The 55,482-nt window shown below is 71.2% G+C and carries 54 protein-coding genes and 1 pseudogene (1 of these 55 running past the window's edge); 32 read left to right on the top strand and 23 right to left on the bottom strand.

Annotated elements, in window-relative coordinates; translation table 11 throughout:
- The 5 genes from NJE57_RS05705 to NJE57_RS05685 form a co-directional block, all read right to left on the bottom strand.
- A protein-coding gene (locus NJE57_RS05705) for an alpha/beta hydrolase (protein WP_319027433.1) crosses the window boundary here: on the bottom strand, window positions 1-88 show its 5' portion. The gene continues 785 nt to the left of window position 1, outside the view; 88 of the gene's 873 nt are visible here — the first part of the coding sequence; it begins with the start codon at window positions 86-88; its stop codon lies off the left edge, out of view.
- Between the two features lie 59 nt (window positions 89-147).
- Window positions 148-1,125, bottom strand: coding sequence for a glycine betaine ABC transporter substrate-binding protein (locus NJE57_RS05700; RefSeq protein WP_319027432.1), 978 nt, complete (start codon window positions 1,123-1,125; stop codon window positions 148-150).
- Complete coding sequence (locus NJE57_RS05695) at window positions 1,122-1,874, bottom strand: ABC transporter permease (protein WP_319027431.1); 753 nt, start codon at window positions 1,872-1,874, stop codon at window positions 1,122-1,124. The genes NJE57_RS05700 and NJE57_RS05695 overlap by 4 nt, the downstream gene beginning before the upstream one ends.
- On the bottom strand, window positions 1,871-3,046 hold the full coding sequence (locus NJE57_RS05690; protein WP_319027430.1) for an ABC transporter ATP-binding protein: 1,176 nt from the start codon (window positions 3,044-3,046) through the stop codon (window positions 1,871-1,873). Before NJE57_RS05690 ends, NJE57_RS05695 begins: the two co-directional genes overlap by 4 nt.
- A 101-nt stretch (window positions 3,047-3,147) precedes the next feature.
- On the bottom strand, window positions 3,148-3,792 hold the full coding sequence (locus NJE57_RS05685; RefSeq protein ID WP_319027429.1) for an ABC transporter permease: 645 nt from the start codon (window positions 3,790-3,792) through the stop codon (window positions 3,148-3,150).
- 135 nt (window positions 3,793-3,927) lie between these two features.
- On the opposite strand from NJE57_RS05685, the gene NJE57_RS05680 reads away from it, so the two are divergent.
- Genes NJE57_RS05680 through NJE57_RS05670 form a run of 3 tightly spaced genes read left to right on the top strand, consistent with a single transcriptional unit; the run spans window position 3,928 to window position 6,199 of the window.
- Complete coding sequence (locus NJE57_RS05680; protein WP_319027428.1) at window positions 3,928-4,767, top strand: inositol monophosphatase family protein; 840 nt, start codon at window positions 3,928-3,930, stop codon at window positions 4,765-4,767.
- Window positions 4,764-5,462 (top strand): alpha-ketoglutarate-dependent dioxygenase AlkB, encoded by a 699-nt coding sequence (locus NJE57_RS05675; RefSeq protein ID WP_319027427.1) that lies wholly within the window; start codon window positions 4,764-4,766, stop codon window positions 5,460-5,462. Before NJE57_RS05680 ends, NJE57_RS05675 begins: the two co-directional genes overlap by 4 nt.
- On the top strand, window positions 5,459-6,199 hold the full coding sequence (locus NJE57_RS05670; protein ID WP_319027426.1) for an APA family fibronectin-binding glycoprotein: 741 nt from the start codon (window positions 5,459-5,461) through the stop codon (window positions 6,197-6,199). Before NJE57_RS05675 ends, NJE57_RS05670 begins: the two co-directional genes overlap by 4 nt.
- Before the next feature lie 73 nt (window positions 6,200-6,272).
- Here NJE57_RS05670 and NJE57_RS05665 read toward each other — a convergent pair whose 3' ends face one another.
- Entirely contained in the window at window positions 6,273-6,980 is a 708-nt protein-coding gene (locus NJE57_RS05665; RefSeq protein ID WP_319027425.1) for a PIG-L family deacetylase, read from the bottom strand.
- A gap of 49 nt (window positions 6,981-7,029) precedes the next feature.
- Here NJE57_RS05665 and NJE57_RS05660 point away from each other — a divergent pair, with 49 nt between their 5' ends.
- The 3 genes from NJE57_RS05660 to NJE57_RS05650 all read left to right on the top strand — a co-directional run bounded on the left by NJE57_RS05660 (window position 7,030) and on the right by NJE57_RS05650 (window position 10,455).
- Entirely contained in the window at window positions 7,030-8,685 is a 1,656-nt protein-coding gene (locus NJE57_RS05660) for a phospholipase D family protein (RefSeq protein ID WP_319027424.1), read from the top strand.
- A gap of 134 nt (window positions 8,686-8,819) precedes the next feature.
- Window positions 8,820-9,977 carry an acyl-CoA dehydrogenase family protein gene (locus tag NJE57_RS05655; RefSeq protein ID WP_319027423.1) on the top strand — a complete coding sequence of 386 codons (1,158 nt, stop codon included), beginning with the start codon at window positions 8,820-8,822 and terminating at the stop codon, window positions 9,975-9,977.
- Between the two features lie 67 nt (window positions 9,978-10,044).
- Window positions 10,045-10,455 carry an arsenate reductase ArsC gene (locus tag NJE57_RS05650; RefSeq protein ID WP_107746824.1) on the top strand — a complete coding sequence of 137 codons (411 nt, stop codon included), beginning with the start codon at window positions 10,045-10,047 and terminating at the stop codon, window positions 10,453-10,455.
- On the opposite strand, the gene NJE57_RS05645 is transcribed toward NJE57_RS05650, so the two are convergent.
- Complete coding sequence (locus NJE57_RS05645; protein ID WP_319027422.1) at window positions 10,452-10,688, bottom strand: thioredoxin family protein; 237 nt, start codon at window positions 10,686-10,688, stop codon at window positions 10,452-10,454. The genes NJE57_RS05650 and NJE57_RS05645 overlap by 4 nt on opposite strands.
- A 21-nt stretch (window positions 10,689-10,709) precedes the next feature.
- On the bottom strand, window positions 10,710-11,795 hold the full coding sequence (locus NJE57_RS05640) for a permease (protein ID WP_319027421.1): 1,086 nt from the start codon (window positions 11,793-11,795) through the stop codon (window positions 10,710-10,712).
- A 73-nt stretch (window positions 11,796-11,868) separates the two neighbouring features.
- Between NJE57_RS05640 and NJE57_RS05635 the strand changes: the two genes are divergently transcribed.
- The gene (locus tag NJE57_RS05635; RefSeq protein ID WP_319027420.1) at window positions 11,869-12,945 is read left to right on the top strand and encodes an ArsO family NAD(P)H-dependent flavin-containing monooxygenase; all 1,077 of its coding nucleotides are present in this window, start codon (window positions 11,869-11,871) and stop codon (window positions 12,943-12,945) included.
- A gap of 33 nt (window positions 12,946-12,978) precedes the next feature.
- Here NJE57_RS05635 and NJE57_RS05630 read toward each other — a convergent pair whose 3' ends face one another.
- A complete protein-coding gene (locus tag NJE57_RS05630; protein ID WP_319027531.1) occupies window positions 12,979-13,332 on the bottom strand; it encodes a MerR family transcriptional regulator in 354 nt (117 codons plus the stop codon).
- 100 nt (window positions 13,333-13,432) lie between these two features.
- On the opposite strand from NJE57_RS05630, the gene NJE57_RS05625 reads away from it, so the two are divergent.
- Window positions 13,433-14,947 carry a SulP family inorganic anion transporter gene (locus tag NJE57_RS05625; RefSeq protein WP_319027419.1) on the top strand — a complete coding sequence of 505 codons (1,515 nt, stop codon included), beginning with the start codon at window positions 13,433-13,435 and terminating at the stop codon, window positions 14,945-14,947.
- Between the two features lie 45 nt (window positions 14,948-14,992).
- Here the strand turns inward: NJE57_RS05625 and NJE57_RS05620 are convergent, their stop codons facing one another.
- Window positions 14,993-15,277 (bottom strand): amphi-Trp domain-containing protein, encoded by a 285-nt coding sequence (locus NJE57_RS05620; protein WP_319027418.1) that lies wholly within the window; start codon window positions 15,275-15,277, stop codon window positions 14,993-14,995.
- A 72-nt stretch (window positions 15,278-15,349) separates the two neighbouring features.
- On the opposite strand from NJE57_RS05620, the gene NJE57_RS05615 reads away from it, so the two are divergent.
- The 3 genes from NJE57_RS05615 to arsA are packed head-to-tail and all read left to right on the top strand — an operon-like array spanning window position 15,350 to window position 18,331.
- A complete protein-coding gene (locus NJE57_RS05615; RefSeq protein ID WP_413464360.1) occupies window positions 15,350-16,081 on the top strand; it encodes a low molecular weight phosphatase family protein in 732 nt (243 codons plus the stop codon).
- Window positions 16,078-16,482: an arsenite efflux transporter metallochaperone ArsD gene (gene arsD / locus NJE57_RS05610; RefSeq protein WP_319027416.1), complete on the top strand. Its 405-nt coding sequence runs from the start codon at window positions 16,078-16,080 to the stop codon at window positions 16,480-16,482. Before NJE57_RS05615 ends, arsD begins: the two co-directional genes overlap by 4 nt.
- Window positions 16,483-16,498: 16 nt before the next feature.
- Entirely contained in the window at window positions 16,499-18,331 is a 1,833-nt protein-coding gene (gene arsA, locus NJE57_RS05605) for an arsenical pump-driving ATPase (RefSeq protein WP_319027415.1), read from the top strand.
- An 8-nt stretch (window positions 18,332-18,339) separates the two neighbouring features.
- Here arsA and NJE57_RS05600 read toward each other — a convergent pair whose 3' ends face one another.
- Window positions 18,340-18,690: a metalloregulator ArsR/SmtB family transcription factor gene (locus NJE57_RS05600; RefSeq protein ID WP_319027414.1), complete on the bottom strand. Its 351-nt coding sequence runs from the start codon at window positions 18,688-18,690 to the stop codon at window positions 18,340-18,342.
- A gap of 78 nt (window positions 18,691-18,768) precedes the next feature.
- On the opposite strand from NJE57_RS05600, the gene arsB reads away from it, so the two are divergent.
- The gene (arsB, locus tag NJE57_RS05595) at window positions 18,769-19,935 is read left to right on the top strand and encodes an ACR3 family arsenite efflux transporter (RefSeq protein WP_319027413.1); all 1,167 of its coding nucleotides are present in this window, start codon (window positions 18,769-18,771) and stop codon (window positions 19,933-19,935) included.
- 8 nt (window positions 19,936-19,943) lie between these two features.
- Window positions 19,944-20,381: a low molecular weight phosphatase family protein gene (locus NJE57_RS05590; protein WP_319027412.1), complete on the top strand. Its 438-nt coding sequence runs from the start codon at window positions 19,944-19,946 to the stop codon at window positions 20,379-20,381.
- On the opposite strand, the gene NJE57_RS05585 is transcribed toward NJE57_RS05590, so the two are convergent.
- The gene (locus NJE57_RS05585; protein WP_319027411.1) at window positions 20,375-20,812 is read right to left on the bottom strand and encodes a pyridoxamine 5'-phosphate oxidase family protein; all 438 of its coding nucleotides are present in this window, start codon (window positions 20,810-20,812) and stop codon (window positions 20,375-20,377) included. The genes NJE57_RS05590 and NJE57_RS05585 overlap by 7 nt on opposite strands.
- A 179-nt stretch (window positions 20,813-20,991) precedes the next feature.
- Here NJE57_RS05585 and ectA point away from each other — a divergent pair, with 179 nt between their 5' ends.
- The 4 genes from ectA (at window position 20,992) to NJE57_RS05565 (ending at window position 24,419) form a co-directional block, all read left to right on the top strand.
- A complete protein-coding gene (gene ectA / locus NJE57_RS05580) occupies window positions 20,992-21,504 on the top strand; it encodes a diaminobutyrate acetyltransferase (protein ID WP_319027410.1) in 513 nt (170 codons plus the stop codon).
- 70 nt (window positions 21,505-21,574) lie between these two features.
- A complete protein-coding gene (gene ectB, locus NJE57_RS05575) occupies window positions 21,575-22,870 on the top strand; it encodes a diaminobutyrate--2-oxoglutarate transaminase (RefSeq protein WP_319027409.1) in 1,296 nt (431 codons plus the stop codon).
- Between the two features lie 48 nt (window positions 22,871-22,918).
- On the top strand, window positions 22,919-23,341 hold the full coding sequence (locus NJE57_RS05570) for an ectoine synthase (protein ID WP_319027408.1): 423 nt from the start codon (window positions 22,919-22,921) through the stop codon (window positions 23,339-23,341).
- Between the two features lie 244 nt (window positions 23,342-23,585).
- Complete coding sequence (locus NJE57_RS05565; RefSeq protein WP_319027407.1) at window positions 23,586-24,419, top strand: PIG-L family deacetylase; 834 nt, start codon at window positions 23,586-23,588, stop codon at window positions 24,417-24,419.
- Window positions 24,420-24,458: 39 nt separating this feature from the next.
- Here NJE57_RS05565 and NJE57_RS05560 read toward each other — a convergent pair whose 3' ends face one another.
- Window positions 24,459-25,466: a DUF2332 domain-containing protein gene (locus NJE57_RS05560; protein WP_319027406.1), complete on the bottom strand. Its 1,008-nt coding sequence runs from the start codon at window positions 25,464-25,466 to the stop codon at window positions 24,459-24,461.
- A gap of 181 nt (window positions 25,467-25,647) precedes the next feature.
- On the opposite strand from NJE57_RS05560, the gene NJE57_RS05555 reads away from it, so the two are divergent.
- The 5 genes from NJE57_RS05555 to NJE57_RS05535 all read left to right on the top strand — a co-directional run bounded on the left by NJE57_RS05555 (window position 25,648) and on the right by NJE57_RS05535 (window position 29,575).
- Entirely contained in the window at window positions 25,648-26,718 is a 1,071-nt protein-coding gene (locus NJE57_RS05555) for a glutathione S-transferase family protein (RefSeq protein WP_319027405.1), read from the top strand.
- An 87-nt stretch (window positions 26,719-26,805) separates the two neighbouring features.
- Window positions 26,806-27,315 (top strand): GtrA family protein, encoded by a 510-nt coding sequence (locus tag NJE57_RS05550; RefSeq protein ID WP_413464367.1) that lies wholly within the window; start codon window positions 26,806-26,808, stop codon window positions 27,313-27,315.
- Between the two features lie 10 nt (window positions 27,316-27,325).
- Complete coding sequence (locus NJE57_RS05545; RefSeq protein ID WP_319027403.1) at window positions 27,326-28,087, top strand: trimeric intracellular cation channel family protein; 762 nt, start codon at window positions 27,326-27,328, stop codon at window positions 28,085-28,087.
- Window positions 28,088-28,098: 11 nt separating this feature from the next.
- Window positions 28,099-28,794, top strand: a complete 696-nt coding sequence (locus NJE57_RS05540; RefSeq protein ID WP_319027402.1) for a hypothetical protein — start codon at window positions 28,099-28,101, stop codon at window positions 28,792-28,794.
- A gap of 208 nt (window positions 28,795-29,002) precedes the next feature.
- Entirely contained in the window at window positions 29,003-29,575 is a 573-nt protein-coding gene (locus NJE57_RS05535) for a DNA-3-methyladenine glycosylase I (protein WP_319027530.1), read from the top strand.
- A 16-nt stretch (window positions 29,576-29,591) separates the two neighbouring features.
- Here the strand turns inward: NJE57_RS05535 and NJE57_RS05530 are convergent, their stop codons facing one another.
- On the bottom strand, window positions 29,592-30,968 hold the full coding sequence (locus NJE57_RS05530; protein ID WP_319027401.1) for a glycoside hydrolase family 3 N-terminal domain-containing protein: 1,377 nt from the start codon (window positions 30,966-30,968) through the stop codon (window positions 29,592-29,594).
- Between the two features lie 88 nt (window positions 30,969-31,056).
- On the opposite strand from NJE57_RS05530, the gene NJE57_RS05525 reads away from it, so the two are divergent.
- A complete protein-coding gene (locus tag NJE57_RS05525) occupies window positions 31,057-32,340 on the top strand; it encodes an APC family permease (RefSeq protein ID WP_319027400.1) in 1,284 nt (427 codons plus the stop codon).
- Entirely contained in the window at window positions 32,337-33,452 is a 1,116-nt protein-coding gene (locus NJE57_RS05520) for an NAD(P)H-dependent flavin oxidoreductase (protein ID WP_319027399.1), read from the top strand. The genes NJE57_RS05525 and NJE57_RS05520 overlap by 4 nt, the downstream gene beginning before the upstream one ends.
- A 66-nt stretch (window positions 33,453-33,518) precedes the next feature.
- Here the strand turns inward: NJE57_RS05520 and NJE57_RS05515 are convergent, their stop codons facing one another.
- The gene (locus NJE57_RS05515; RefSeq protein ID WP_319027398.1) at window positions 33,519-33,983 is read right to left on the bottom strand and encodes an SRPBCC family protein; all 465 of its coding nucleotides are present in this window, start codon (window positions 33,981-33,983) and stop codon (window positions 33,519-33,521) included.
- A 139-nt stretch (window positions 33,984-34,122) separates the two neighbouring features.
- The gene (locus NJE57_RS05510) at window positions 34,123-34,263 is read right to left on the bottom strand and encodes a hypothetical protein (RefSeq protein ID WP_319027397.1); all 141 of its coding nucleotides are present in this window, start codon (window positions 34,261-34,263) and stop codon (window positions 34,123-34,125) included.
- Window positions 34,264-34,560: 297 nt separating this feature from the next.
- Here NJE57_RS05510 and argJ point away from each other — a divergent pair, with 297 nt between their 5' ends.
- Both argJ and NJE57_RS05500 read left to right on the top strand, forming a co-directional pair.
- A complete protein-coding gene (argJ, locus tag NJE57_RS05505) occupies window positions 34,561-35,766 on the top strand; it encodes a bifunctional glutamate N-acetyltransferase/amino-acid acetyltransferase ArgJ (RefSeq protein WP_319027396.1) in 1,206 nt (401 codons plus the stop codon).
- Window positions 35,763-36,227 carry a nuclear transport factor 2 family protein gene (locus NJE57_RS05500; RefSeq protein ID WP_319027395.1) on the top strand — a complete coding sequence of 155 codons (465 nt, stop codon included), beginning with the start codon at window positions 35,763-35,765 and terminating at the stop codon, window positions 36,225-36,227. Before argJ ends, NJE57_RS05500 begins: the two co-directional genes overlap by 4 nt.
- 45 nt (window positions 36,228-36,272) lie before the next feature.
- On the opposite strand, the gene NJE57_RS05495 is transcribed toward NJE57_RS05500, so the two are convergent.
- The 3 genes from NJE57_RS05495 to NJE57_RS05485 are packed head-to-tail and all read right to left on the bottom strand — an operon-like array spanning window position 36,273 to window position 39,825.
- Entirely contained in the window at window positions 36,273-37,280 is a 1,008-nt protein-coding gene (locus NJE57_RS05495; RefSeq protein WP_319027394.1) for an alpha/beta hydrolase, read from the bottom strand.
- Window positions 37,281-37,318: 38 nt separating this feature from the next.
- A complete protein-coding gene (locus tag NJE57_RS05490; protein ID WP_319027393.1) occupies window positions 37,319-39,199 on the bottom strand; it encodes a long-chain-acyl-CoA synthetase in 1,881 nt (626 codons plus the stop codon).
- Window positions 39,196-39,825: a TetR/AcrR family transcriptional regulator gene (locus tag NJE57_RS05485; RefSeq protein ID WP_319027392.1), complete on the bottom strand. Its 630-nt coding sequence runs from the start codon at window positions 39,823-39,825 to the stop codon at window positions 39,196-39,198. The genes NJE57_RS05490 and NJE57_RS05485 overlap by 4 nt, the downstream gene beginning before the upstream one ends.
- A 184-nt stretch (window positions 39,826-40,009) precedes the next feature.
- On the opposite strand from NJE57_RS05485, the gene NJE57_RS05480 reads away from it, so the two are divergent.
- Both NJE57_RS05480 and NJE57_RS05475 read left to right on the top strand, forming a co-directional pair.
- A complete protein-coding gene (locus NJE57_RS05480) occupies window positions 40,010-40,177 on the top strand; it encodes a DUF2613 domain-containing protein (protein WP_319027391.1) in 168 nt (55 codons plus the stop codon).
- A 22-nt stretch (window positions 40,178-40,199) separates the two neighbouring features.
- Window positions 40,200-42,488, top strand: a pseudogene (locus NJE57_RS05475) (DUF3367 domain-containing protein); the annotation flags it as partial.
- 2,270 nt (window positions 42,489-44,758) lie between these two features.
- Here NJE57_RS05475 and NJE57_RS05470 read toward each other — a convergent pair.
- Entirely contained in the window at window positions 44,759-46,036 is a 1,278-nt protein-coding gene (locus NJE57_RS05470; RefSeq protein WP_319027390.1) for an acyltransferase, read from the bottom strand.
- A gap of 103 nt (window positions 46,037-46,139) precedes the next feature.
- On the opposite strand from NJE57_RS05470, the gene NJE57_RS05465 reads away from it, so the two are divergent.
- The gene (locus tag NJE57_RS05465) at window positions 46,140-47,474 is read left to right on the top strand and encodes a DUF3068 domain-containing protein (RefSeq protein ID WP_319027389.1); all 1,335 of its coding nucleotides are present in this window, start codon (window positions 46,140-46,142) and stop codon (window positions 47,472-47,474) included.
- A gap of 343 nt (window positions 47,475-47,817) precedes the next feature.
- On the opposite strand, the gene NJE57_RS05460 is transcribed toward NJE57_RS05465, so the two are convergent.
- Complete coding sequence (locus NJE57_RS05460) at window positions 47,818-49,074, bottom strand: polysaccharide biosynthesis protein (RefSeq protein ID WP_319027388.1); 1,257 nt, start codon at window positions 49,072-49,074, stop codon at window positions 47,818-47,820.
- Window positions 49,075-49,137: 63 nt separating this feature from the next.
- On the opposite strand from NJE57_RS05460, the gene NJE57_RS05455 reads away from it, so the two are divergent.
- The gene (locus NJE57_RS05455; protein WP_319027387.1) at window positions 49,138-51,093 is read left to right on the top strand and encodes a hypothetical protein; all 1,956 of its coding nucleotides are present in this window, start codon (window positions 49,138-49,140) and stop codon (window positions 51,091-51,093) included.
- Here the strand turns inward: NJE57_RS05455 and NJE57_RS05450 are convergent.
- Window positions 51,005-52,261, bottom strand: a complete 1,257-nt coding sequence (locus NJE57_RS05450) for a glycosyltransferase family 4 protein (protein ID WP_319027386.1) — start codon at window positions 52,259-52,261, stop codon at window positions 51,005-51,007. The genes NJE57_RS05455 and NJE57_RS05450 overlap by 89 nt on opposite strands.
- A 56-nt stretch (window positions 52,262-52,317) precedes the next feature.
- Between NJE57_RS05450 and NJE57_RS05445 the strand changes: the two genes are divergently transcribed.
- Window positions 52,318-53,121, top strand: coding sequence for a class I SAM-dependent methyltransferase (locus tag NJE57_RS05445; RefSeq protein WP_319027385.1), 804 nt, complete (start codon window positions 52,318-52,320; stop codon window positions 53,119-53,121).
- Between the two features lie 105 nt (window positions 53,122-53,226).
- Entirely contained in the window at window positions 53,227-54,699 is a 1,473-nt protein-coding gene (locus tag NJE57_RS05440) for an aldehyde dehydrogenase (protein ID WP_319027384.1), read from the top strand.
- A gap of 62 nt (window positions 54,700-54,761) precedes the next feature.
- Here NJE57_RS05440 and NJE57_RS05435 read toward each other — a convergent pair whose 3' ends face one another.
- A complete protein-coding gene (locus tag NJE57_RS05435) occupies window positions 54,762-55,424 on the bottom strand; it encodes a response regulator transcription factor (RefSeq protein WP_319027383.1) in 663 nt (220 codons plus the stop codon).
- Window positions 55,425-55,482 lie beyond the last annotated feature (58 nt).

The raw sequence follows: 55,482 nt of genomic DNA, 5'->3' as shown, positions 1-55,482 counted from the left end.
TCCCGGCCGGCAGTCGTGACATGTCCGGTGCCATCCGGGGTAGCCGCGACGCAGCCCGCGGCAGTGAACCGAGCGAATGCCTGGCCATACGTGTCCTCCTCGGGTACTCGACCCCGATTGTTCGCCACTTCGAAGGCGGGTGCACGGTCAGCCCGCGGAGACGAGTCCCCGATCGACCAGGAAATCCCGTGCGACCAGCGCCGGATCCTCGCCGTCGACGTCCACACGCATGTTCATCTCCACCATCACCTCGTTGTCCAGGATGTCGACGAGTGGTGCCAGGACCTCCGCGATCTCCGGGTGGGCGTCCAGGAACTCCCCCCGCACGACCGTGGCCAGGTTGTAGACGGGGAAGAAGTTCCGGTCGTCCTCCAGGACCACCAGGTCGAGGCCCTTGACCCTTCCGTCGGTGGTGTAGACCTCCCCGAACCGGCACTCCCGGCCGGTGGCGGTGGCCTGGTAGATGATGCCGGGCTGCATGATCGGCACCGGGACGGTGTCCGGGTCGAAACCGTAGGCGTCGGCCAGGCCGGGCCAGCCGTCGCGGCGCACCGAGAACTCGGTCTCCATGCAGGACACGGCGGACCCCGGATCGGTCTGCACGAGCCGGGCGTAGTCGGAGAACGTGCGCACGCCGGTCTCCCGCGCGGTCTCCTGACTCATGGCGAACGAATAGGTGTTGTCGACGGTCGTCGGGGGCAACCACCGGATGTCGTGGGCCTCGAGGTCGGCGTCGCGCACCGCCTCCCACTGCCCCTCGGGGTCGCGGATGGGCTCGGAGTTGCCCAGGTAGCTCATCCACGCGGTGCCCGTGTACTCCATCCCGATGTCGACCTGGCCGGTCACCAGGGCCTGCCGGAAACTGTTGGACCCCGCCAGGGAGGACATGTCGGAGACCTCCATCCCGGCTGCGGCCAGGAGGAACTCGACCAGGTAGCTGCTGATCACGCCCTCGGTGAAGTCCTTGCCGCCGACCGTCACGCGGACACCCTCCAGAGCCGGGACGGTGCCGTCCGGGCCGGGCCCCACGGGCAGCGGCACGGATCCGCCGTCGCTGAGCCCGCAGCCGCCGGCCAGGAGCACGGTGGCCAGGCACGAGGCCAGGAGTCGCTTCATCGCCGTCATCGCAGCCCCCTCGGGTTGAACAGGACCTCGCCCACCCCGCCCAGCCAGTCCACCAGCAGCGCCAGGCACACGGCCAGCACGGAGCCCACCACGAGGGTGGTGGTGTCCTGGAGTCGGTACCCGGTGTCGATGAAGATCCCCAGGCCGCCCGCGTCCACCAGGAAGCTCAGGGTGGCCGTGCCCACCGCCAACACCAGCGTGGTGCGCAGCCCGGCCAGGATGAACGGCACCGCCAGCGGAAGTTCGACGGTGCGCAGGACCCGGCTCGTCGTCATCCCCTGTCCCCGCGCGGCGTCGATCAGGGCGGGGTCCACGTTCCGGATCCCCACGATCGTGTTGCGCAGCACGGGCAGCAGCGAGTAGACGGCCACGGGCAGCACGCCGATCCAGAACCCGGTCCGGTTGGTGGCCAGGAACAGCAGCACGATCAGGCCGATGGCCGGCGCCGCCTGTCCGACGTTGGCGATCCCGATCGCGACGGGGGACAGCGCGCGCATCCGGCGGCGCGTGAGCAGGACCCCCACCGGCACGCCCACGGCCACCACGATCGCGGCCACGGTGAACGTGATCTGGACGTGCTCGAGCGTGCGCTGCGTGATCGAGGAGGCGTTGAGCGAGGCCCGTTGGGTCTCGTCGAGGTCACTGCCGAAGGCCCACCACAACACGCCCGCCGCGGCCACCACGATGAGCAGCGGCTGCACCAGCAGCCGGGCCGAGCCCGCGCGGGAGGCGGCGCCGGTGGCGCTCACGAGGTGGCCGCGGGGTCGGGGGCAGGGTCGGGATTGGGGCCGGGGGCACCGGGTTCGTTGTGGTGGTGGTGGATGCGGCGCAGTTCCCCCACCAGGTCGTCGATGCCGATCGTGCCCCGGTACGCCCCGTCCCGGTCCACCACCACGGTGGTGGCGCTCGCGGTCGAGAGCAGCCCGTCGAGGGCCTCCTGGAGCGTGGAGTCGACGGTGACGGTTCCGGCGACCGGCTGACCGCCCGAGCGCAGGTCCGGCATCCGGTCCACCAGATCGCCGCGCACCCAGCGCAACGGGCGGCCCGACTCGTCCAGGACCACGGCCCACTCGTCGCTGGACCGGCGCACCCGGGAGGCGAAATCGGCCGAGGCCTCGGACTCCCTCGCCGTCGTCGCCTGTCCCAGGTCCACGTCCCCCACGCGCCGGAGGGTCAGTGTCTTGAGCGCGGCGTCGTCTCCGATGAACCCGGCGACGGTGGAGTCGGCGGGGTTGGCGAGGATCGCCTCCGGGGAGTCGAACTGCAGCACCGACGACCCGGGCCCCAGGACGGCGATCCGGTCGCCGAGCCTGACCGCCTCGTTGAAGTCGTGGGTGACAAAGACGATGGTCTTGTGCAGCTCGTCCTGGAGGCGGATCAGCTCGTCCTGCAGCGAGGCGCGCGTGATGGGGTCGACCGCGCCGAACGGTTCGTCCATGAGCAGGACCGGAGGGTCCGCGGCCAGCGCCCGTGCCACGCCGACGCGCTGCTGTTGCCCGCCCGAGAGCTGGGCGGGGTAGCGGTCGCGGTAGTCGCCCGGGTCCAGGCCCACCAGCTCCAGCATCTGGTCCACCCGGTCCGAGATGCGCGACTTCTTCCACCTGAGCAGCCGCGGCACGGTGGCGACGTTCTGGGCGACGGTCATGTGGGGGAACAACCCCGACGCCTGGATGGCGTAGCCGATGCTGCGCCGCAGGGTGTCGGGGTCGAGCTGCCGGTTGTCCTCGCCGTCGATCGTGATGGTGCCGGAGGTGGGCTCGATCAGCCGGTTGATCATCCGCATGGTGGTGGTCTTGCCGCAGCCGGAGGGGCCCACGAACACGGTGGTCCGGCCGGCGGGCAGCTCGAGCGAGACGCGGTCGACGGCGGGCTGTTCCTGGCCGGGGTAGACCTTGGTGACCTCCTCCAGGGTGATGGGCACCCCGGAGACGGCACCACCGGTGTGCCCGGAAGTCCCGGACCCGGACCCGGACCGCCCTGGCCCTGCCCGGTCGGGACGTCCGGTCTCGTCGGCGTGTGTGGTCACTGGTTCCCCCTGATGGTCAGGCGCCCGAGCAGGACGAGGAGTGCGTCGAGGACGAGCGCGAGGACGACGATGAGGACGGTGGCGGTGAGCGCCATCGGTAGTGCGGTGGGCGTCCCCACACGGGAGAGCCCGGCGAAGATCAGGTTCCCCAGCCCCGGGCCCTTGGCGTAGGCGGCGATCGCGAGGATGCCCATGGCCATCTGTGTGGAGACCCGGATCCCGGCGAGGATCGACGGCCACGCCAGCGGGATCTCGACCCGGCTCAGCACACCCAGTCGGCTCATCCCGACCCCGCGCGCGGCGTCGACCGTGGCGGCCGGGACCGCGTCGAGTCCGACGATGGTGTTGCGCAGGATCGGCAGCACCGCGTAGATGACCAGCGCCGTCATGGTGGGAAGCACACCCAACCCCAGGACCGGGATCAGCAACCCGAGGAGTGCGAACGAGGGCACGGTCAGTGCCGTGGCCGCCACCCCGGTGGCCACGGCGGACCCGGCCCTGCTGCGGTAGACGGCCACCCCCACCGCCACCGACAGCAGCGTGGCCAGCAGGACCGCCTGCACGGTGGCGCTCACGTGCTGCCAGGAGTCCGTGGCTAGCTGGAGTCGGCGGGTGGAGATGAAATCCATGAGGTCGGTCATCGCATCTCGGCTCCGTCGGTACGGTTCGGTTCGGTCCGCCCACGCTATCCGGGGGTGCACGTGTAGAGGGCGGGTCCGCCGGAAGTCGCGGTGCGATCCGGTATGCGGTCGGCGACCGTGATGCACCATGGGGCCATGACGACACGTCCCGACCGCCCCCTGGACCCCGATCTGATCGAGCGCCTCGACGAGTTGCTCGCCGCCAGCGGCCGCATCGCCCGCCGCCACTTCCACGGTGAGCTCGAGGCGTTGGAGGCCGGCGACAAGGGCGGTGAGCAGGGGTACGACCCGGTGACCGAGGCCGATCGTGACATCGAGGCGTTGCTGCGGGCCGGGATCTCGTCGATGGCACCGGGGGACCGGGTGGTGGGGGAGGAGAACGGCGAGTCCGGGCCCTCCGAGGCCGCCCGCACGTGGTACCTCGACCCGATCGACGGCACCAAGGCGTTCATGACCGGGATGTCGGGGTGGGGCACGCTCGTGGGTGTGGTGGAGAACGGCCGCGCTGTGGCCGGTTGGATGGACCAACCGGTTCTCGGCGAGACCTTCGCCGCGGTCCACGGCCGGGCCACCGTGCGTCGCCGCTCGGACGGGCCGGAGGCGTTCGACCTGCGCGTATCGGGGTGTGAGGAGCTGTCCGAGGCGATCATGTACACCACCCACCCGTCGATGTTCGGTCACGACGGCGAGGCGCGCAGGCGCTACGACGAACTGGGCTCCCGGGTCCGCCTGCAGCGCTTCGGCGGGGACTGCTACGCCTACTGCATGCTCGCGGCGGGCCGGGTCGACCTGGTGGTCGAGTCCGACCTGAAGTCCTACGACATCGTGGCGCTCATCCCGATCATCGAGGCCGCGGGCGGCGTGATCACCGGCCCGGACGGTCGGCAGCCGCTGGAGGGCGGGACGGTCGTGGCCGCCGCGACTCCGGCGTTGGCCGAGCAGGCGTGGGCGGTGCTCGGCGCGGACCGGGGGTGACCGACCCCCTCTTCGGCATCGACCGCCCGCCGGCGGTGCTCGCCCCCGGCGCCGTGCACGTGCCGGGGTGGATGGACCGCGAGCAGCAGGAGTATCTGCTGCGGGCCTGCGTGGGGTGGGCGGCCGCGCGGGAACCGCGCTCCATCGTGCTGCCCGGTGGGGGACGGATGTCGGTGCGAACCCTCAGCCTGGGGCGACACTGGACGCCGTACCGGTACGACGACGACGAGGTGGTCCCGCAGCTGCCCGACTGGCTGGTCCGGGCGGCGCGGTCCGGGCTGACGGCGGCCGCCGCCGTGGACCCGTCGGTGGCGGTCGCGGAGTACACCCCCGACGCCGCCCTGGTGAACCTCTACGGCCGTGGCGCCACCATGGGGATGCACCAGGACCGCGACGAGGCGAGCTCGGCTCCCGTCGTCTCGCTGAGCCTGGGCGACTCCTGCGTCTTCCGCTTCGGCACCCCGGAGTCCCGCGGCCGCCCGTACACCGACGTGCGCCTGGAATCGGGTGACCTGGTGGTGTTCGGCGGCCCGTCGAGGATGGCCTTCCACGGCGTCCCCAAGGTCGTCGACGGCACCGCCCCGGCCTGGTGTCGCGAGGTGCTCGGAGCCGGGCCGGGGCGGGTCAACATCACACTGCGGGTGACCCGACCGTCGGCCATCCCGCCGACCCGCCCACCTACGCTGAGCGGATGAGTGCAGGCCAGAACCCGTCCGCCGGCAAGAGCCGGACCTATCTACTGGTGGCCCTCGTCGCCGTCCTCGCGGTGGTCGCCGCGGTCGCGACCGTGCTCGTCTCCTCGGCGACGTACAGCCCCGGTGTCCGCACGCTGTCCCCCAAGACCCAGGTGGCGGCGGGTTCCGATCACGTGGATCCCTTCGCAGGCCTGGTTATCCGCGTCCCCGAGGGATGGCGGGCCGAGTCGGGCGAGCTGGTCTTGGGCAGCACCGCCCTGACCCCGGTCGAGACCGGGGAGTCGGGAGTTCCGGCGGCCGATCGTCCGGACGGGGTCGTGCTGGCGGGCGTTCTCACCGAGGAGCTGTTCGACCTGGGCGACCCGGACAATGAGCTGGCCGCGTTCTCGCTGGCCAACGGGATGGGGCAGTACCTCCTCCCGGTCCCGGGGCGGCCGGTCGAGGAGCGGAGGGAGCAGATCTCCACCCGCGTCGGCGACGGCTGGTCCGTGTCGTTCCGGGTGCTCCCCACTGTCCGGCAGGACCTCATCGGTCCGGAGGGTGCGCTGGTGTACTCGGCGGTCGTCGGGGAGGGCGCGCATCGCTACTGGCTCACCTATATCGGTCGCCCGGGCGACGGCACCGTGTCCTCACCCCACGCCGAATGGGCGGACGAGATCGTCGAGCGCCTGCGGCCACTCCCGGAGGGGCACTACGCACCGCTCGGCCCGGGAGAGTCGACCACCGAACCGGCCTGAGCGGCCGAAGCAGACAGACGAGCCGGCCTGAGCAGACAGACGAGCCGGGCCGGGCCGGTGGTGCTCACCAAGATCAGGGCCGCATGCGCCGGAAGCTCACCACGTGTCGGTCGCCGGCGATCCCGTCGCGGGGAGCGCACACGGCCTCGACCTGTCGGCGGGCCTGGTCGCGGACAGGGGTCCCGGGATCGAGCACGGAGAGGTACTCGGAGTGCTCGGCCAGCGCGTCGACGGCCGGCTCGACGAAGCCCTCGACGTCCACGTAGTGGGTGGGCTCCGGTGCGGACTCGAACCACATCTGGGGACGCCCTTCGGCGGCGTCCACGCCGACAGCGGCCACGAGGTCGTCGTAGGCCGCGCCCACGGCCACACCGAACTCCATGTGGTCGCTCTGGTTGGGCGCACCGGGAGCCCACTCGGGACCGGAGTAGAGGGAGATCACCACGTCGGGCCGGTGGCGGCGGATCGAATCGGCGATCGCGTCCCGGAGCCGCGAGTCGTTGACAATCCTGCTGTCGGGGAAGCCGAGGAACTCCACCTCCTCCACGCCGACGATGGCCGAGGACCGGCGCTGCTCCTCCTCGCGGACCGGTCCGGCGATCGACGGTGGCATCCCCTCGATCCCCGCCTCGCCGCTCGAGGCCAGGACGTACACCACGTGCCGGCCCTCGGTGGTCCAGCGGGCCACTGCCGCGGACATGCCGTACTCGGGATCGTCGGGATGGGCGACCAGGACCAGGCCGCGGGTCCAGTCGGTGGGAAAGGGCTCGGGTGGGGTCATGGGGAGAGTATTGCCGATCCGCGGGGGAGAGTCGGTAGCGTCGAGACACATGGCCCTCACCGAATGGTTGCTCTCCGCGCGCGAGCGGGGCAACCCGGACACCCGTCTGGATTCCCGTCACCCGGGAGATCAGGCCTGGTCGGAGGGCAACGAGGTGCGTCCGTTGGTGCACGGGGCCACGTATTTCACCGAGCTCCACGCCAGGATCGAGGCCACGGGCGAGGGCGATCTGGTCTTCTTCGCGGACTGGCGCGGCGATGCCGACGAGCGGCTCACCGGCGAGCCCGGAAGCGAGGTCGCGGCGGTGCTGCGGCGGGCGGTCGACCGCGGGGTGGCCGTGCACGGGCTCGTGTGGCGCTCACACGCCGGGATGGACGAGTTCTCGCACGAGGAGAACCGGCAGCTCGGCCGGCAGGTCGACGACCGGGGCGGCAACGTCCTGTTGGACATGCGGGTGCCGCCGCGCGGGTCGCACCACCAGAAACTCGTGGTGATCCGGCACGCGCACGCGCCGCGGCGGGACGTGGCCTACGTGGGCGGTATCGACCTGTCCCACTCGCGCAGGGACGACGCCCGCCACCTCGGCGATCCGCAGGCCCAGCCGATGTCCGACGCCTACGGCCGGACGCCCCCCTGGCACGATGTCCAGTGCGCGATCTCGGGTCCGGCCGTGTACGACGTCGAGACGGTGTTCCGGGAGCGGTGGGAGGACCCCACGCCGCTGACGTACTCGCCCCGCAGACATCACACGGACCGCGACCACGTGGACGTGCACGCCGAACCGCTGCCCGCGCAGTCCCCGCCACCTCCCCCGGTGCCGGGTGGTACGCATATCGTGCAGTTGCTCCGCACGTACGCGGGCCGCGGCGTCAGGGAGGCCTACCCGTTCGCCCGGCGGGGCGAGCGCAGCATCGCCCGCGGGTACGCGAAGGCGTTCGAACGGGCGCACCACCTGATCTACGTCGAGGACCAGTACCTGTGGTCGCGCGCCATCGCCGATTCCTTCGTGGAGTCGCTCCAGCGGGACGAGGGGTTGCACATGATCGTCGTGATGCCCCGGTGGACGGACAGTGACAACCTGCTCTCGCGGATCCCTCAGCTCCTGGGACGGCAGCGCGCGATGGGCAGGCTCGCGGCGGCGGCCCCCGGCCGGGTGGCGTTCTACGCTCCGGAGAACCTGCAGGGCACCCCGGTCTACGTGCACGCCAAGGTGTGCGTGGTCGACGACACCTGGTGCACGGTCGGGTCCGACAATTTCAGCCGCCGCTCGTGGACCCACGATTCGGAGCTCTCGGCCGTGGTCGTGGACACGGCGGCGCCCGACCACAGTCCGTTCGCCCGCAGGTTGCGTCTCGTCCTGGCCTCCGAACACCTGGAGCGGTCCGTGGACGGGCCGACGTTCCCGGGTGACGTGTCGGAGATCGCCGATCGTGCCAGCGCGCTCCCCGACGACGACGAGATCGCGCGTGTGATGGCCGACTGCCTGGACGCGGAGGGGACGTTCCGAGCGTTCGCAGACTCCGCCGCCGCGCTCGAGGAGTGGCACCTGGGCGGGCGCCGGGGGGAGCGGCCCCCGGGTCGCCTGCGGCCCCTCGACCCACCGCGCCTCAATCCGGTGACCATGGCGTTGGCCTTTCCCGTCTATCGCTGGTTGCACGACCCGGACAGTCGGCCCTGGCGCCTGCGTCTGCGCGGACGGTACTGACCGCGGCACGGTGTGAGTCAGTTCGGTGTGGCTCGGTTCGGTGTGGGACAGGTCGGTGACTCCGCTCTGAGCGCGGGGTCGGGTTGACTAGGCTGATCGGCGCATGCCGCGTACATCGACCACCGGAGGCCCTGGTGACCCTGCTCTTCCCCGACTACCGCCCCTCCTGGGAGACCGACGACCACCGGTTGCTGCGCGAGCACGCCCGCGCGTTCTTCGCCAAGGAGATGACGCCCAATCAGGAGAAGTGGGCCAGGCAGAAGTTCGTGGACCGGGAGACCTGGCTGCGCACCGGCGGGGCCGGGCTGATCTGCCTGGACGTGCCCGAGGAGTTCGGCGGGCAGGGCGGCGACCCGGGCATGGAGTACCTGGTGACCGAGGAGCTCGTCTACTCGGGTGACACCGCGTTCGGGATGGGTGTCGGCTCGACAATCACCCCGCACTACGTGGCCAACTACGCCACCGACGAGCAGAAGCAGGCCTGGCTGCCGCGGATCTGTTCGGGCGAATGGATCTCGGCGATCGCCATGACCGAGCCCGGCGCGGGCTCCGACCTGCAGGGCGTGCGCACCACCGCGCGGCGTGACGGTGACCAGTACGTCATCAACGGCTCCAAGACCTTCATCTCCAACGGCGGATCCGCCGACTTCGTGGTGGTGGCGGCCAAGACCGACCTGGACGCCGGTCACAGGGGAATGGCGCTGTTCGCCGTCGAGGCGGACACCCCCGGCTTCGAGCGCGGTCGCGTCCTGGAGAAGATGGGCCGCCACGGTGCCGACACCGCCGAGCTGTTCTTCAACGACATGCGCGTACCCGCGGCCAACCTCCTCGGCGGTGAGGAGGGGCAGGGTTTCTACCAGCTCATGAACCAGTTGCCGCGCGAGCGTCTGGCGATCGCGGTGGACGCCCTGGCGATGGCCGAGGCCGCCGTCGTGGAGACCCTCGCCTACGTCCGCGAGCGGCAGGCCTTCGGCAAGCCGATCCTGGAATTCCAGAACACCCGCTTCGAGTTGGCGACGTGCAAGACCTCCGTCATGGCCACCCGCACCTTCATCGATCACTGCATCCAGCAGGAGATCGCCGGCGAACTCGACGCCGTCACCGCCTCGATGGCCAAACTGCAGGCCACCGACATGCTCGACGACGTGGTGGACCGGTGCCTGCAGTTGTTCGGCGGCTACGGCTACATGATGGAGTACCCCATCGCCCAGAAGTTCGCCGCCGCCCGCGTCATGCGGATCTACGGCGGCACCAACGAGATCATGAAGGAGGTCATCGGCCGGGCGCTGTGACCCACCGCGCCCGGACCCCGAGCGGCTACTATCGACAGCTGTCGATACATTCTGCCGAGGAGTCACCGTGACCGATCGTCCCTCCGTCCTCTACGTCTGCGTCCACAACGCGGGCCGCTCGCAGATGGCCGCGGCCTACACCTCCCACCTGTCCGGTGGCGCGGTGGAGGTCCGCTCGGCCGGCTCGGCACCCGCGGACTCGATCAACCCCGCTGTCGCCGCCGCGATGGCGGAGGACGGCATCGACATCTCGGCTGCCACGCCGAAGGTGCTCACCACCGAGGCGGTGCAGTCCAGCGACGTGTGCATCACCATGGGCTGCGGTGACGTCTGCCCGGTCTTCCCGGGCAAGCGCTATCTGGACTGGAGCCTCGACGACCCCGCCGGGCAGGGCGTCGAGGCCGTCCGGCCCATCCGCGACGAGATCAGGCGCCGCGTAGAGGGTCTGCTCGCCGAACTCGGGGTGCAGCCGGTCTAGCGTCCGCGCAGGAGTTCGGTGAGCTGGCGGACGGTGGGCACCTTCCCGCCCAGAACGAGTTCGTCGTCGACCACCAGTCCGGGGGTCTTCATGAGCCCGTAGCCCGCGATCTCGCCGATGTCGGAGACCTCGATGATCTCGGCGTCCTCACCGAGTGAGGCCAGGGCCTCCCGCGTGCGGGTGACGAGGGTGTGGCAGTTGCGGCAACCGGGCCCGAGCACCTTGACGATCATTGTTCCTCCTGCGTGTGGGGGTCAGGCGATGAGGTTGAACAGTAGGCCTATGGCGAGGATGCCGACGGCCACGACGGCGAAGAACAGCGCGAGCAGGGGCGGCTTCATGACCCGCCTGAGCATGATCGCCTGGGGGATGGACAGCGCGATCGAACTCATGATGAACGCCATGACGGTGCCCAGGCTCATGCCCTTGGTCCACAGTGCCTCGGCGATCGGCACGACCCCCGCGCCGTTGACGTAGAGCGGCACCCCGGCGAGGGTGGCCACGACCACGGCCAGCGGGTTGTCCGGGCCCGCCCAGCGTAGGAAGAAGTCCGCTGGTACCCAGCCGTGGATCGCGGCGCCGATCCCGACGCCCACCACCACCCAGATCCAGACGCCCCGGACGATGTCTCGGGATTCACCGAGGGCGGCGTCCACCCGCTCGCGGAGGGTGGGCACGTGGCCGTCCGCGCGGAGTGCGGCCACGCGGGTGGTGAAGACCACGTCGTCGACCCACTTCTCCAGCCGGAACCGGGACAGGGCCCAGCCCGCGATGAACGCGATGGCGGCACCGGCGCCGACGTAGGCGGCGGCGATGTGCCAGCCGAACATCTCGCCGATCATGATGGCCGCGATCTCGCTGATGAGCGGGGAGGCGATGAGGAAGGTCAGGGTGACCGAGAGCGGGATGCCGGCGGCGACGAAGCCGATGAACAGCGGGATCGAGCTGCAGGAACAGAACGGGGTCACGACGCCCAGCACTATCGCCAGGGTGAGGCCGATGAGTAGCCCCCGGCCCTCGAGCCAGTCGCGGGCGCGGTTGAGGTCCAGGCTGGCCCGGAGCATGCCCACCAGGAACATCAGGCCGAGGAGCAGGAGGAAGATCTTGACGGTGTCGTAGAGGAAGAAGTGCACTGCCCCGACCGCCCGGTCGGCGAGGTCGAGACCGAGCCAGTCGACGGTCGCGTCCCAGAACCACTCGTTGGCCACCCACAGGGCGATCCAGGCCACCGCCGCCGCGGCGAGTGAGGCCACCAGTCGACGATGCTCTCGGGCACCGGTGTCGGTGTCCGTGCCGGTCGGGCCGGTCGGGCCGGTCGCGGAGGCGTGCAACGGGCTCATGCCTCCACTGTAGAATTGATATCGATAAGTGTCTATAAGAACTGTTCAGAGGGTGCCGGACGGGGGTTGTGCGGTGGTAGAGGCCGAGGCTGCAGACGCTGTGGTGAAGGACGTGGTGGTGATCGGCGGCGGGCAGGCCGGCCTGGCCGCCGGCTTCTACCTCGCCCGGGCCGGCGCGGACTTCGAGATCCTCGACGCGTCGGAGGGGCCGGGGGGTGCGTGGCCGCACACCTGGCCCTCGTTGCGTCTGTTCTCGCCCGCCGACTACTCGTCGCTCCCGGGCCGCCGGATGCACCGGACCGACGGCGGCAACCCCGACGCGGACCACGTGGTGGAGTACCTGCGCGGCTACGAGGAGTACTACGGGCTGCCCGTCCGGCGTGGGACCGGGGTGACGAGAGTGGACCGCGGGGACACGGAGGGTTTCGTCGTGCACGCCGCGGACGGCCGTCGCTGGCGTGCTCGCGTGGTGATCAGTGCCACCGGCACGTGGTCGAGGCCGTTCGTGCCGAGGTATCCGGGTGTCGGCGAGTTCCGGGGCGAACAGATCCACAGCGCCGGTTACCGCGGTCCGGAGCCGTTCGACGGCCGGCGGGTGGTGGTGGTGGTGGGTGGTGCCAACTCGGGAGCGCAGATCGCCGCCGACCTCGCCGCGGTTCTCGACCCCGGCCGCGGCGAGCTGACCTGGTGCACCACCGGTCCCCCGCGCTATCTGCCCGATGACGTCGACGGTCGGGAGCTGTTCCGGGTGGCCAGCGCCTCGGTGCGGTCCGGAGCGGGCCGCGGCGTCGCTGCGCTCGGCGATATCGTCGTCGTCCCCCCGGTCCGCGCTGCCCGCGACGCGGGCCTGCTGGTGGCCACCCCGATGTTCGACAGGTTCCACCCGGACGGTGTGGAGTGGGAGGACGGCCGACGGGAGCCGGTCGACGCGGTGATCTGGTGCACCGGCTTCCGGCCCGCTCTGGGGCATCTCCGCGGCCTGGGTGTGCCCCGGGTCGGCGGACGGGTGGTGACCGACGGCCCCGCCATCCCGGGCGCGCCCGGGCTGTTCCTGCTCGGCTACGGCGACTGGTGCGGCGCGGCATCGGCGACCCTCATCGGGGTGGGGCAGTGGGCGAAGGCCGCGGTGAACGCCGCCGTCGGCCGGTGACCCGGGGACCGCGGTCCACAGCCGGTGCCCCGGTCAGGCCTTGAGTCGTTCGACGATCTCGACGAACTCCTCCGCGTAGCCCAGGTGGGTCCGCAGGCGTTCGAGCCGCTCGGTGGCCTCGGCCTCGATCTCGGCGATCAGGGTGGCCGATTTCTCCGGGTCATCGGCCCGGCGGTCCAGGGCCCGGCAGAAGTCACGCATCCGCTCCAGGCTGAACCCCAGGGGCTTCATCCGGCGGATGAGCAGGATCCGTTCCACGTCCGCCTCGGTGTAGAGACGAAAGCCCCCGGGGGAGTGGGCGGAGGGGCTGGCGAGGCCCAGTTCGTCGTAGTGTCTGAGACTGCGGATCGAGAGCTCGGTCCGATCGGCGACCTCGCCGATCTTCATCGTCCGTTCGACGCCGATTGGCCCGCTCACAACACTCCCATTACGGTAGCTTTCTACTCTCTCAACCGGTGAGAGACCTGTCCCCGACTGTAGGTGATCCGTGAGCACCGAGTTCCCGACCGGCGTGCTGCCCTCGTTCCGCGCTGCTTTCTCCTCCCCGGCCCGGCTCCGGACCGAGGTGCTCGCAGGCCTCGTCGTGGCGCTGGCGCTCATCCCGGAGGCGATCTCGTTCTCCATCCTCGCGGGCGTCGACCCCCGCGTGGGCCTGTTCGCCTCCTTCACCATGGCCGTCACGATCGCCTTCACCGGCGGACGGCCCGCGATGATCTCCGCGGCCACCGGTGCGATCGCCCTCGTCATCGCCCCCGTCGCCGCGGACCACGGCCTGGACTACCTCATCGCCACCGTCCTGCTGGCCGGGGTGGTGCAGGTGCTGTTGACCCTGTTCGGGGTCGCGAAGTTGATGAGGTTCATCCCCCGGTCCGTGATGGTCGGATTCGTCAACGCGCTCGCGATCCTGATCTTCATGGCGCAGATCCCGCACCTGATCGGCGTGCCGTGGCTGGTGTATCCCCTGGTGGCGGTGGGGCTGATCGTCATGGTGTTCTTCCCCAGGCTCACCGGCGCGATCCCCGCCCCGCTGATCGCGATCGTGGCCCTGACGGTCGTCGTGGTCTGGGTGGGGTGGTCGGTCCCCAACGTCCGCGACAAGGGAGAACTGCCCGGGTCGCTGCCGTCGCTACTCATCCCTGACGTGCCGTGGACACTGGAGACCCTGCAGATCATCGCCCCCTACGCCCTGGCGATGGCGCTGGTGGGGCTCATGGAATCACTGATGACCGCCAAGCTGGTCGACGACATCACCGAGACGCATTCCGACAAGACCCGCGAGGGCTGGGGCCAGGGCGTCGCCAACCTCGTCACCGGTTTCTTCGGCGGCATGGGCGGCTGCGCGATGATCGGCCAGACGATGATCAACGTCAAGGCCTCGGGCGCCCGCACTCGGTTGTCCACCCTGCTCGCCGGCGTGTTCCTGTTGATCCTCGTCGTCGTCCTGGGCGATATCGTCGGACTCATCCCGATGGCCGCACTGGTCGCGGTGATGATCATGGTCTCGGTGGGGACCATGGACTGGCACTCGATCCACCCCCGGACCCTGCGACTGATGCCGCTTTCGGAGACGCTCGTCATGGTCGTCACCGTGGCGGTGACGGTATGGACACACAACCTCGCCATCGGAGTGATCCTGGGTGTGGTCACCGCGATGATCATGTTCGCGCGCCGGGTCGCACACATGACCACCATCGAGAAGGTCGCCGAGCTCGACACCGATCACGACGGCGCGGTCGACACCCGTACCTACCGGGTGACTGGCGAGCTGTTCTGGGCGTCCAGCAACGACCTCGTGTACCAGTTCGACTACGCGGGCGACCCCGAGCACGTGGTGCTCGACCTCACCGATGCCGACATCTGGGACGCCTCGACCGTCGCCACGCTCGACGCCGTGCAGCACAAGTACGCGGCCAAGGGGAAGACACTCTCGGTGATCGGCCTCGACGGTGCCAGCCAGGAGCGCCTCGACAAACTCTCGGGGAAACTCGGCGCCGGACACTGAGCCCGGGCTCGTCCCGAACCGGTGCCCCCGGTCACGGGGGCGCGGTCAGCTGATCGTGACGCCGCCGGTCGGGTCCTGTCGACCGTCCGCCCCCGTGATCCACCACAGTTCGAGTTCGACCTCTCGCTTGGTTCCGGAGTCCTTGGGGGTGTCCTTGATCTCGATGTCGAGCCGCACGGTGTCGGGGACCTCGATGTCGAGGCTGTTGCCGTCCTGGTCGAAGGTCACGGTGCCGGACCGGATGCGCTCGGACAGGGTGGCAAGCAGGTCCGCGACAGCCTCGCGGGAGTAGGTGTCCTTGCTGCGGAGAAGCCGGGTGGAGGGGCTCATGGTCTGATCATCCGCCTTCCGCGGCGATATCGGAGGCCTTCCCTAAATATCGATGTGTGTCTATATTGATGAATGTCGATACGAGGCTTGGAGGCCGATATGTCCCGATCCGTGCACGACGCTCCACTTCCCGAGCTGCTCATGCCCCAGACGCAACTCCAGCGCGACGCCCGCGAACTGGCCCGACACTACGAGGGCGTGTTCAGTCCGCAGACCGTCGAGCGTGTGGTGTTCGAGTCGTATGCCGCGTTGCGTCGCACCGCGCGGGTCACCACGCATCTGCCGTCGCTGTCCCGTCGCTTCGCGACCGACCGGCTCAAGGCTCTCGCGCAGGCCGAGGGGAGGGTCACCAAGGACGTCCCCGAGGTGCTCTTCATCTGCGTCCAGAACTCGGGGCGCTCCCAGATGGCCGCGGCTCTCATGGCGGACCGTTCTGAGGGGCGGGTCCACGTCCGGTCCGCCGGGTCTCTCCCGGGTTCCGGGATCGACGAGAACTGTCAGGCGGCCATGGCCGAGATCGGACTCGACCTGACCTCGGAATACCCCAAGCCACTCACCGACGACGTGGTGGCGGCCGCTGACGTGGTGATCTCCATGGGGTGCGGGGACGCCTGCGCCGTCTATCCGGGCAAGCGGTACCTGGACTGGGACGTCTCGGACCCCGCCGGCCAGGATCTCGACCGAGTCCGTTCCATCCGTGACGACATCGACGCGCGGGTCCGTAGGGCCCTGCCGGAGATCGTCGGCACGTCTCCCCCGCCCGCCTCGGATGCTCTGTCCGCCGAGGGGGCCCCGACACCATGACCACGACCATCACCGTCTTCGAACCCGCGCTCTGCTGCTCATCGGGCGTCTGCGGACCGGACGTGCCCGCCGAACTCGTCGAGTTCTCCGCCGACTGCGACTGGCTCGCCGCGGCGGGCACGCCGGTGGAGCGGGTCAACCTCGCCGCCGAGCCGATGCGCTTCGCGTCGGACGAGGAGGTCGCCGCCTTCCTCCGGCTGAGTGGATCCGAGGGTCTCCCGCTGTTCCGCGTGGACGGCGTCACCGCGCTCACCGGTCGCTACCCCACGCGAGCGGAGCTGGCGAGGTGGGCGGGACTGGACGTGACCACGCCGGTCCCCTCAGTCGTCGGCGCGGCGCCCGTGGGTGCGGACCTGCTGGCGCCCGGCGACGACGGCTGCGGTCCGTCCGGCTGCTGTTGATCCCCGAAAGGCGTTCATGAACTCGTTCCTCGACGACCCCGCCCGTTTCCTGTTCTTCACCGGCAAGGGCGGGGTGGGGAAGACCTCCCTCGCCTGCGCGACCTCGGTCCGGCTCTGCCGGGCGGGCGCGAGTGTCCTGCTCGTGAGCACCGATCCCGCCTCGAACGTGGGGCAGGTGTTCGGCCAGCGGATCGGGAACCGGATCGTCGAGGTCGGTGCGGTCCCTGGGCTCTCGGCGATGGAGATCGAGCCGGACGCCGCCGCCGAGGCCTACCGCGAGCGCGTGGTGGGACCGGTGCGCGGTCTGTTGCCGGAGGCCGAGATCACCGCGATCACCGAGCAGCTCTCCGGATCCTGCACCACCGAGATCGCGTCGTTCAACGAGTTCACCGCGCTGTTGACCGACCCCGGGGTGATGGACGGGTTCGACCACGTCGTCTTTGACACCGCGCCCACCGGACACACGATCCGGTTGCTCACGCTCCCCGGTTCGTGGACCGATTTCCTGGAGCGTGGCAAGGGCGACGCCTCCTGTCTGGGGCCGATGGCGGGGCTCGACAAACAGCGCGCCGTGTACGCGGACGCCGTCGCGCGACTGGCGGACGCGGCCACCACCAGGCTCGTGCTGGTGGCCCGCCCGCAGACCTCGTCCCTCGACGAGATCGCCCGGACCTCGGTCGAGCTCGCCGACGTGGGGATGCGCAACCAGTGGGTCGTCGTGAACGGAATGCTCTCGGGGGCGGAGGACGACGACGACCTCGCCGATCCCGTCGCCACCGGGTTCCGGAGGCGGCAGCAGGCGGCTCTCGACGCCATGCCCGACAGACTCCGCGGGCTGCCCGTCGAGACGGTCCCACTCCGGCCGGAGAACCTCGTCGGCGTCGCGGCGCTGGAACGGCTCTTCGAGCCCGTGGAGGACTCGACCGCTCCGGCGCACGCCGATCCCGGTGGCCCCTCCACTGCGCCCGATCCGCTCTCGGACCTCGTCGACCAGATCGAGGCCGACGGGCATGGTCTCGTCATGACGATGGGCAAAGGGGGAGTCGGCAAGACCACCGTGGCCGCGGCGGTGGCCGTCGAACTCGCCGCGCGCGGACACGAGGTGCACCTCACCACCACCGACCCCGCCGCTCATCTCATCGACACCGTCGCGGGAGAGATCCCGGGACTCACCGTCTCCCGCATCGATCCCGACGAGGCGTCAACCGAGTATCGCCGCCGGGTCATCGCCGGGAAGGGGGCGAACCTCGACGAGGCCGGCCTGGCCGCGCTCGAGGAGGACCTCCGCTCGCCGTGCACGGAGGAGGTGGCGGTCTTCCAGGCATTCTCCGGGGTGATCCACGAGTCGAGACGCCGCTTCGTCGTCGTCGACACCGCCCCGACCGGGCACACGCTACTCCTGCTCGACGCGACCGGGTCCTACCATCGCGAGATCGGCCGGCAGATGGGGGACGGTGGTCGCTTCACCACGCCGCTCATGAGGCTGCAGGATCCGGCGCAGACCAAGATCCTCATCGTCACACTCGCGGAGACCACGCCGGTCCTCGAGGCGGCCGCGCTCCAGGATGATCTGCGACGAGCCGGTATCGAACCGTGGGCGTGGGTGGTCAACAACTCACTCGCGGCGAACGGAACCGGGGACGCCGTCCTGCACCGCCGCGCCGAACTCGAGCGCGAGGAGCTGGCCGCGGTCCGGGGCGGCCTCGCCGAGAGCGTGGCCGTAGTGCCGTACTCGGTGGAGGCCCCCGTCGGTCCGGAGGCGTTGCGCCGTCTGGTCTCGGGCTCGGGGGCCGTGGTGCCGGGAGCTGTGGTGCCGTGGGCTGCGACCCAGGAGACGACGTCGTCCTGAATCGCCCCTCAGACGAACCGGAGGCCCCGCACGTCCACGATGTCGCGGATCTGCGCGAACGCCTCGGGGACGATGCTGTAGTGCGCCATCCGGCCTCGTTGTTCGCGGGTCACGAGTCCCGCCTCGACCAGCTTCTTCATGTGATGGCTGACCGTGGGCTGGGTGATCCCGAGCGGCTCGGTGAGGGTGCACACGCAGACGTCGTTGCAGTCCGCCGCCGCGATGTGCGAGAGCAGCCGTAGACGCATGGGATCGGCCAGCGCCTTGAACCGGGCCGCCGCGTCCTCGGCCTCCGACTGGGTGAGCGGCCCGTTCTCACCGGCGATGCAGCAGGATTCGGTGTGCTCGGACGAGGTCATGGGACCAGATTACGCGGATGCCGGCGGCCGGCGACCCATACATTGACCGATGTCGATGAATTGCCTAGGGTTGGGCCCATGAGCACCCCGGTATCGGCCACCGCCGGCCCCCCCGCCCCTGTTGATCCCGAGGCGCCGGTCGCCGCGCGGCTGTCCTTCCTCGACCGTTATCTGGCGGTGTGGATCCTCGCGGCGATGGCGCTCGGACTCCTGCTCGGGCGCGTGGTGCCCGGGATCGCCGAAGCGTTGGAGGCGGTCGAGGTCGGTGGCATCTCGGTCCCGATCGCCGTCGGCCTGCTGGTGATGATGTATCCCGTCCTCGCGAAGGTCCGCTACGACGAGACGCACCGCGTCACAGGGGACCGCACGCTGCTGGTCCTGTCTCTCACGCTCAACTGGCTGATCGGCCCGGCGCTGATGTTCGCGCTGGCCTGGCTGATGCTCCCCGACCTCCCCGAGTACCGCACGGGGCTGATCGTGGTGGGCCTGGCCCGGTGCATCGCCATGGTGTTCATCTGGAACGACCTCGCCTGCGGTGACCGGGAGGCGGCGGCGGTGCTCGTCGCCATCAACTCGGTCTTCCAGGTGATCGCGTTCGCCGGCCTCGGATGGTTCTACCTGCAGGTCCTCCCGGGTTGGCTGGGCCTGGAGACCACCACCGCCGGCTTCTCCGTCTGGGCCATCGCACTGAGCGTGCTGGTGTTCCTCGGTATCCCACTGCTGGCGGGGTTCCTCACCCGCCACTTCGGCGAGAAGGTCAAGGGCAGGCAGTGGTACGAGGGGACCTTCCTGCCGAGGATCGGTCCGTGGGCCCTCTACGGCCTGCTGTTCACCATCGTCGTGCTCTTCGCGTTCCAGGGGGACGAGATCATCAACCGCCCGATCGACGTACTGCGTATCGCACTGCCCCTGCTGGCCTACTTCGTGCTCATGTTCGGCGGGAGCCTGCTGGCGGCACGGGCGACGGGGCTGAACTACGCCAAGTCGACCGCCGTCGCGTTCACCGCGGCGGGCAACAACTTCGAACTCGCCATAGCGGTGAGCATCGGAACCTGGGGAGTGGCGTCCGGTCAGGCGCTCGCGGGCGTGGTCGGACCGCTCATCGAGGTCCCCGTACTGATCGCTCTCGTCTATGTGAGCCTGTGGGCTGGAAAACGCCTGTTCAAGGGAGATCCCACAGTTCCCGGCGCGATCCACCAGGACGCGGCGGCCGTGTCCGGGACAACGGGAGCCGATCACCGATGACACCGACCATGTCAGAGACGTCGCAGCGGCCCCGCGTCCTGTTCGTGTGCAAGTCCAACCGCGGCAAGTCCCAGATGGCCGAAGCGCTGCTGCGCCAGGTCGCCGGGGAAGCGGTCGAGGTCCGTTCGGCCGGTACGCAGCCCGCACTGGGGAAGTCGCCGAACGCCGAATCCGTGGCGTCGCTCGCCGAGATCGGTGCCGACATGTCGGGGGCCGTGGCCGAGCCGGTCGACGACGACGTCCTGCGCCACGCCGATCGTGTGGTCGTGCTCGGTACCGCCGCGCGACTCGGCCGGATCGACGGGATGCGCGCGGATATCGAGGTCTGGGACACCGACGAGCCGAGCGAGCGTGGAATCGAGGGTGCGGAGCGGATGGCACTGATCCGCGACGACATCGCCGCACGGGTCCGCGCACTCTGGGCGGAACTCGCCCGGGATCAGTAGCCGACGTAGCGCTCCGGCTCCTCGCCGAACGTGAACCCGCGGCCCGAGATCTTCTCCGGCGTGATCTCCACGAAGTTGTACTTCAGGGTCGGGATCCACGGCTTGAGGTCCAGCTCCTCCGCGCGGTTGATCTCCGCGAAACTGTCGAGACGACGTGCCTCGCCGCGCACGATCACGGACCATGCCCGCTGGTCCTCGATGTTGTCCACCTGGAAGACCACGTCGGGGTGGATGGTTAGACCGGCTAGTTTGCTGCCCTCCGCGGTGCGGAAGACGAGCCTGCCCTCCGGCGACACGGCGTAGTTGACGGGGAAGATGTCCGCACTCCCACCGGAGACGGTGACCAGACGGCCGAGCGACTCGGTCGCGAGCAGCTCGAGTGAGCGTTGCTCGTCGAATTCGATGATCGGGTTGTCCGGGTTGTCGTCCATGGATGGATTCTCCCAGGCTCCGGCCCTGTGCGGAAGAGCGCCGGGACCTCGAAATAGCACCCCCCGGGTGACGGACCTCACTCCACGTCGGCCACCTGCGAACTCATCGGCTATTCAGGTAACGATCTGACGAAGGTAGATGCAGCAACCGGTCGGCGTCACTACGGTGGGAGGCGACTATGAACCCAGGAGAACGAGCAGCACCCCGTAACCCTGATTCGTCCGACGCGGTATTCCGTCAGCCCACCGCGGCAGACGGGAACCGCATGTGGGAGATCGCCCGCGACAGTGGAGTCCTCGACCTCAACTCCTCCTATGCCTACGTGCTGTGGGGAGCCGAGTTCTCGGAGAGTTCGGTCGTCGTCGAGGTCGAGGGCCGTGTCGTCGGTTTCGTCACCGGATTCCTACGCCCGTCGGAGCAGGACACGATCTTCGTCTGGCAGGTGGGCGTGGACGCGGACCAACGCGGCAAGGGCCTTGCCGCACGACTGCTCCACCACCAGATGGACCGCCTCGCCGAGCGCGGGGTCGTCCGACTGCGCACCACCATCAGCCCGGACAACCAGGCGTCCCAGCGCACCTTCGGTGCGGTCGCCCGCGACCGGGGTATGACGCTGTCCAGCGAGGACTACATCAGCGCGGAGCTGCTCGGTGAAGGACACGAACCCGAAGACCTCTACACCATTTCCTGACAAGGGCGCCCGGACCCCGCAGGTCCGTCATCGCCGCCCCACCCCCCGTTCCGATGGAGTGATCACCACCATGACCGAAGCCACGCATGACCCCAACCTGGACACCTCGATCTTCAGCGATCGGGAGTCCGAGGTCCGCAGCTATTCCCGGAACTGGCCGGTGGTCTTCGACACGGCGAAGGGCACGACGATCACCACGGTCGACGGTGACGAGTACCTGGACTTCTTCGGCGGCGCCGGCGCCCTGAACTACGGCCACAACGACGACGACATGAAGGACGCCTTGCTGGAGTACATCCAGCGCGACGGCGTCACCCACTCCCTGGACAAGTACACCGTGGCCAAGCGGGCGTTCCTGGAGACCTTCACGACGAAGGTCCTCGAGCCACGCGGGCTGGACTACAAGGTCATGTTCCCCGGACCGACGGGCACCAACGCCGTCGAGTCGGCCCTGAAGCTCGCGCGCAAGGTGACGGGCCGCGAGGCGATCGTCAACTTCACCAACTCCTTTCACGGCATGACTCTCGGCTCGTTGTCCGTGACCGGCAACTCCATGAAGCGGGCCGGTGCCGGCATCCCCCTGGTGCACGCCACCCCGATGCCGTACGACAACTACTTCGGTGGCGTCACCGAGGACTTCCAGTGGATGGAGCGGGTGCTCGGCGACTCGGGCTCGGGCATGAACCGTCCGGCCGCGGTGATCGTGGAGTGCGTGCAGGGCGAGGGTGGCATCAACGCCGCACGCGCCGAGTGGCTCCAGGCACTCGAGGAACTGTGCCATCGTCACGAGATCCTGTTGATCGTCGATGACGTCCAGATGGGGTGTGGCCGCACCGGCGAGTTCTTCTCGTTCGAATTCGCGGGCATCAAGCCCGACATCGTCTGCCTGTCCAAGTCGATCGGCGGCTACGGTCTGCCGCTGGCGATCACCCTGTTCAACCGTGAGCTCGACGAGTGGACCCCGGGCGAGCACAACGGCACCTTCCGCGGCAACAACATGGCGTTCATCACCGCCGATGTCGCGCTGCGCAAGTTCTGGTCGGATGAGGAGCTGCAGAACCGCACGCTTGAGAACGGCCGGATCCTCCGCGAGCGCTTCTCGCCGTTGGTCTACAAGTACGAGGGCAAGCTCGAGCTGCGTGGCCGGGGCATGGCCTTCGGCATCGCGTTCCTCGAGTCTCCCGAGCTGGCGGGCGAGGTCATGAAGCGGTGTTTCGACCACAAGATGCTCGTCGAGACCGCCGGGCCGAGCGACGAGGTGGTCAAGTTCCTCGCGCCGCTCACTCTCAGCGACGAAGAGCGTGACCGTGGTGTCGAGATCTGCTACGAGGCCGTCGATCACGTCCTGGCGGCGCAGTACACCTGACGTCGCCCGACTCCGGCCTGACCCCCACCTTCGACGAAGAGGCACCACATGATCGTCCGTACCACCGCCGACATCACCGACACCGACCGCCACATCAAGGGCAACAACGGCAACTGGGTGTCCAAGCGCATCGTCCTGGCCGACGACCGGGTGGGGTTCTCGTTCCACGAGACCACCATCGCCGCGGGCACGACCAACGACTTCCACTACGCCAACCACATCGAGGCCGTCTGGCTGACCCGAGGCAAGGGCACGTTGCGTGATCTCACCAACGACAAGGAGTACCCGCTCGCCGCGGGCACGATGTACCTGCTCGATGGCAACGAGAAGCATCAGGTGATCGTCGAGGAGGAGATGCAGATGCTGTGCGTCTTCAACCCTCCCGTCGTGGGCGAGGAGAACCACGACGAGAACGGCATCTACCCGCTCCTGCGCCTGCAGGACGACGGTTCGGTCGTACGGGAGAAGTAACTCCACACCTGTAGCACAGGCTCCCCGGCGGATCCACTCACTCCGAGCGGAATCGGCCGGGGAGCCGCAGTATCTACGGCAGGATGCCGGTCATGCCCTCGCCCGACCCCCGACCCGCCCCGCCCTGGGGTACGCGCCCTCTTCGGCTTGCGCGCCCGGATCGCACGCTTTCGGAGGGGGCGCGCGCCGGGTTCGGTCCATTCCGGGCGCGCATCCGGACGGTCGCACAGGGCAGAATGTGCGGGTGTCGACCATCGTGTTCCTCCACGCCCATCCCGACGACGAGACCTCCCAGACCGCGGGGATGATGGCGCTCGCCACCCGCGACGGGCACCGCGTGGTGACGGTGTTCGCCACGGACGGTGATCACGGCGAACGTCCCGAGCACCTCGGTCCGGACGGCGACCTGGTCGGGCACCGGCGCGGGGAGGCCCGTGCGGCGGCGGCGGTGCTGGGGGTGGCCCGGATCGACTGGCTCGGCTACCGCGATTCGGGAATGACGGGGTGGGAGCAGAACGACCACTCGCTGAGCCTGCATCGCGCCGACGTCGACGAGGCCGCGGCGCGATTGTCCCGGATCCTCGACCGCGAGGACGCCGACGTGCTCGTGGGATACGACCATCACGGCAACTACGGTCACCCCGACCACATCGCGGTGCACCGGATCGCCCGCCGCGCGGTGGAACTGGCCGCGCGCCGTCCTCGGTTGCTGGAGGCGACGACCAATCGGGACGCACAGCTGGAGATGATCGACAGTCCCGCCGCATCCGAGTTCATGCAGACCCTCATCGCCGGAGGGATGGACCTGGACGTGGATCGCATACGGCAGGCGATCCTCACGGGGGACGACGGCCTACCGATCGGGGTCGCGGAGGCCGAGATCGCGTGGGCGATCGACCTTCCGGCGGACGTGATCGACCTCAAGCGCCGCGCGATGCAGTGCCACGCCAGTCAGACCAGCGACATCGGCATGATGCTGGCCTTCCCGCCGGATATGTACGCGATGGCCTTCGGCACGGAGTTCCTCATCGAGCCCGGCACGGACGCGCCGATGCGCCGCGGGTGGCCGTTCGACTGAACCGGCCCGGCTGCGGGCGCAGCGCTCACGGCACGTCGCTCAGGGCATGTCGAGGGCGCGGACCCAGTCTCCGTGCCCGTGCGCCGTGGCCAGGGGTCGACCGCCCACTGCGACGACGAAGATGCCCTTGTGGCGGCGGATCGACTCGGGGACCTGCTCGGCGATGTCGGGCAGGAGGGTCACCCCCTCGACCGAGATCCACACACAGTCCAGCGCCGTGACCCGGCGGACGAACTCCGCGCGGGCCGGTGGCTCGAGGTAACCGAGGACCGCCGTGTGGAACACCACGGGTGTCGACCCCGCGGGACAGGCGGCGACGGAGGCCTCCAGCTTCTCCACCAGGTCGCCCGCGATGATCCTGGGCGGGTCGGCGGCCGCGATGTCGAGCGCGGCGTCCAACCGGGGCACCCGCTCGGACTGCTGTCCCGGCCAGATGAGGCTGCGCAGCCAGGCGCGCGAGTCGTGGCTCGCGGGGTCGATGGGAGACAGGTCCACACCGCCGCGGTGGACGACCTCGGGAAACGACCGGGGGAGGGGGACACCATCGCGCAGGTCGCAGGCCAGGACCGGGGCGCCGGGGGGTGGGTCGGCGGGCCGGAGGTCGTGGGTCTCGCCGCCGTCGAGGGAGTAGCGGTAGGTGTACCTGTCCGGGTACAGGCACAGGCCCGCGGAGGCGCCCATCTCGACCAGCGACAGCGGTCCGGGCAGCAGGGAGAGGAAGGGCAGCAGTACCGCGCAGCGCTTGGCCTCGTTGGTCTGCGTGGAATGGGTGAGAGCGATCCGCTCGATCTGCGCCCAGTGGGCGTGGACGAAGTCCCGGAACGCCGCGTAGTCCTCGGTCTCCGGGGCGCCCGCGTACCGGGCGGAGGCGAAGACCAGTGCGGGCTGTCTCTTGAGCCTGGGCAGGCGTTCGATGAGCGCGCAGGTCGCGGGGTCCTCGGCGATACCGCGGGCCCACGCCAGGTAGACGGGTGTCCGGGCGCGGACCTCGAACTCGGCGAACTCGGCGTAGCGGGTGGGGACGTCGTCGACGTGCGCGGAGTCCATACGACCAGCGTGGCATACCGGCCGCGTCGGATCACCCGGAACGTGGACCCGCCCCGCCCCGCCCCGCCCCGCCCCGGCCGCGGGCACCGGCCCCGGCGCTGGCGCTGGCGCGCATGCCCGGGACCGGGTACGTTGGTGATGTATCAACCACTCGCCGCGCCCGACGACCGCAGGAGACCCCATGGCTGACGACACCGACTTCACGCCCGCGAAGAACGCCTCGACCGACGGCGAGTTCGTCCGCGATGCCACCTACATCAACGATCGCGTGGTGGCCGACCTGCCGGCGGGATCGGACCCGGTCGGGGAGAAGGTCGGCGAGATGCGCTGGCCCGTCGAGGCCGGCCGCTACCGACTCCTGGCCGCCCGGGCGTGCCCCTGGGCCAGTCGCACGATCATCGTGCGCCGTCTCATGGGACTCGAGGACGCCATCTCCATGGGGCTGGCCGGCCCGACACACGACGTCGACTCGTGGGTCTTCGACCTCGATCCGGACGGGCGCGACCCGGTCACGGGGTTCCACCGCCTGCAGGAGGCCTACTTCAACCGGATCCCCGACTATCCGCGCGGCATCACGGTCCCGGCTCTGGTCGACCTGCCCACCCGGTCGGTGGTGACCAACGCCTACCAGAAGCTCAACTTCGATCTGCTCAGCGAGTGGTCGGCATTCCACCGCGACGGCGCCCCTGACCTGTACCCGGAGCCCCACCGGGACGAGATCGACGAGCTCGACTCCTGGATCTACCCGACCGTCAACAACGGCGTGTACCGGAGCGGTTTCGCGGCCGATCAGAACGCGTACGAGGAGGCGTTCGACGAGCTGTGGGCCTCGCTGGACCGGCTCGAGGAGCGACTCGCCACCCGTCGCTACCTCGTCGGGGAGTCCATCACGGTCGCCGATATCCGACTGTTCACCACGCTCGTGCGCTTCGACGCGGTGTACCACGGCCACTTCAAGGCCAACCGCAGCAAGATCACCGAGATGCCCGCCCTGTGGGGTTATCTCCGCGACCTGTTCCAGACGCCCGGTTTCGGCGACACCTGCGACTTCCCGCAGATCAAGGAGCACTACTACAACGTCCACCGCGATGTGAACCCCACCGGGATCGTGCCCAAGGGACCGGACCTGAGGGGGCTGCTGACGCCGCACCACCGTGAGGAGTTGGGTGGCAGCCCGTTCGGTGACGGCACCGCCCCGGGGCCGATCGAGAATCCGGCGGAGAGAGTGCCGGAGGGGCACGGTGCCGTGTAGATCCGGACGGTAGGCCTACACTGGTCGCCTGTGAACCCGAACCCCGGCGATATCGGTCGCTATCGCAACAGCGCCCGGCAGTTCGTCATGTTCGCACTCGTCGGCGGGTCCGGGCTGGTCGTCAACATGGTCGTGACGGTCCTGATGAACAAGGCCAACGGCGGCACCCGGAACGCACAGGAGATCTTGTTCCCGCTGGGGGACACGGAGTTCAACTTCCGCTTCACCACCCTGGTGTGGATAGTCGCGTTCCTCGTGGCGAACGTCTACAACTTCATGCTCAACCGGCACTGGACGTTCGGCAAGGGCCACAAGGCGCCGGTTTGGCAGGAGTTCTGGCCGTTCCTGGTGGTGGGGTCGGTGGCCGCGGCCGCGGGCATCTTCATCAAGCTGGCCTTCACCAACCCCACCTCGCCGCTCTATCTGTCGGAGCCGTGGTGGCACGAGGACGCGGGGATCCACTCCCGCGAGTACTGGAGTCAGCTGCTGACGATCCTGTTCACGATGCCGATCAACTTCGTCGTCAACAAGCTCTGGACGTTCCGCGCGGTGCGTCGCCGTCACCACGCGCGCTCCACCGCGGACACGGTGGTCTAGGGGGCGGATCATGGAGTCCTCGCCGTTGCTGTTGTGGTTCGACCTGGTCGGCGTGTTCTTCTTCGCGCTGTCCGGCAATCTCCTGGCCGCACGCAAGAACATCGACATCACCGGCGGGCTGGTGCTGGGTCTGCTGGCGGGACTGGGCGGCGGCATCATCCGGGACGTGTTGCTGGGCGTGACCCCCCTTGCGCTGACGCAGCCGGTTCTGCTCGTCGCGCCGTTCGCCGCCGCCGTGGTGGTGTACCTGATGGGCGCGCACCTGCACCGCGTACGCACGCTGATCGTGGTCTTCGACGCCGCCGGCCTGGGTCTTTTCTGCACCTTCGGTACCGCACGCGCGCTGGAACACGGGATGCCGATCGCCTCCGCGCTGCTGCTCGGCGTGGTCACCGCGGTCGGCGGCGGTCTCATGCGCGACGTCGTGGCCAACGAGATCCCGGCGGTGTTCAGCGGGTCCGACCTGTACATCATCCCCGCGACCACCGGCGCCGCGCTGACCGCGTTGGCCGTGGCCACCGATTTGTGGGGGCCGGTCGCCGCGGCGGTGTTGTCCGCGTTCGCGTTCGCGTTCAGGATGGTCGCCTGGCGGTTGCAGTGGCGTGTCCCGGCGCCGATGCGGGGCTGGAGCATGAGGGGGTTCGACACCCGCCTGCGGCGCGACCGTGCGGTGTTCGGCCGTCCGGGAAAGAAGAAGGACGACGACGACGAGGCCCGTCGCGACGACGACGTGGACGACTACCGGGATCGCCCACCGGGCCCCCGCCGGTAGTGTGTGCCGACGTGCAGTATTACCTCAGCCTGCTGGGATTCGCGGCGATCGACTCGGTCAACCTCCTGGCGTTCGCCGTGATCGCGGGACTCTGGCTCGCGGCCTCGGGCCGGGGCGGGGGCTTCACCTCCCGCGCCGCACGCTTCACCGGTGGTGCGTTCTGCGGCATCATCCTGCTCTCACTGGTGTCGGTGTGGGTCATCGGCAACAACGAGGAGTTCGTCCGGAGCCTGTTCTACAACCTGTGGGCGATGGTGGTCCTGGGGGTGATCGGTCTGGTGATCACCGTGATGGGTCTGCGCAGGCCGGCGGAGGCGAAAGAGGACAACGTCGAGGCCCCGTTGGCCCAGTCCGTGCTGCAGAGGTTCGGCATCATGGCCACCGGCGTCTGCCTGGGTGTCATCCAGTCGGGGACCTCCGCGCCGTTCGCCGCGGGCATGGTCCTCATCTCGTTCTCCGAGACGCCCTGGTGGTCCAAGTTGCTGCAGATCCTGTTCTTCGCGATCATCGCGATCCTGCCGAGCACGGGGTTGATCATCGCGCTGTCCCGCGTGAACTCGTCCGGCGTCGCCGCCGCGACCCGCAGGATCGATCGTTTCCTCGCCCACGGTCGGGTCGCCGGGCGGGTGCTCACGCTCGTGGTGGGAGTGGCGTTGGTAATCCTGGCCGCGGTACGCATCGTGCAGCTCACCGGGCTCCTGGCGTAGCCGGAGTTGATGTACCCGGATCTGTCGTAGACGGAACCTAGGGTGACGGCGACCACCGGAGAAGGTGGTCCACGAACCTCCAGGGGGAGACATGGCCGAGCACGGGACCAGCAGCACGACAACCGGACCCACCACGACCGCCGACACCACAACGACCGCCGGCGCCACAGCGGACCCGGGCGCCCCGGTCCGGGGCGAGGACGGTCTGATGCGCCCGCCCTGGGCGGCGCGCGATCCGTTGCTGCGGGAGTACTACGACACCGAATGGGGGATGCCGGTCCACGAGGAGTCGGGGCTTTTCGAACGGCTCGTCCTGGAGGGCTTCCAGTCCGGACTGAGCTGGGTGACGATCCTGCGCAAACGGCCGGCGTTCAGGGAGGCGTTCGCGGGGTTCTCCCCCGACGCGGTCGCGGGCTTCGGGGCCACCGACATCGCACGGCTGATGGACGACGCCCGGATCGTGCGCAACCGGCGCAAGATCGACGCGGCCGTAGCCAACGCGCGGGCGGTGGTCGCACTGCGGGCAGAGGGCGGTCTCGGCGAGCTGATCTGGTCGTATCAGCCCGAGCGCACCCCGGAACCCCGGACGATGGCCGAGGTGCCCAGTCGATCCCCGGAATCGGAGGCCCTGGCGAAGGATCTCAAGCGGCGCGGATTCAGCTTCGTCGGGCCGGTGACGGTCTTCGCGTTGATGGAGGCCATCGGGGTGGTCGACACCCACCTGGTGGATTCGCATCGGCGCGGCAGTTCTGGCATCTGGACCGGCGAGGTCGCCCCCTGACCGCCCCGGGCCGGGGTCAACCCGGGGGGTTCGGCTGAACCGGCTGGTCAGGCAGGCCGGTCGGTCCGGGCGGTCCGGGCGGTCGGGGCGGGCCAGGCAGGACCGGAAGGCCCGCGTGCGGGGGGAGCCGGGGAGTGGAGCCGGCGAGCGAACCGGCCGACGTCAGCCGCCCGGTGACCGGCCAGCTCAGGCAACCGGGGATCCCGCGGAGCGCGGCCATCCGGGCGAGGGAATGGGCGAGATCCGTCCTGCTCAACGCGCCGTCGGCGAGTGCGCGCTCCACGGCGTCCAGGGCCTCGGGGATCCCGGCGGTGGTGATCCATAGCGGGGAGTCGGCCCCGGCGATGAGCGATTCGGCGACCGCCCTGGGCAACGGGAAGTCGTTCGTCACGGCGCGCATCCCGGACAGGTCGTCGGTGAAGATCGCGCCGTCGAAGGGCGGGGCGCCGTACCCGTGGCCGTCCCGCAGCAGGCGGTATGCGGCCGGGGAGAGCGAGGCCGGCCGGTCGATCCCCGTGAGGCCGGGCACCTGGGGGTGCCCCAGCATCATCGCGACGCCGGGGGTCGCGGCGAGTTCGGAGAACGGCCGCAGATCGTGGGGGAGGAGCTGGTCCAGCGGTGGCACGAACACCGATTCGTGGTGGCTGTCCCCGGAGGAGCGGCCGTGCCCGGGGAAGTGCTTGAAGACAGGGGTCACACCGGCATCCGAGAGGCCGGCGGCGAACGCGCGCGCATAGCTGATCACACGGGCCGGATCAGGGGAGAAGGACCGGTCGCCGATCACGGCCCCGTCCGGCTGGTCGGACACGTCGACGGACGGGGCGAAGTCCACGGTCACGCCCATCCCGCGCAGGAACTCGCCCCGGGCCTGCGCGGTCGAGCGGACCTGCTCGGGGCTCATCGTGGCGGCCATGACGCGGGCGGACGGCATCGGCCCGGCGTAGGGGGCGATGCGGGAGACGCGGCCGCCCTCCTCGTCTATCGCCACGAGCAGCGGCAGCGGCGAGTCCTGCTGCAGGCGTGCCAGCCCGTCGCCGGAGACCACCTCGCCCACCACGTCTCCGCCGAGGAAGATCCCGCCGATGTTGTGCTCCTCGACCGCCCGACGAGCGTCGGCCACCGAGCTCACGCCCACCGTGAACAGTTGCGCGATCTGCTGGCGCTGGCTCAGCGAGTCCAGTGGCGACTCGCAGACCGGGGCGGGGGGCGAGACCTGCGAGGACTGCGCCGACTGTGCGTCCTGTGTGGCCTGCGAGGACTGCTCTGCCGGTCGGGCGGGTGCCGGATCCACGCCGGGCCCGGAGGCACCGGGGCCGGCGGAGCCGCAGCCGGCCAGCACCATTCCGGCGACCAGTCCGGTGACCGTGAGACGACGCCGGAGGGTGGGGAACACGCCCCAAATGTAGCCGCTGCTCCGCTCCGGCCCGTGGGCCCCGGGGCCGGTTCACCCACCGGCCACCTGTGGGTGCGACCCTGAGCCGGTGACCGCTTCGCTCGCCCGTCGTCTCGGGCTGACCGATGCCGTCGTGGTGGGCCTGGGCGCGATGATCGGTGCCGGGGTGTTCGTGGCCTTCGCCCCGGCGGCGGCCCGCGCGGGGTCGCTGGTGTGGGCCGCGCTCGCCGTCGCAGCGGTGGTGGCGGTGTGCAACGCCTTGTCGTCAGCCCGCTTGGCCGCGCGGTTCCCCGCGGCCGGCGGCACCTACGTCTACGGCCGTGAGCTGCTCGGTCCGCTGCCCGGATTCCTCGCCGGCTGGGGATTCGTGGTGGGCAAGACCGCCTCCTGTGCCGCCATGGCGCTGACCGCGGGTCTGTACGTGTGGCCCGGGCACGCCCACGTCGTGGCAGCCGTGGCGGTGCTCGCCCTGACGCTGTTGTCCGTGCTCGGGGTCCAGCGCACGGCGACCGCGTCGAAGGTACTGGTCGCGATCGTCCTGGGGGTGCTGGCGGTATTCGTCGTCGCGGCATGGACCGCCGCACCGGTCCCGCCCGACCTGGTGCAACCACCGCCGCCGGTGGACGGGGAGGCCTGGCCGGCGCGGATCGTCGGTGTCCTCGGCGGGGCCGGGTTCTGTTTCTTCGCCTTTGCCGGGTACGCCCGCATTGCCACTCTCGGTGAGGAGGTGCGCGACCCCGCCCGGACCATCCCGAAGGCGGTGGTGGTGGCGATCTCCGTGGTGATCGTCGTGTACGCGGTGGTCCTGGCCTCCACGGTCCAGGTGCTCGGGGTGGGCGGCGTGGCGGCGGGCCCGGCCCCCGTCCTCGACGCGGCCGAGCGGATCGGTGGAGGCCAACTGGAGCCGGTCGTGCGGGTCGCTGCCGGGATCGCGGCTCTGGGCGCGCTGCTCGGCGGGATCCTCGGGGTCTCTCGCACGACCATGGCCATGGCCCGCGACCGGCACCTGCCCCCGACGCTGGCCGCGGTGCACCCGACCACGCGGACGCCGTATGTCGCCGAGGTCTGCGTGGGCGTGGTCGTGGCCGGCATCGTCCTGGTGGCGGACGTACGCCAGGCCATCGGCTTCTCGTCGTTCGCGGTCCTGGTCTACTACCTGGTCGCCAACGCCGCGGCGCTGCGGCTCCCCCGGGAGCACCGCCGACTGCCCGCGTGGGTGCCGGCGCTGGGTGCGCTCGGGTGCGTCGTGGTGGCCGGGAGCCTGCCCCGGGAATCGGTCGTGGCCGGGCTCCTCGTCTTTGCCGTCGGTGGGGTGGTCTACGCGGTCACCCGCCGTCAGGCGCTCGGACCGGGCGTACCGTCTCAGACATGATCGAGCGCCCGTCCCGAGTCCGCGACCCACATGACCGGCTGCGTCCGGCCGACCTGCGCAGGCCCGTCATCGGCGCCCCGATGGCAGGCGGACCCACGACGCCGGAGCTGATCGCGGCGGTCGGAGAGGCAGGCGGCCTGGGGATGATCGGCTCGGGCTACCTGGACGCCGCGGCCACCCGCGAGGAGATCGCCCGGGTCCGGGCGCTCACCGCCGCGCCGTTCGGCGTCAACGTCTTCCTGGTGGACCGGGCCGACTCGGAGGCGGCACTGGCCGACGCGGGCGGGCCGGAGGCCGTCGACCGCTACTCGGCCACGCTCACCCCGGTCGCCGACCGACTGCAGGTCGTGCCGGCCGAGCGACCGGGTTTCACCGACTTCGACCAGGCCGCGACCCTCGCCGCGTTGGTCGCCGACCCGGTCGCGGTGGTCTCGTTCACCTTCGGGATCCCCGATCGGGACGTGGTGGAGGCGCTGCAGGAGGTGGGTACGGCGGTCGCCGTCACCGTCGCAGGCGTCGGCGACGCCCGGCGGGCGGTCGAGGTGAGGGCCGACTGGCTCTCGGTCCAGTCCGCCGAGGCGGGGGGACACCGCTCCACCACCACGGTGGGTGAGCGCCCGGACTCGATCACCACCGTCGAGCTCACGCGGGCCGTCCGCGAGGCACTCCCGCAGGTGTCGTTCGTCGCGGCCGGTGGGATCAGTACGCCGGAGGACGTCGACGCGGTGGTGCGGGCCGGCGCGGACGGCGTCCAGATCGGGACGGTCCTGTTGCGCACCCCGGAGGCGGGGACCAGCGCCCTCTACCGGGCCGCGCTGGCCGATCCGCGGTTCACCGAGTCGCGGCCGACGCGCTGCTACACCGGTCGCTACGCCCGCGCACTGGTCAACGAGTTCGTGGCCGGGTTCGACGCGCTCGCGCCGGCCGCCTATCCGCACCTGCACCTGCTCACCGGGCCACTGCGCACGGCGGCCGCGCAGGCGGGGGATGTCGAGGTCCCGCCGCTGTGGGCGGGCTCGGGGTGGCGGGCGGCAGGTGTCTACGCCGACCGCCCTGCGGCGCAGGTCGTCGCCGAGCTCTGGGACCGGGCCACGAGTCCGCTACCGAGGTGAACGGTCCGCTCTCCGGCTGCGGGTAGCTGACCGCGCAGGACGGTCGCGGATTGGCCGGGGCCGGGTTCAGCCCGCGCGGCGTTCGGTTTCCGCTGCGATGTCCGCCAGGTCCTGCTCCATGGCCTTGCGGGTCGACCTCTCGGCCAGTCCGCCCATCACGGCCATCGCGACCCGTGCCATCGCCGGGGCGTGTGCGGTGTGGGCGCCGAAACGCATCCGCAGGGTCGATCCGGAGCCGTCGGCATCCGGGGTCACGGTGAACACCGTCTTGTACTCGGTGCCGCCGTTCTCGGCGACGATCGTGGTGGAGTGCGGCGGCTCGGCGGCGAGCACCATCATCTCCTCCGTGGCCTTCATGCCGAACATCTTCCGCGTCTCCCGCCACCGCAGTCCCGGCTGGTAGGGGCCTGGGGTGAGGAGCTCGACCGCCAGGACCCCGCTGAGGGTGCGGTGTGCGGAGGGGATGTCGGTGAGCACCGCCCAGACCGCGTCGGGGTCGGCGGCGACGTGACGGGAGAGGTCGAGCTGCATGGCATCCAGGTTACCGGCGCCGACCAGCCTCAGGTGTGCCGGAAATGCGGAAACCGGCCCCGCCGAGGCGGGGCCGGTCACACGCGGTGCCCGTTCCAGGCTGAGCCCGGCCGGGCGGTGCGCCGTCAGGCGCGACGGCTCAGGAGCCGAAGTTCTCGACGAAGCCACCGAAGAAGCCGAGGACCTGGGCGATGAGGTCGGAGCCGAAATCGGCGGCCTCGGAGCCGGTGTTGACGTTGGCGGAACCGGTGGCGATGCCGTTGATGAAGTCAGAGATCATGGTGGAGATCCTTTCGTCGTACCGGCGGTGGACTCTCCACCGCCGAGGTCTGCGTCGTTCGGACGCTCGTTGGGTACATCCGAACGACTCGGGCCGACGTTACCCAGCCGTGACGTCGAACCCCACCTGACGAGGGGTTATGCGACCCCGAAGGCGGTAAGCCCACATTCATAGCAACAGGAAGGGCGGGACTGGGATTGCTCAGGTGCGAGCTATCTCACACTTTGGTCCGGGGGCCGGAACGGGAGCTCCTGACCGACCGGCCGGAGCCCTGTCGACGGGCCTAGACTCGGAGTTGTGAACGCCACTCGCCCCGAGACCCGCTCCTCCGGACCCGTCGCCCTCCCCGCGGGCTTCCGCGCCCACGCGGGGGCCGCGGGTCTGCGAGAGAGCGGAGACGACGTCTTCGTCGTCGTCGCAGACGGCCCCCAGGTGGCATCCTCGGCGGTGTTCACCCGATCCCTCTTCGCCGGCCCCTCGGTCGTGCTCAGTCGGCGGAACGCCGCGGGCGGCCGTGCGCGCGGTGTCGTGGTGGTGGCCAAGAACGCCAACGTCGCCACCGGTGAGCAGGGCATGACCGATGCGCGCGAGGTGCTCGAGCGTGCGGCCGGCGCGCTGGGTGTGGCCCCGGAGGAACTGCTCATCGCCTCGACGGGTGTGATCGGCCGGCACTACCCGATGCCGGTGCTGCGCGCCCACCTGGACGGCTTGGCCGACGCGGAGTTCGACGCCGACGCGGTCGCGCTGGCCGCGGCCATGATGACGACCGACACGCATCCCAAGACCGCATCGGTGGAGATGACGACGACGAGCGGCGGGACCGCCCGGGTGGTGGGCATCGCCAAGGGGGTCGGGATGCTCGAGCCCGACATGGCCACGATGATCGCCGTGGTCTTCACCGACGCCGCCGTGACCCCGGGTGTGCTGGACGCCGCGTTCAGGGACGCCGTGGACCAGTCGTTCAACTGCCTGTCCGTCGACACCGACACCTCGACCTCCGACACCGCGATCGCGTTGGCCAGCGGGGTGGCCGGGCCCGTGGACGAGGCCGAGCTGCGCCGCGCCCTCGCGACGGTGTGTCTGGATCTGACCCGCCAACTGGCCCGCGACGGCGAGGGCGCGACCAAGCTCCTCACCGTGGAGGTGACCGGCGGCAGGGACCGCGCGCAGGCCAAGCGGGTGGCCAAGGCGATCCTCAACTCCCCGCTGGTCAAGACCGCGGTCCACGGGGCGGACCCCAACTGGGGCCGGGTGGCCATGGCGATCGGCAAGTGTCACGAGGACACGGACATCGACCCGGAGCGCGTCCGCATCGTCTTCGGCGACCTGGAGACCTATCCGGCCTTCCCCGGTCCGGCAGAGCTCGAACGGCTCACCGAGATCATGCGGGCCGAGGAGGTCACGATCTCCGTCGACCTGGGTGTGGCCGACGGCGCCTGCACGGTTTACGGCTGCGACCTCACGCGCGAGTACATCTCGATCAACGCCGACTACACGACGTGAGCGACGCCGCGTCCGATCTCGAGGCCATCCGCGCGGTGTTCGCCCGTCGCCTGTACGTGATGGACACCAAACAGTGGGACGCCTACGGTCCGTGCCACACCGAGGACGTGGTGAGCGGGTCCTGGGCGGCGAGTGGGGGCGCGGCCGAGGTGCGGGGTCGGGAGCGGCTCACCGCCGCCATCCGCGCGACGCTCGACGGGCCCGCCCCGGTGACGAGCGTCCACCACGGCCACACCCCGCTGCTGGAGCTGACGGGGGCGGACCCGGGTACCGGCGAACCCACAGCCTCGGGGATCTGGGCGATGGAGGACCGGCTCTGGTGGACGGTCGACGGGCGGCAGCGGTGGCTGCACGGCTGGGGTCACTATCACGAGCGCTACCGCAGGGTGGACGGGCAGTGGCTGATCGCCTACCGCCGGCTGGAGCGGATCCGGGTCGACACCGGCCACACGGAGGCCTGACCGGCGGCGCGACGGCCGCCGCGATCCCGGCAGCGTGCCCCGCGGCTACCCGGCCGGGTTCGGACTGCGCCGGGCCATCGCCAGCAGGGTCCGGCGGGTGTCGTGCCACACGTCGCCGGTGATGTCGCCCCACGGATCGTGGCCGCCGGGGACGAGGGAGACGCGGGCGGGATCCCCGACCCGGCGGGCCGCCCGGACATAGGCCTCGGACTGCTCGGGGCGCACCACCTTGTCCTGCCGTCCATGGACGCACACCACCGGGATCCCGGTGGGGAGATGCGTCACGGGCGAGGCGTCCACGTAGCGCTGGCGGCGCTCGCGTGAGCGCCCGCCGAGCAGTTCGGCGACGTAGCGGTCACCCGCGCGCTCGGCGTCGAGGAGGTCGGCGACCCCGGCCAGCGACACGCAGCCCGCGACGGGCACGACGGGACGTGCGCCCGGCAGCGACGAGGGCAGTCGCGCCCGCCCGGCGACCCACAGCGCCAGGTGCCCGCCGGCGGAGTGGCCCGAGACCACGACCCTGTCCAGGTCGAGCCGGCCGTCGAGCCGCCCGGAGATCTCGGCGAGATGGTCCACCGCACCGCACACGTCCGCCACGGTGGTGGGCCATCCGCCGCCCGAGTCCACCCGCCGGTACTCGATGTTCCACACGGCCACGTCGAAGGAGGCCAGGTCGCGCGCCTGGTTCTCCATGTAGGCCAGCCCGAGCGAGTCCTTCCAGCCGCCGCCGTGGATCAGCACCACCACCGGCAGGGCCGGGTTCGCGGAGTCCGGCAGGTAGAGATCGCCGAAGGTCTGCCCGTCGGTGTCGCCGGGCTCGTCGTAGTAGTACCGCCGCGGCTCCAGCACCGGGACCGCCCCCTCCGGAGGGGTGTACGGGCGTGGCCCGACCGAGTCGGGGTTCGGGTCACGGGCCACCTCGTCGTCGTCATCCGACCCGAGGACGGAGGTCAGCACCCACCCGGCCACCCCGCCGGCCCCCGCCGACAGTCCTATCAGGACCGATCTCCGGGTCCGGTCCGCGCGGGGGCGGGAGGGGCGGCGTTCGGGCATGCGCTGGCGGGACCTCCTGTGGCGGGCCCGGCCGCCCTCTAGACGGTCCCGGCGACGACGTCGTTCTCCGCTCCATCGTAGAAGGGGATGTACCCACGGTCGGACGAGAGTACGTAGAGCGGCTCGTCGAACTTCGAGGTGTCGAAGGCCTGCTCGCGCAGCTCGGTCTTGCGGCTCTTGTAGGTGGAGGTCACCTCGAGCTCCTTGGAGAGCCGGATGAACAGCGGAACGGCGTAGGACGGCAGCGAGTCGCGCAGGTGCTCGGCCAGCGCGGCGCCGTCGAAGTCCGAACGATCGTGCAGGCGCACCGCGGCCATGCCGGCCTTGCCGTCGGCCTCCGGCACCGGGACGCCGTAGACCACGGCCTGGTCGACCTCGGGGCGGGCGGCGATCACCGACTCGACCTCGGTGGTGGCCACGTTCTCGCCCTTCCATCGGAAGGTGTCACCGAGCCGGTCGACGAAGGAGGCGTGCTTGAGTCCCTGGTTGAGCATCAGGTCGCCGGAGACGAACCACGCGTCCCCGTCGGTGAACGCGTCGCGGACGATCTTCTTCTCGGTGGCCTCCTTGTCCGTGTACCCGTCGAAGGGCTGCGAGTCGGAGATGCCGCTGATGAGCAGTCCCGTCCCGCCCGTTCCCACCTTGCTGAGCCGGCCGTCCTCGCCACGGCGGGGCTCGCCGGTGTCGGGGTCGTAGTCCACGATCGCGAAGTCCATCGGGCAGTAGCCGGTGGTCTTGGGCACGTTGAAGGCGTTGACGAAGGCGATGTTGCACTCGCTGGCCGCGTAGAACTCGCAGATCCGGTCGACCCCGAACCGGTCCTGGAACTCCTCCCAGATCTCCGGGCGCAGCCCGTTGCCCGTCATCACGCGGACCGAGTGGTCGCGGTCGCCGGGTCCGGGATCCTGGTTGAGCAGGTAGCGGCAGATCTCGCCGATGTAGATGGCCGCGGTCGCGCCGGAGGAGCGGGCCTGGTCCCAGAAGCGGGACGCCGAGAAGTGCTCCTCGATCGCCAGACACGCGCCCGACGCGAGCACGCAGCCCAGGCCCACCGTGAGGGCGTTGTTGTGGTACATCGGCAGCGGGCAGAGCAGGACGTCGTCCTTCTTCAGCCGCACCCCCGACAGGCCGAAGCCGGCGAGTGCCCGGTTCCAGCGGTAGTGGGTCATGGTCGAGGCCTTGGGCAGCCCCGTCGTGCCGGAGGTGAACACGTAGTACGCGGTCTCGTCGCCCACGGTCGCGTCGGCCTCCGGGGGGTTGGTGTCCCCCACGTCGTCGCCGAGTGCGGCCAGTTCGTCCTCGAGCCACCGCAGGTCGGCGAACTCGTCCGGGCGGTGGCCGGCGGTGAACTCGCGGAACGGCAGATCGATCGCCGAGCCCGCCGCGATGAGCTCACCCACCCAGTTCTCCCGCGGGATGGAGGCCACGGCCTCGGCGCACTCGGCGCCCACGATGACGACCTTCGACCCGAGGATCTTCTGCGAGTGCTCCAGCACGTCGCCGCGCTGGTGGTGGTTGAGCAGTCCCACTGCGGCGCCGACCTTGACCGCGCCGAGGATCGCCAGCATGACCTCGGTCCGGTTGACCATGCACACCCCCACCGTGTCACCGCGGGTCACGCCGCGTGACTTGAGCACCTCCGCGACGCGGTTGGCCCGCCGGTTGGCCTCGCCGTAGGTCATCTCGGTGCCGAGGAAGCGCACGAACGGCGCGTCCGGTCGGCTGGCCGCGTGTTCCTGGAACTTCCTGCCGATCGACACCTTGTCGCTGGTCCGCGACGTGCGGACGATCTTGAGGCCGCTCAGGACGGTGGGCAGGTCGGCGACCAGCGAGGGCAACCCCTTGGCCAGGTCGAGCGGGGTGAGGGTGCGGGCTCCCTGGCTGGTGCGGCGTCCGCGGTCTGCGGTCTTCTCGGTCACGGCTTCTCCTCTTTCGGTGCGGTGAGTGACTTGGCGGGGTCTCCGGCGAGGCCGCGCCACGCGAGTTCGACGACGACGCCGGCGGCGACCGACGTCGGGATGGACCGGTGTGCGACGCGGTCGGCGACCGCCTCGCCGGCTCCGACGAGCGCGGTGGCGACCACCTCCAGCACGTCGCGGCTGCGCTCGTCCACCGAGTTCTGCTCGAGCAGATCGGTGGTCAGGTCCACCAGGACCGAGCGGGTCTTCTCGACCTCCTCGCTGAACGCGGGTTCGGCGACGGCCTGGCGGTACACGACGTTCCAGGAGTCGGTGTTCTCGTCCACGTACTCGAGGAAGGCCTGCACCACGCTCTCGAGACTGCCCCGGGGCCCCGACCCGCCGGCTGCGGCGGCGGAGGTGAGGTGGTCGATCAACCGACCGGACTCACGGGTCACGCACGCGGAGAACAATTCCTCCTTGGAGCCGTAGTAGAGGTACAGCATCGGCTTGGAGATCCGGGCGTCCCGCGCGATGGTGTCCATCGACGCCGAGCGGTAGCCGAGATCGGAGAACACGCGGATGGCCGAGTCGAGCATCTGTTGCTCGCGGATCGCGCGTGGGATCCGTTTGGTCCCCGTCGTCACTCAGCTCTCCTCCCGGCGGGTCGTGATGTGGTGTCCGGCACCAACTTACCGGCCAGTAAGTAGTTGTGGGCGACACTACGCAGGATCCGTGGTCGCCCGGGTGCTAGTCTTTCGGCGTCGGTGTGCCGCACAGCACTCCCGTGACCCCAATGTCATTACTGTCGTTACCCGCAGGGAGAACTCGATGAGCTTCGGTACCGGAGCGCTCGCCAGCGCAGTCGGCGGAATCGTCCTCGGTGGCATCGTCGCCTTCGGAGCGAACACCGCGATGGCCGAGAACTCCATCCCGGAGGTCGCGCAGCCGCCCGCCGACCAGGCTCTCCTGGGTCAGGTCGAGTACGGCGCCCGCTAGTCCTTCCCCTCACGCGGCCGAGGTGACCCGCGGGATCCGTCGCGGCGCCGGCGCGCGCGATTCGGTCGTCGCCTTTCTCGCGTTCCTCCTCCTGGCCTGTCTGCAGGCACCGGGGCTGGTCGTCCCCGATACCAAGTACGACCTCGTCGTCGACCCCGGACGGTTCCTGGCGCAGGCCACCCACCTGTGGACCGGACTGTCGTTCGGCGGACAGGTCCAGAACCAGGCCTACGGGTACCTCTTCCCGCAGGGCCCGTTCTTCGCCTTCTTCGACCTGGTCGGGATGCCCGCCTGGTTGACCCAGCGGCTGTGGTGGGCGGTGGTGCTGACGGTCGCCTACGTGGGTGTGGTCCGGGTGGCGGCCGCCCTCCGGATCGGGACGCGTCTGACCAGGGCCGTGGCGGGGATCGGCTACGCGCTCGCCCCGCGGATGCTCGGCGACCTCGGCTCGATCTCGTCCGAGATCTGGCCCGTGGCGCTGGCCCCCTGGGTGTTGCTCCCGGTGATCCGCGTGCTGCAGGGACGTATGTCCCCACGGCGCGGCGGTGCCGGGGCCGCGCTGGCCCTGGCGCTGATGGGTGCGGTCAACGCGGTCGCCACCCTGGTCGCCTGCCTGCCCGCCGTCCTGTGGTGGCTCATGCACCGGCCGGGCCGCACGTGGGCCAGGTTGGCGGCGTGGTGGCTGCCCCTCTCGGTGGCCGTGTGCGTGTGGTGGGCGGTACCGCTGGTCCTGCTGGGCCGGGTCTCGCCGCCGTTCCTGGACTACATCGAGTCGGCCGAGGTCACCACCAGGTGGTCCTCGGCGACGGAGGTGCTGCGCGGGGCGTCGACGTGGGTGCCGTTCGTGTCCACGGACCGGGTGGCCGGGGCCGCGCTCACCAGTGAGCCGGTGTTCGTCCTGGCCACCGGCGTGCTGGCGGCGGTCGGGGTGCTGGGGCTGTTGCGCCGGGGGATGCCCGCGCGGGGCCGCCTGCTGGTGATCGCGGCAGTCGGGCTGGTCGCGATGGCGGCGCCGTGGGTCGGGCCTGCCGGCGGCGGGCTGGCGGAGACGGTGCGCGCGTTCCTCGACGGCTCCGGTGCCCCGCTGCGCAACGTCCACAAGTTCGAGCCGCTGCTGCGCCTGCCGCTGGTCCTGGGCGCCGCCCATCTGCTGGCGCACCTGCTCGCCGGACTGCACGGGGACTCAGGACGCGGGGATTCGGCGCGCGGGGGCCCGCACGGACCGGTCGACCGGGGGTGGGCCGCCCTGGCACACCCCGAGCGGAACCGGTCCGTGGCCGTGGCGATGGTCGTGGTGCTCGCGGGGGCGATCGCGGTGTCCCCGGCGTTGTTCGGCCGGCTCGCCCCGGTGGGCGCCCACACGGAGATGCCCGACCACTGGCCCGCCGCCGCAGCGTGGCTCGAGGAGAACGCGCCTGCCGCGCGGCCGGGTGGCGACGAGTCCGGCGTCGATCCCGATCCGGCCGCCACGACCCGCGCCCTGGTGGTCCCGGGGGCGTCCTTCGGCCGTCAGGTCTGGGGAGTCACCCGCGACGAGCCCCTGCAGCCGCTGGCCACCACGCCGTGGGCGGTCCGTGACTCGGTGCCGCTGCAACCGGCGCCGGCGATCCGCGCCCTCGACGCCGTCCAGCGCCGGCTCGCCGGCGGCAGGCCCGCACCCGGGATGGCCGCCACGCTCGCCTCGCTCGGCATCGGCTTCCTGGTGGTGCGCAACGACCTGACCGACGACTCCGGGGCGCCCCGACCGGTCCTGGTCCACCAGGCGATCGACGGGTCGCCGGGACTGGTCAAGGTGGCGGAGTTCGGGGAGCCTGTCGGTGGCACGGACGTCGTGGGCGCCGGCCAGACGACGGCCGGCCGCGCGGAGACCGCGGGGGCCGAGGAGGGCGCGGAGACCGGTGGGGTCGCGGGAGGTGACGAGGGAACGGTAGGTGACGACGACGAGGTGGCCGTCCTCCCCGACTCGGGCCTCCGCCCCGCCTACCCGGCGATCGAGATCTACCGTGTCGACTCCCGACTGGGTGCCGACGCCGTGTCACCGGGCCCGCCCCGGTCTGCCACCGCCCCGTACACGGTGGAGGTGCGCGACCTCCCGGTGGTGGCCGGCGGACCGGAGTCGCTGTCCCGTCTCGACGACCTGCTGGCCGTGCAGGACACGGTCGGGTCCCCGCCCCGGGTGACCAGGCTGCTCGAGGTCGACGCCCTCGCGGCGGGTGTGGACCCCGCCACCGTCCGGTTCCCGAGGCCGCGGCCGGTCGCCGCCCCGGGGCCCGTCCTCACCGATTCCCCCGCGGACCGGGAGACCGACTTCGGCCGCCTCGACCACAACTCGTCGGCCGTCCGGGCCGACGGCGACCCACGGCGCAGCCGGGGCACGGTCCCGGACTACGCGGCCACCGTCGCCGACTCCGACCCCGCCCTGACGCGGGCCCGCTGGTGGGACGCCCGGGTGCGGGTCTCGTCGTCTGCCTCGGACTCCGCCCAGACCGGGCCCGTTCGGCCGGCGCGATCGGTCGCGGCCGCGGTGGACGGCGACCCGGACACCGCCTGGCGCTCCGGGGGCTACGGATCGGCGTTCGGGCAGTGGCTCGAGATCGAACTCCCCGGGCCCGTCGACCGGGGACTGCTCCGCCTCACCGTGCCGGCCCCCGAGGCGGGCCCCGAGGTCAGCACCCTGCAGATCCGTACCGACTCCGGCACCACCACGGCCTACCCGGCGGCGGGGTCCGAGCTGACCGTGGCCCTGCCGCCGGGCCCCACCGAGACCGTGCGGATCACGGCGACGGGCTTCGCCGACGGTGGCCGAGGCACCTACTTCGAGGTGTCGGAACTCGGACTGAGCTCGGACGGCGAGAGCATCCCGCTCCTGCGGACGGTGGCGCTACCGGAGCGGCCCGCCGATGCCCGGGACCCCTCCGGGTGGCTGCTACGGCAGGAACTCGGTGGCCGCCCGGACTGCGTCCACGGCGGAAGCCCGGTCGAGGGGCTGGCCGGCGCCGAGGAGGAGACCGGCGCGGTCAGGTGCGCCCCGGAACTGGCGATCGACCCCGAGGAGCCGGGGCGCTTCGCCCGCCTGCTCGACGTCCCGGTCGACACCGCGGTCCGTCCGCAACTCCTCGTGCGGCCGCTCGCCGGGGCGGCCCTGGACGACGTGCTGCGCGGCGACCCCGCCACCCGCGCGCGCCAGGTCCGGGCAGTGGGCGAGTCCCTGGTGACGGACCCCGCCGGCGGACCGTCCGCCGCCGTCGACGGCGATCGGTCGACCAGTTGGTACGCCCCCGACCTGCCCTCCCCGACGCTGGAGCTGCGACTTCCCGGCCGGCAGCTGGTCGGCTCGATCCGCCTGTGGGCCCCGCGTTCGGAGGCCCCGGCCGCCCCCAGGGTGATCACGGTGGACACCGGGCTCCAGAGCACGCGGGTCGACCTGGACTCGATCCCGCCGGAGGAGGACGGGTCCGTCGTGGTCCCCCTGCCCGCCGACCACACCGACCGGGTGACCGTCCGCGTCGACGCCGCCGAGAACGTGGTGGCCCCGGGAGGGGCGCAGGTGCCCACCGGCCTCGCGGAGGTGTGGGTGCAGGACGCCACCGGCGCGCGGATCGGCGCCCTGCCCGCCGCGAACGACGATCCCGTCACCCTGGCCTGCCAGGACGGCCCCCGGCTGGTCATCGGTGACCGGTCGGTGCCCACACGGCTGACCACCACGCGGAGGGAACTACTCGAGGGCCGTGCGATCCCGGCGGAACCGTGTGGCGGCGAACCGGTCCCGATGTCCGCGGGACCGGTGGAGGTATCGGTGGATCCGGGGGAGGCGTTCTCGGTCGACACGGTGGGCCTCGTCGTCGTCGACGGTGGTGCTGAGGACGGTGGTGATGAGGACAGTGGTGTCGGGGACGGAGGTGTCGGCGGTGCCGACGCCGGACCCGCACGTGACGGGACCACCACCCGCGTTCCGCCCCTGGGCGGTGCGCCGCAGGCCACCCGGGCCGTCACCACGACCCGGTGGGACCCGTCGCGTCGCGAGCTGCACGTGCCCGCGGCACCCCGGGAACGGGTGCTGGTGGTGCCGGAATCGGTGAGCCCCGCCTGGGAGGCGACGCTGGTCGCCGACGACGGGACCGATCTGCCCGACGCCCGCCCGGTCACCGTGGACGGGTGGAAGCAGGGCTGGGTGCTGCCCGCGGCCGGCACCGGGGCGACCCTCGTCCTCACGGTCCCGTTCGACGGGCCGTACCGGGCGGCGTTGCTGACGGGCCCGTTCGTCCTGGCGCTCGTGGTGCTGCTCTTCCTCCTCCGCGGCCGCGACCGGGCCGGCTCCCGCGCCGGGGTGTGGCGTGCGCCGGGGATCGTCACCGTGGGCGCCACCGCAGTCGCCGGCTACCTGCTGGCGGGCCCGGTCGGGCTGGGGTTGGCTGCCTGGTTCACCGCCTGCGCGCTGGTGGCGAGCCGCTACCTCGGCGCGGGCCGGGCGCGGGACCTGCTGGTCGTCGGGACAGGCGGGGGGATAGTCGCCGGTGCCGCGCTGCTCGCCCGCGCCCCCTGGCCCGCCCCGGCCGGGTACGCCGGCGACGGCTGGGCCCCTCAGGTGGCGACGGTGGCCGGGCTCGTCTGCGCCGGGTTGGCCGCGGCCTGGCCGTCGGTCGCGGGCACGCCGCGGGGTGCACTGCCCGGTGCTGGGCGGGGGACACCGCGGGGCCCGCGCCGGGGGGATAACCATCGCCGGGACGGCTCCTCCACCAGCGAATAGCTCGCGGCCGCGATGACCGTCGAGATCACCGCGGTGACCAGCCAGACCTCGAGCATGTGTCCGGAGAACATGGGGACGAACGCGATCTGGAACGCGAAATGCAGGACCAGCACGTGCCACAGGAACACCCCGTAGGACCACCGGCCCAGCGTGCCGACGAACGCCGACCCCAGGATCGGGAAGCGCTGCCCGTGCGGCGCCAGCGTGACCGGGGCCAGCAGGCAGAACGCCACCACCGCCCCGAGCGCGGTGCGGACCGCGAACTCCGGCCCCGAGGGGTGGACGAAGCCCTCGGTGAACCACCGGGGGACGGTGCTGACGCCGAACGCCACCGCGACGACGGCCCACCAGCCCCACCGTGCGTGCCGGCGGCTGGCCAGCGCGGCGAGGCGACCGGGAGGGGCGGCGGAGAGCTCGGCGAGGATCATCCCCGCGGCGAACCACGAGGCGAACGCCGGGGGCAGGATCTGGTCGTTGATCCGCTCGGGCAGGCCGAGCTCGTACCAGGGCACCAACGCCCATGCCAGGCTCAGTACCCCCACGGCTGCGATGACCGGCACGCGCCACCGCGCCGCGCGGCCACGGAGGGCGGCGAGAGCCCACCACAGGAGCGGCAGGACGAGATAGAACGCCATCTCCACGGACAGCGACCACGCATGGGTCAGGCCCTCGACCAGGGAGTCGGGGACGAACACCTGCGTCAGGGTCAGGTTGGCCGTCCAGGTCGAGGCGGAACTGCGCGCGTTCTGGGGCAGGAGGAGGAACACGGCGGCCACCAGGACGAGGTACGCCGGCATGATCCGCACGAGTCGAGAGCGCAGGTAGACGCGCGCCGACCGCGCGGTGCCGGGGCCGCCCCGGCGGGCGTGCAGGGCGTGGGCCCGCCACAACAGGAACCCGGACAACGCGAAGAAGACTGTCACGGACAGGTCGAACCGGCCCCAGATCCGGTTGACCACCGACCCGGTGGTGGACCCGGTCTGGAACGCCACGTGAGTGGTGAGAACCGCGAACGCCGCCACCGCGCGGAAACCCTCGAGCGCCGGCACGAAGCCCGTGGCGGAAGGAAGAGTTCCGACGCGGTGGTCGGGGGTGGCGGATGCGTTCTTCATCACTGTTAATCTTCTCCTGATGATGGTCCGGTCCGGTGGCTGATACGGGTGGCTACCCGGCGGTAACCGGCGGATCCAGGGTGCGACTCCAGGAGGACAACCGATGGCACGACAGAGCAGTTCCGCGGGACGGAGGTCGTCAGTGCCCGCACTGGTCCTCGTCGGGCTCGGCACGTTCCTGATCACTATCGCACTCGCCCTCGTATTCTTCGTCGTCCCGGCGCAGAAGAAGACCCCGTTGGACATCAACTCCACCACGGTCACCGAGACCGTCCAGGGTGCAGTCCTCGTGGGCCGCGCACTGGCGGGCAACCTACCGACCGAGCTCAACGCGGACCGGCCCGAGTGCCGTGCCACGGAGGGCGCGGGTGCTGAGAGCGAGGCCGAGGAGGAAGGTGGCGAAGGCGCCGAGGAGGCCCCGCTCGAGGAGACCTCGCTCCCCGTGAGCTGCTTCATCGACAACGACATCCCCGTGTACTCGCAGCGTCGCGTGCAGGCGGTCGAGCCGTCGGACGCCGACGAGATCACCCTCCAGGCCGCGCAGTCGCTGTTGCGTGAAGACCTCACCGGATCGGACGGCGTCGAGGGCCTGATCAACGCCACGATCGACCGCGTCACCCTCGATCGCGTGTCGGCCGAGCCCGTCGACGAGCCCGTGAGCACCCTGCAGTTGGTCTCCGCCGGCAGTTCGACCGATGAGACCGCGCCCGTCGGGTTCGTCCGTGAGGGCCTGCAGTACAAGTTCCCGTTCGACACCGAGAAGACGAACTACCCGTACTTCGACGCCAGCACCTTCACCACCAACCCGATCTCGTTCGTCGGCGAGACCACCGTCGGTGGAGTCGAGGCCTACGAGTTCCGGCAGGAGCTGGGGCCGATCGACATGTGGTCCTCGATCCGCGACCACTACGCCTCCGTCTCCGACGGTTACGACCCCGCCGTCGAGTCGGTCCTGGCCAGCTACCGCCGTGAGGGCGTCGCCGGCCAGTGGGGCCTCGAGGGCGACCCGGAGCGCGAGGTCGACATGCGGCGCTTCTACACCAACACCCGCACCGTCTGGGTCAACCCGGACACGGGCCAGATCATCAAGGGCGGCGAGAACATCTTCCAGTTCTTCGCCGAGGACCAGGACGAGGCCGACGCGTTCTTCGGTGACGAGGCGCGCGTCGAGCAGGAGAAGGCCGAGCCCACCAGGACAGCAATCCGGTTCGAGTCCGGCTGGAACGAGGAGACCGTCGAGAACACGGTGGCGGGTGCCCAGGAGAGCGCCGACACGCTCAACACGTTCGGGCGCGTGGTCCCGGCGATCCTGGGGGTCCTCGGCGTGTTGGCCCTGATCGGCGGCCTGGTCCTCGGCCTCCGCGGCTCCTCCGGCGGTCGCACCACCCGCAGGTCCAGAGGCACCACGGACACCGGAGGTCCCGCGACCCGCGCCTGACCTCCCGTCGGCGCCGGCACCGGCGCCGCCCGCGTCGAGAAGAGCGTTCCGCACCCATCGCCCGAGTGGGGTGTGCGGAACGCTCTTCTCGTCTGAGCCACGCTCGTCCGCGTTCTGATCGGCGGCAGTGTCCCGTATCCCGCCCTGGTGGTCGACGCCCCGCGGGATCAGAAATCCGCTCCCGCCCCTGAACACGCGCGCGTACCGGCGCGCACGCACGAGTTCATGCCCTGGAGCGGCTCTGTGGTGGGCGAGCATGCGCGGGAGCGGATGCCGGGGATGTCGGGGATTCCCGGGGTGTGCGGATGCCGGGGCGCCGGGCCTGCGGGAGAGCGGGCCGGGCTCAGGCCGGCCGGGTCCGGAGCGCCCGCCACCCCGCGACGACGGTGGTGAGAACGACGACGACGAGGGTCGCTCCCAGAACGGATTCCAGTTCCCGGGGCGACACCCACACGGCCGCGGCGGTCAGCACGAGACCGCACCACGCGACCCCGGCCTCCGCCGTGCGGCCGGTGGCGATGGTGGCGAGGAGGAACGCCTGCAGGACGCTCAGCGTCACGCCGAGGCCGGCGAAGGCCCACAGGACCCCGGTGACCGGTCGGTAGTCCTCGCCCACCACGGCCGGCACGAGCGGGGCCGCGACCGCGGCGGCCACCACGACCACCGCGCCGATGCCCAGGAGCACGCCGACGGCCGACCGGACGGCGCCGCGGTGACCGGCGGGGTCGGCCATCCTCGGGTAGAGCACGGTGCCGACCGCCTGGGGGAGCCAGAAGGCGGCCTTGGCGGCCACGGCCCCGAGCGCGTATCGGCCCGCGTCCTCGGGCGACAGCAGGGCACGAGCCAGGAGCAGATCGACCGAGGTCAGCGCCATCATCACCAGCTGGACCTGCCCGGCGGCCAGCACGGCAGCCACCCCGGGCGACGCCATGGCGGTCCCGCGGGCCGGGTCACGGGCGGGCCTCGTCGTCGTCGCCCTGTCCCTCCGGCCCGTCCCCACGCGTGCCGTCCCAACCCATGCCGCCCCCACCCACGCGGCGGCCACCCCGACGGCCCCCGCGGCCAGAGCCGTGCCGACCCCGCCCCCGGCGGCCAACACGGCGACGGCCGGAACGACCTTCCCGGCTCCGGCCAGGGCGAGCACCACACCGAGCGCACGGAACCGCTCGGCGCCCTGCAGCAGCCCCTGCTCGGTGGCCAGCAGACACAGCACCGGTCCGGGGGCCAGCGCAGCGGCGGTGGCGAGCACCGGGGTGTCGAGCAACACGGACACCGGCATCACGGCGAGTGCGGCGACGACCGCCACGAGCAGCGCGACCCGCAGACCGAGCGAGCGCAGGGCCTCGTGGGGCACCCCCCTGACGTGCTCGCGGGCCACCACTGCCTGCAACGCCAGCGACGGCACCGCCACCAACAGCTGGGCCGAGAGCAGGGCGGCGAACGCGCCGTACCCCTCGGGGCCCAGCCACCGGGACGCAGGCAGGTGCAGCAGGTAGGCGGCGATGTTGGCCAGCAGGGAACCCGCCGTCACCGCCCCGGCGCCGGTGAGGAACCGCCTGGTGGCGGATCCGGGTGCCGCCGCGCGCGCCTGAGGGTCCACACCGGTGATCGTAGGACGTCGCCCGGGGCCCGGTCCCGGCGGTCGCCGTGGTGGAATGTGCGCATGTCAGCCACCTCGGTCGGCCCCCGCCGCGCGCCCGCCGGCCCGGGTGTGGCCGTCGCGGTGGACGCCGGCATCGGGGTGGTGGTGACGGCGCTGTTGCTGGCCGGTCTGGCCCGCCCGGGGTTCCCGCTGCTGCGGGACTGGGTGGCCACCCCCACGCCCCCGCTGTCGGACGCGGCTCTGGGGCTCGGTGACTCGGCGGCCCGGGCGGTCCCGCAGGACGTCGCGGTGGTGTGGGCGACCCGGGCACTCGATTCGGTCGGCCTGCCGGCGTGGCCGCTGACCGGACTGCTCACGGCGGTGTTCTGCGTATGGCTGGCGGTGGCGGCGGGTGCGCTGGTGCGGCGCGCGGTACCCGCCGCCACCCTGCAGGGCACCGGGGCCCGCGGTCCGGCGGGCCACCTGCTGCGACTGCCCGCGGTGGTGGGCGCGGTGTGGAACCCGCTGGTGGTGGAGCGGGTGCTGCAGGGCCACTGGTCGCTGCTGGCCGGGGTGGCGGCGGTGATGACGATGCCGGTGTTGCTCGCGCGGGCGAGGCCCCGTGTCGCGGGGGCGTGCGCGTCGGTGGTCGCGGCGGGTCTCACGCCCACGGGCTGGGTTCTGGCGGTGGCGGCCGCGGCGGTGTCGTTGTGCTGCGCGGGGCCGGCCGGGGGACGACGGGTGCGAGCGGCGGTCCCGATCGGTGCGGTGGCCGCGGTGACGGCGCTGCCGTGGGCGCTGGCCACACTGCTGGGTGGCGGGGGCTCCGCGGGCGTCGGCGCAGGCGGGGATGCCGGGGTGGCCGCGTTCGCCGCCCGTGCGGAGACCGGCATCGGGACCCTCGGCTCGGTGGTGGCGCTGGGCGGCATCTGGAACTCGGCGGCCGTGCCGCCCTCGCGTGCGGGCTGGTGGGCGGTCGCGGCACTGGCGCTGCTGCTGGCGGTGTGGGCGCTGGCGGCGCGCGGCCTGTGGCGGGCCCGGCGTGACCCGGTGGTCCGTGCGACCGTCCCGCTCGCGCTGGTCACCTGGCTGCTGGTGGCCCTGGCGGCGACCGGCCCCGGACTGGCGCTGCTGGACGCGGTGGTCGGGGCCGTCCCGGCGGCGGGACTGCTGCGCGACACCCAGAAGTTCGTCGCGCTCGCGCTGCCCGCCACGGTGGTCGCCCTGGGATTCGCCACCCGGGCGCTGGCTCCGGCGGTGCGGCCCGCGGGCGCTGCCCTCGTGCTCACGGCCGTGGCGGTGGCCGCGGTCCCCGACGCGCCGCGCGCGCTGTGGGAGGCGCTGCGGCCGGTGACGTACGGCGACGGGTGGGCGGAGGTCGCCGGGATCGTCGACGGCCGGCCCGGTGATCTGCTGGTCCTGCCGGCCGGCTCGTTCCGCTCGACCCCCCTGTGGGCCCGTGGCGCCGCCGTGCTCGACCCGGCCCCCCGCATGCTCGACACCCGGGTGCTGGTCCCCGGAGACCTGGTGGTCGGGCGCGCCGACGGAGGCTCCGGGACCGACGCCGACGCCGACGCCGACGCCGAGACCGTCACCGGGGAGGGCGACCGCGCCCGCCGGGCCACCGAGGCACTGTTGCGCGGTGAGGACCCCCGCGCACTGACTGATCTGGGCGTGCGGTGGGTGCTCGACGAGCGGACCTCCGCCGGTCCGCGGGGGGAGTCCGAGCGGACCCTGGATACGACGACGACGAGGTTCACCGACCCCGAACTGACCCTCTACGAGCTGGGTGACGCCGGGACGCAGGAGCCCGCCGCCGAGCCGGACTCTACGTCTGTCGCGCTGGTCCCGCCCCCGGCGTCGGAGTCGTCCCGGTCCGCGGTCCTGGCTGCGCACGTGGCGTGGCTGCTGGCGGGGGTGGCGTCAGCGGCTGTCGCCGCGCTGGGCCTCAGCCCGCGCGACCCCCCGGGGCGCGGCGCGGGTCGGCGTCCGCATCGCCGACTGCGCCGCCGACTGCGCCGCCGATCAGGCCGCTGACGCGGCGCCCCCGCGTCACCGCCGTGAGCACCTCCGCCATCGCGGCGCCGGTGGCGGGCCACGACAGTCCTGCGGCCTTGCGGCGGGCGGACTCGCCCATGCGGTCGCGCAGCCCCGGATCGCGCAGCAGGTGCTCCGTGGCCGCGGTCATGGCCGCGACATCGTCCACGAGCAGGCCCGTCTCGCCGTGGTCGATCGAGTCCCGCAACCCCGCCGCGTGGTGGTAGCCGATGGTGGGGACGCCGTGCTGGGCGGCCTCGGAGACCGCGAGCCCCCACCCCTCCTTGCGCGAGGGCATGAGGTGCAGCGAGGCGGCGGCGAGGATCCGGTGCTTGTCGGCCTCGTCGACGTGTCCGTGGAACACCACGGGGCCGGCGCGGTGGCCCGGCCCGGAACCATCGAGCCCGAGTTCGCCGGCGTACTCGCGCAGGCGGTCGGCCCACCAGCCGCTGCCGATCACGTCCAGCACCAGGTCGGGTCGGTGACCGCGCAACGCGGCCAGCACGTCCAGGGCGTCCTCGACGTGCTTGTGCGGCACCAGCCGGGACAGCACCACCAGTCGCGGGCCGTCGGCGCGGGAGGCGGGCCCACCCGGTCGCACCCCGGCGGGCAGCGGATCCAGGCCGTTGCGCACCACGGCGATGCGGTCCGGGTCCACCCCCAGCCCGGCGAGCTCCTCCGCCGACGGCAGCGACACCGTGACGTACTGGCTGGCCGAGTGCACCCGCGGTGAGAGCCACGACTCGATCCACCATCCGATCCTCGCCACCAGCCACCCGGCGACGGGCCACTGCTCGCGGTGGATGTGGTGGACCAGCACCACGACGGGCGCGGTGGTGACGAGCCGGGCGAAGAAGGGGACACCGTTCTGGGTGTCGACCACCACGTCGGGCCGCCGGAGCGGGCCCAGCGGCCCACCCCCGAGGCGTCCGAGCAGGATCGCGGCGAGTGCCCGCGGGTAGACGGAGAAGCGACCGCCCCCGCGGCTGAGGGTGACCCCCGCATCGGTGACCTCCGAGCGGGCCGATCCGCGGGACCGCGAGGTGTGGTAGACCACGGTGTGTCCCGCGGCCGCCAGGCCGTCGGCGACGTGTTCGAGATACCGCTCGCTGCCGCCACCCTGCGGATGGGTGCTGTCACGCCAGCACAGCACCAGGATTCGAGCCACGGCGCACACTGTACGCAGCGTCGGAGGTGCCACGGCCCGGCGGTATCGTCACCGCTGTGACCCCACCCGCAGACCACCGGTCGAGCGCACTGCGTTCGGTGGCCCGGCGTGCCACCCTCGGGCGCTCGATCGGGCTGCTGCGCTCGTTCCCCCTCGAGCAGTCCGACCCCGACGCCTTCTACTCCGGCCTGGCCAACGACACGGTCGAGCTCGTGGCCGACCTGTGGGCGGAGTCGGGGGACCGGTCGGGGAGCCGGCCCGGGCGGCTGCCCGGACTGACCGTCCTCGACGTGGGCGGCGGGCCCGGGTACTTCTCCGACGCCTACGCCGAGGAGGGCGCCCGCTACGTCTCGGTGGAACCGGACGTGGGGGAGATGTCCGCCGCCGGGTTGGATCAGGCGGGATCGATCCGGGGAAGCGGGATGTCCCTGCCCATCCGCTCGGATTCGGTGGACGTGTGCATCTCGAGCAATGTGGCCGAGCACGTGCCCGAGCCCTGGGTGATGGCCGAGGAGATGCTCAGGGTCACGCGACCCGGCGGCCTCGTCGTCGTCTCCTACACCCTCTGGTACGGACCGTTCGGCGGCCACGAGATGGGCCTGACCCACTACCTCGGCGGGCAGCGCGCGCGGCGGATGTACGAGCGCCGACACGGGCACCCGCCCAAGAACTACTACGGGGAGTCGCTGTTCGAGGTGGGTTGCGCGGAGGGGCTCGCGTGGGCGCGGGGCACGGACTCGGGTGAGTTGCTCGGGGCGTTCCCGCGCTACCACCCGCGCTGGGCGTGGTGGCTGGTGCGCGTACCGCTGGTCCGGGAAGTGCTGGTGTCCAACCTCGTGGTGGTGCTGAGGGCGCGCTGAGCAACGCGCCCCGGTCGGCCGCCCCGTTGACCCCCGCGCGTACCCGGACACTCGTCTATGGTGGGTGTAACACGTTCTTGTTTTCTACCTCTCGGAGGTCCTCCCGTGGTCGTCGTCCATGACAAGCTCTTCTCCGGTACCCGCTGGACCGATCCCACCTCCACCGGTGTCCTCGAAGTGACCTCGCCCGCCACCAACGCCGTCGTCGGGAGGGTGGCCGAGACCACCACCGAGGACCTGGACGAGATGGTCAGCCAGGCCCGCGACTCGTTCGAATCGGGCGTGTGGCGCACCACCCCGCCCGCCGAACGCGGGGCGCTGCTGGCCCGCGTCGCCGACATGCTGGAGGAGCGGCAGGCCGAGGTCTGCCAGATCCTGTCGGACGAGATGGGCACCCCGCCCGGCACCGCCGCCATGATCCAGGTGACGCCCACGCTGGGAGTGCTGCGCTACTACGCCCGTCTCGCCGAGCAGTTCGCCTGGTCCGAGGTGCGCCACGGCGACTTCGGCGCCTCCGTCGTCACCCGGCATCCCGTCGGGGTCGTCGCCGCCATCACGGCGTGGAACGTGCCGCTCTACCTCAACACCGCCAAGCTGGCCCCCGCCCTGCTGTCCGGCAGCTCGGTGGTGCTCAAGCCGTCGTCCGCGACGCCGCTGTCCGCGCTGTGGCTGGCGGAGTTGTTCCGTGAGGCCGGCCTGCCCGAGGGCGTCCTGTCGGTCGTGACCGGGCCCAGCTCCGTCGGGGACCACCTGGTCTCGCACCCGGAGGTCGACAAGATCTCGTTCACGGGCTCCACCGACGTGGGCAAGCACATCGCCGGGATCGCTGCCCGGAACCTCACCCGCTGCTCCCTGGAGCTGGGAGGCAAGAGCGCCGCGATCGTCCTCGAGGACGCCGACGTGGCCGCCGGTGCCGGGACCATGGTGTTCTCCGCGCTGATGAACTCCGGCCAGGCGTGCGTGTCCCAGAACCGCATCCTCGCCCCGCGCTCGCGCTACGACGAGATCGTCGCCGCGCTGGTCGAGAACGTCAAGGCCATGCCGGTCGGCGACCCGGCCGACGACGGCACCGCGTTCGGCCCCCTGGCCAACCACAAGCAGAAGGAGTCCGTCGAGGGCTACATCCGCAAGGGCGTCGAGGAGGGCGCGACCATCGCCTACGGCGGTGGGAAGGTCGAGGGGCTGCCCGAGAACGTGGCGGCGGGCGCCTACGTCCAGCCGACCGTGTTCACCGGGGTCGACAACTCCATGACGATCGCGCAGGAGGAGATCTTCGGGCCGGTCCTGCAGGTGATCGCGTACGACAGCGTCGACGAGGCCGTGCAGATCGCCAACGACTCCGAGTACGGTCTGGCCGGCGCCGTCTACTCCGCCGACCCGGACGCCGCTCTCGCCGTGGCGCAGCGGGTCCGCACCGGCACCATGGGGATCAACTGGTACGCGTTCGATCCCAGCGCCCCGTTCGGCGGGTTCAAGAACTCCGGCCTGGGCCGCGAGAACGGGCCGGAGGGGCTGGAGGCGTTCTGCGAGCTGCAGAGCGTGCTCATGCCGTTCGGCTGGGAAGCGCCCGCGTCGTAGGCGACCGCCCACACCGCGTCGGCATCGGGCCGGGACCCATCGCGGCTCCCGGCCCGCCGCCGTCACTCCACGCGGTAGCCGACGCCCCGGACGGTGTGGACCTTGTTCTCGCCGATCTTGCGGCGCAACGACCTGATGTAGACGTTGACGATGTTCGAACCGGGGTCGAAGTCCATTCCCCAGACGCTCTCGAGCAACTGCTCGCGGCTGATGGTCTCGCCCTTGTTGCGCAGCAGCATCTCCAGTAGCGAGTACTCGCGGTTGGTGAGCTCCTGGATGCGGCCGTCCACCTCCACCCGCCGGGTGCGGATGTCCAGGCGCATCCCGGCGTGCTCGAGGATGGCCGGATCCTCCGAGGCCTCGTGCTCCCGCAGACGAAGGCGGATGCGGGCGAGCAGCTCCGGGACACGGAACGGCTTGACCATGTAGTCGTTCGCCCCGGAGTCCAAGCCCTCGACGGTGTTCGCGACACTGTCGCGGGCCGTGAGGATGATGACGGGAGCCGCGAACCCGCGCTCTCGGGCCTCACGGAGCAGCGTCAGACCGTCGATATCAGGCAACCCGATGTCCAGCAGCATGAGGTCGATGTCCGAGATGGTCGACAGGATCGATCGCGCGCTGTCCCCGTCCACCGCCTCGAGTGCGGTGTACTCGGCGCCGCCGAGTGCCTTGACCAATACCGAACGGATGAGGTCGTCATCCTCCACGACGAGAACGTTCGTCATGCACACCTCCTTCTACGACTACGGAGTATCCCACGGGGCGTCCCACATACGGCGGTGA

This window comes from Dietzia sp. PP-33, from assembly GCF_033790845.1.
Classification (GTDB): Bacteria; Actinomycetota; Actinomycetes; order Mycobacteriales; family Mycobacteriaceae; genus Dietzia.
This window is presented reverse-complemented; position numbering and strand designations above follow the sequence as displayed.

Bases quoted from the DNA above. Each gene is read 5' to 3' on its own strand.
- NJE57_RS05700 (WP_319027432.1), bottom strand. From the start codon at position 1,125: ATGACGGCGATGAAGCGACTCCTGGCCTCGTGCCTGGCCACCGTGCTC.
- NJE57_RS05685 (WP_319027429.1), bottom strand. From the start codon at position 3,792: ATGACCGACCTCATGGATTTCATCTCCACCCGCCGACTCCAGCTAGCC.
- NJE57_RS05680 (WP_319027428.1), top strand. From the start codon at position 3,928: ATGACGACACGTCCCGACCGCCCCCTGGACCCCGATCTGATCGAGCGC.
- NJE57_RS05670 (WP_319027426.1), top strand. From the start codon at position 5,459: ATGAGTGCAGGCCAGAACCCGTCCGCCGGCAAGAGCCGGACCTATCTA.
- NJE57_RS05665 (WP_319027425.1), bottom strand. From the start codon at position 6,980: ATGACCCCACCCGAGCCCTTTCCCACCGACTGGACCCGCGGCCTGGTC.
- NJE57_RS05660 (WP_319027424.1), top strand. From the start codon at position 7,030: ATGGCCCTCACCGAATGGTTGCTCTCCGCGCGCGAGCGGGGCAACCCG.
- NJE57_RS05645 (WP_319027422.1), bottom strand. From the start codon at position 10,688: ATGATCGTCAAGGTGCTCGGGCCCGGTTGCCGCAACTGCCACACCCTC.
- NJE57_RS05640 (WP_319027421.1), bottom strand. From the start codon at position 11,795: ATGAGCCCGTTGCACGCCTCCGCGACCGGCCCGACCGGCCCGACCGGC.
- NJE57_RS05630 (WP_319027531.1), bottom strand. From the start codon at position 13,332: ATGAAGATCGGCGAGGTCGCCGATCGGACCGAGCTCTCGATCCGCAGT.
- NJE57_RS05620 (WP_319027418.1), bottom strand. From the start codon at position 15,277: ATGAGCCCCTCCACCCGGCTTCTCCGCAGCAAGGACACCTACTCCCGC.
- NJE57_RS05615 (WP_413464360.1), top strand. From the start codon at position 15,350: ATGTCGATACGAGGCTTGGAGGCCGATATGTCCCGATCCGTGCACGAC.
- arsD (WP_319027416.1), top strand. From the start codon at position 16,078: ATGACCACGACCATCACCGTCTTCGAACCCGCGCTCTGCTGCTCATCG.
- arsA (WP_319027415.1), top strand. From the start codon at position 16,499: ATGAACTCGTTCCTCGACGACCCCGCCCGTTTCCTGTTCTTCACCGGC.
- NJE57_RS05600 (WP_319027414.1), bottom strand. From the start codon at position 18,690: ATGACCTCGTCCGAGCACACCGAATCCTGCTGCATCGCCGGTGAGAAC.
- arsB (WP_319027413.1), top strand. From the start codon at position 18,769: ATGAGCACCCCGGTATCGGCCACCGCCGGCCCCCCCGCCCCTGTTGAT.
- NJE57_RS05590 (WP_319027412.1), top strand. From the start codon at position 19,944: ATGTCAGAGACGTCGCAGCGGCCCCGCGTCCTGTTCGTGTGCAAGTCC.
- NJE57_RS05585 (WP_319027411.1), bottom strand. From the start codon at position 20,812: ATGGACGACAACCCGGACAACCCGATCATCGAATTCGACGAGCAACGC.
- ectA (WP_319027410.1), top strand. From the start codon at position 20,992: ATGAACCCAGGAGAACGAGCAGCACCCCGTAACCCTGATTCGTCCGAC.
- ectB (WP_319027409.1), top strand. From the start codon at position 21,575: ATGACCGAAGCCACGCATGACCCCAACCTGGACACCTCGATCTTCAGC.
- NJE57_RS05570 (WP_319027408.1), top strand. From the start codon at position 22,919: ATGATCGTCCGTACCACCGCCGACATCACCGACACCGACCGCCACATC.
- NJE57_RS05560 (WP_319027406.1), bottom strand. From the start codon at position 25,466: ATGGACTCCGCGCACGTCGACGACGTCCCCACCCGCTACGCCGAGTTC.
- NJE57_RS05555 (WP_319027405.1), top strand. From the start codon at position 25,648: ATGGCTGACGACACCGACTTCACGCCCGCGAAGAACGCCTCGACCGAC.
- NJE57_RS05550 (WP_413464367.1), top strand. From the start codon at position 26,806: ATGTTCGCACTCGTCGGCGGGTCCGGGCTGGTCGTCAACATGGTCGTG.
- NJE57_RS05545 (WP_319027403.1), top strand. From the start codon at position 27,326: ATGGAGTCCTCGCCGTTGCTGTTGTGGTTCGACCTGGTCGGCGTGTTC.
- NJE57_RS05535 (WP_319027530.1), top strand. From the start codon at position 29,003: ATGCGCCCGCCCTGGGCGGCGCGCGATCCGTTGCTGCGGGAGTACTAC.
- NJE57_RS05520 (WP_319027399.1), top strand. From the start codon at position 32,337: ATGATCGAGCGCCCGTCCCGAGTCCGCGACCCACATGACCGGCTGCGT.
- NJE57_RS05515 (WP_319027398.1), bottom strand. From the start codon at position 33,983: ATGCAGCTCGACCTCTCCCGTCACGTCGCCGCCGACCCCGACGCGGTC.
- NJE57_RS05510 (WP_319027397.1), bottom strand. From the start codon at position 34,263: ATGATCTCTGACTTCATCAACGGCATCGCCACCGGTTCCGCCAACGTC.
- NJE57_RS05495 (WP_319027394.1), bottom strand. From the start codon at position 37,280: ATGCCCGAACGCCGCCCCTCCCGCCCCCGCGCGGACCGGACCCGGAGA.
- NJE57_RS05480 (WP_319027391.1), top strand. From the start codon at position 40,010: ATGAGCTTCGGTACCGGAGCGCTCGCCAGCGCAGTCGGCGGAATCGTC.
- NJE57_RS05470 (WP_319027390.1), bottom strand. From the start codon at position 46,036: ATGAAGAACGCATCCGCCACCCCCGACCACCGCGTCGGAACTCTTCCT.
- NJE57_RS05465 (WP_319027389.1), top strand. From the start codon at position 46,140: ATGGCACGACAGAGCAGTTCCGCGGGACGGAGGTCGTCAGTGCCCGCA.
- NJE57_RS05455 (WP_319027387.1), top strand. From the start codon at position 49,138: ATGTCAGCCACCTCGGTCGGCCCCCGCCGCGCGCCCGCCGGCCCGGGT.
- NJE57_RS05435 (WP_319027383.1), bottom strand. From the start codon at position 55,424: ATGACGAACGTTCTCGTCGTGGAGGATGACGACCTCATCCGTTCGGTA.